This is a genomic window from Comamonas sp. A7-5, from assembly GCF_039581385.1.
Lineage (GTDB): Bacteria > Pseudomonadota > Gammaproteobacteria > Burkholderiales > Burkholderiaceae_C > Comamonas > Comamonas thiooxydans.
This window is the reverse complement of sequence record NZ_JBCPWO010000004.1, coordinates 170572-228242: the sequence shown is the minus strand read 5'-3', so window position 1 is coordinate 228242 and position 57671 is coordinate 170572. Positions and strand designations below refer to the sequence as shown.

Here is a 57671-nt window from a genome sequence, read left to right as displayed (position 1 = left end):
TAGAGAGTGGGCTTTCTATAATCCATTCGCGCATGGGCTTGAATTGCTGAGGTCCAGCTTTTTTCCTGTCTATCACGCTGCTCCGGAAGCCAATTTCAAGTATCTTTATTGGTTTGCGGTAGTTTCAATTTTCTTCGGTCTGGCTTTGCAGGTTCGGTTTGCTCGGAGTTTGAGAGCGAAATGATTATTGTCAATGATGTGCATAAACGCTACCAGACCCCTCATGGTGTGGGGCGCTGGATTCTCAAAGGGGTCAATATCAGCATTCCGTCCAAAGTCAGTGTGGGCCTGGTTGGTCGTAATGGTGCCGGCAAATCTACGTTGCTCAACCTGATTGGTGGGATCGATGCGCCTACGCGAGGAACAGTGGAGCGGCGTTGTCGAGTGTCATGGCCCATGGGGTATGGCGGCGGCCTACAAGGTTCTTTGACAGGCCGCCAGAATGCCAAGTTTGTTTCTCGCTTGCATGGATTTGATTCCCCACATGCCATGGCTGAGAAAATTTCCTATATACAAGACTTTGCCGAATTGGGCTCATCCTTCGATGATCCCGTTCGCACTTATTCTTCTGGGATGAAATCACGCCTGCAATTTGGGCTGTCTCTGGCATTTGATTTTGATGTCTATATATCGGATGAGGCAACATCTGCCGGCGATGCTTCATTCAAGAAAAAAGCCTCTGAAGCGTTTCGGCACATTGCCGATCGTTCGGGCTTGATTATGGTGTCGCACAGCGATGGAACATTACGCCAATTTTGTCAAGCTGGAATATGGCTGCACGAAGGTCAAGCACATTGGTTTGATGATATTGAAGACGCGCTGAAAAATTATAAAGATAGTATTTCAAAATGACTGAGTTATTAAATAAAGAACGTTTTACGGGAATGCTTCGAGTCATTTGGCGTATGAAGGCATTGGCTGTTGCACTATGCGCATCTTTATTGGCGGCATTTTACTGGGGGGTAATTGCTTCCGATCGCTATGTTTCAGAAGCCCATGTGCTGATCCAGCGAACCGATATGGCAGCATCGCAGGCCTTGGATTTCGGGTCGCTGCTGGCTGGTGGCGATGGAATCTCGCGTGCAGACCAGATGTTGCTGCGCGATAGATTGCTCTCCGTCGATATGCTGCTGCAACTGGATAAGGATCTGAATCTACGCGAGCACTACAGCAGCCACGATCACGACATTCTTTCTCGCATGTTCTTCCATGATGCATCGCTGGAGTTCTTTCATAGGCATTTTCTCTCGCGCATCAGCGTGGAATATGACGAATATGCCGGTGTACTGGTCATTCAGGCCCAGGCTTATGACGCTGAAATGGCCCGGAAGATCACCAGCGCACTGGTGCATGAGGGCGAGCGTTATATGAATACGTTGGGCCACCAATTGGCCCAGGAGCAGGTGAACTTTCTTGAGAAGCAGGTCAAGGAGCGCGGTGAGCATGCGCTGAACGCGCGTCAGCGCGTACTGTCCTTCCAGAATGCCAAGGGTCTGATTTCGCCCCAGTCTGCCGCCGAGAACATTGCCGGCGTAGTCAACAAGCTGGATGAGCAGTTGACCGAACTTAGTGCGCGCAAGACTGCGTTATTGGGTTATCTGGCTCCTACAGCTCCTGCAGTCGTTGAAGTGGATCTGCAGATTCAGGCTGTGGAGAAGCAAATCAAAACGGAAAAAGCCCGTTTGACCAGTGCTAAAGGGCAATCGCTGAACAAGACGGTAGAAGAGTATCAGCGCCTGGAACTGGAGGCTCAGTTCCAACAAGACGCTTACAAGAGCGCTTTGGTTGCACTGGAGAAGGGCCGGGTAGAAGCAACGCGAACCTTGAAGAAAGTACTGGTGCTGCAAAGCCCGTCTATGCCTGAGTACCCGATGCGGCCTCGCCGCCTCTATAACATTGCCACCTTTATTCTTGGTGCCTTGCTGCTGGCCGGGTTGGTGCAATTGCTGGCTTCTATCGTGCGCGACCACCGCGACTGATTGTTTTGAATTTTTCGAGTTTCATCATGCAACGTTTTATCGCGCATACCTGTATCAGTTCGGCAGTCGCGGTGCTGCTGACTGGTTTGGTACCGGCTCAGGCACAGATCTCTCAAGCCAGTTCGAGGCAGGACACATCGGCGTCCAGTGTTGATCCTTTCCAGATCAATCAGGCGCTGGGATTGACCCCTTCTAGCGGAGCTTCCAGTGATGCTTCGGCAAGTCGCGGAACTTCTACAGTTCCCATGCAGGCCCCTGTGTTGCCGCAAGCACCCCAGACAGCCGACTACACGGCAAACCTTAGTAGCGATGTATTTGGCGCCAACCTGTTTACCGGCAACTTTGCGCGTGCCGGTGCGACGCAGTTCAACCCCGATTATTTGGTGACGGTGGGTGACCGTATCCATTTGCGGCTTTGGGGTGGTTTTACCTTTGACAGCGTGGCCGCTGTCGACCCACAGGGAAATATCTTCCTGCCTCAGGTCGGTCCCATCAAGGTGCTTGGCATTGCCAACAAGAATCTTCAGCAGCAGGTAGAGGCCGCAGTACGCCGTGTGTTCCGCGCCAACGTATACAGCTATGCCAGCCTGGCTGCAGCCCAGCCGGTGCGCATCTTTGTTGGTGGCAATGTCATGCGTCCGGGCCTGTACAACGGCACCAGCATGGACAGCTTGCTCAACTATCTGGACCAAGCGGGCGGCATCGACCCCGAGCGAGGCAGTTTTCTGACCGTTCAGGTCAAGCGCGGTAGCTCCGTGCGTGCCACTTTCAATCTTTATGACTTTCTGCTCAAAGGCCAGTTGCCGCTGCTGCAACTCAATGATGGAGATGTGATTTTTGTCCCGCCCATTGCCAACCGGGTGCGCGTTTCGGGTCTTGTGAACAATGCCAAGCGCTTCGAGTTTTCCCGTGGCTCCGAAACAGTGGCTGAGTTGATGCAATTGGCCAAGCCACAGGCCCAGGCAACCCATGTGCGGATTGCACGCAATACAGGTACAGTCAAAAACACGGAATATTACCCCCTGCAGGATGCCAATGCATTGGTGCTGCAAAACGGCGATGAGCTGGAATTCACTGCGGACAAGAAGCCAGGCACCATTACCGTGCGCGTCGAAGGCGAGCACATGAATTCCCAGGAGTATGTGCTGCCCTATGGCACCCGTCTGGGCTCTCTGATGCAGAACATTCAGACCTCGACAGACGCAGAGCCTGAAAGCATTCAACTCTTCCGCCAGAGTGTGAAGGATCGCCAGAAAGAGATGCTGGCTACCAGCTTGCGAAGCCTGGAAACGGCGCTGCTTACGGCGCGCAGCGGCAGCAGCGAAGAGGCCCGACTGCGCAAGGAAGAAGCCGATCTGACCCTGCAATGGGTGGAGCGAGCCAAGAAGGTGGAGCCCACTGGCCAGGTGCAAATTGCGCAGGCGGCGCAGCGCGACAATATGTTGCTGGAAAACGGCGATGTCATTCGCATACCGCGTAAGGACGGTCTGGTGCTGGTCAGCGGGGAGGTGCTATTCCCCAATGCTGTGGCATTCGACAGCTCTCTGAGCCTCAAGGACTATATCGATCGCGCTGGCGGTTTCACCCAGACAGCGGATGCTGCCCGTGTGGTTGTCGCGCACAGGGATGGCGCGTTCGAGCAGGTCGATACAGGCAAGCTTTTTGAAAACACCCGACTCAAGGCCGGCGATCAGGTGCTGGTGTTGCCCAAGGTAGACGAGAAAAAACGCCAGTTCTGGAAGGACATCACTCAAATCATGTACCAGATCGCCATTGGTGCGAAGGTTGTGTTTGGTCTTTGATTTTTTTGAATCGTTGAAGAGCTATGAAAAAAATTATTGTGGTGGGGCACCCTCAGTCGGGTTTTGAGAGTGTGGAGGAGTTGCTGCTGGACTGTGGCATGGCCGAGGCCAAGCCATCCAGGCGCGAAGGCTTTGTGCCGGCACAGATCAGTGAAACGCTGGTCAAAGTGCATGGTGCTGTTCCGGTGCAGCATGTGTGTGTTGCCGATCAGCTTGCGCAGATCGAGGTGGCGCCGGTCTGGCAGGGTCTGGCACTGGACTTGATGCTGGCCAATGTGGAGCAGCCTTTGTGGGGCTGGGCTGATGCACAGGCAGTCTATCTGCTGGATTACTGGAAGTCACAAGATCCTCAGACGGTGTTCGTTCTGGTGTTTGATGAGCCGCAAAGCGTGTTTACACGCCAGGCCATGGAGCATGCTGACGCGAATCCGCAAGAGCAGGAGGCCAGAGTCAATGGTTGGCTTGCCTATAACTCCGCGCTGCTGCATTTTCATTTGCGCAATCCTGAACGCAGCCTGCTTGTTCACGCAGCGCAGGTAAAGGCATCTGCGCAAAGCTATTTGCAGCAGCTCAGCTTGCATGTCGATGCCCAACTTCGATTGCCCATCGAAGAGGCGCAATCGTTAGCTGATCACGATAGCCAGGGTCTGGGGAATGACCTCATACAGGTCAGCGCTGGCCCGGTGGGCAAGCAAAAGCAAGCTCTTGATTGCAATCCTCTGGCTCAATGGCTTGCGCAGCAACTGTTGGAAGACTATCCGCAGGCTATTGAGCTTTATGAGCAGTTGCAGGCTGCCGCATCGCTGCCGCAGCGCAGCCAGCCGCAGACAGGGAGGCAGTTGGTCGCATCAAGCGTGCAGGCCAATCGTGGATATCAGGCCTGGTCGGCTTTTGTCGCGCAACAGGCTGCCATGCAGGCGCATGCCCAGCGCCTGCAGCAATTGGGTAAAGAGCTGGACGAACAAGCCCAGCAAGTGCAGCAGCGTGAGAGGCAGATTGAGCAGTTGAATCAGGCCGGTGCCAAAGCACGGCAGAGAGCACAGGAGCAGGAGCGCCTGCTGGCCGCCAAAGTCACTGAACTGCAGTCCAGTGGACAGGAAAATCAACTGCTGCTGAAGCAATTGCACAAAGTGCAGGAGGAGCTGGAAAGCCGTTATCTGCAGGCTATGCAGCAAGAAAAGGCCTTGGCAGAGCTGCACAAAGTCAAGACCGATCTGAAAGCTGCGCAGGAAAAGACCACCGCCTTGCAAGCTGATGGGCGGGAAAAGCAGACCTTACTTGTCAAAGCAAAGCAGAGTGCAGAGGAGCAGGAGCGCCTGCTAGCAATCAAGGTCACTGAACTGCATTCAAGTGGAGAGGAAAGCCAGTTGCTGCTGAAGCAACTGCACAAAGTGCAGGAAGAGCTTGAACGCCGCTATCAGCAAGCCATCCAGCAGGAAAAGGCTTTGACGGAGCTGAACAAAGTCAAGACCGATCTGAAAGCTGCGAAGGAAAAGAACGCGGCCTTGCAAGAAGCCGTTGGGCGGGAAAAGGAGACGTTGCAGGAGCAACTGCAGAAGGTGCAGCAGGAGCTGATAAGCCGTAAGGCCAAGGCTCAGCAGGAGGAAAAGACTCTAGCCGAATTACCAAGAGTCAAGGCAGAGCTGAAAGCCGCACAGGACAAAACCGTGCAACTGCAGCGAAGCGAAGAACAGCTGAAAAGACAATTGCAGGCTCAAGGCGCGAAGGCTTCTGCCGCTATTGATCTGGAAAAAGAAAACAAACTGCTGCTGACCCAATTGCACAAAGTGCAGGAAGAGTTGGAGCGCCACTTCCTAGAAAACAGCAAGCTCAAAGCCGCGCGGAAGCCGCAGCCACCGGTGTATTACGGTGCGGCGGATCGCGTGAAGCAGCAGCTCTCTTATCGCCTGGGCTCCACGATGATCAGGCAATCGCGCAGTATTGGCGGCTGGTTAAATATGCCATTTGCCTTGAGTGCCGAGACCAAGCGTTTTAGGCAGGACCAAGCAGCACGTAAAGATCTGAAGTTGCCCCCTATTGCCCAATATCAGGATGCGCATGAGGCTGAGTTGATCAAGCAGCATCTTTCTTACCGCTTGGGAGCACGTCTGTTGAGCAATACGAAAACACTGGGCGGCCGTATTTCCCTGCCTTGGAGCCTGTACGCGGAAGTGAAGGCATTCAGAAAAGAGCGCCAGTCGCACTGAAGTTTTGCATGCACAAATCGGAGCCGCTGAGTGTGGCTGAAATGGCAGAATTTTTATGAGTAGCCCAATGAATACCATCATCCCCTGGCTGGAGCATTTGAATGTACTAATGCCCTCAGGACATATTGCCCTGGTGGGGGCAGGCAACGGCAAAGGCGTTTGGGCGCAATGGCTGGTACATCAAGCCGGCAAGTCCAGGGTGACATTGATAGAAGCGGAGCCCTTGCAGTATGCGATGCTGCAGCGCACATTGAACGCGTTGGGCGAACGTGTTCGACACTGCGAAATACACAATGCCTTGGTTGGAGCACAACCAGGTACGGCTTCCTTTTTTGTCACCAGCAGCCAGCAGGAAAGTGGCCTGTTGGAGCCCCAGTCGCTCTTGAATCTTTGGCCGAATCTTCAAACCGAAGAGATTAGAGAGCTGAGCGCCATTACCCTGGACACGGTGTATGGTGATCTGGGTGAAGAGGCCGAGCGGCCACTCGGTGAACGACATTGGCTGATTATTGACTGCCTGCCAGCAGGGGAGCTGCTGCGCGCGTCCAGCAAGCTGGATCTGGTCGATGTAGTCATTGCAAGAGTCTTGCTTGGGGAACTTCAATCAGTGCCTGTTGGCGCAAGTCTGGAAGAAGTGGCAGAACTTCTTCAGCAAAAAGGCATGGTGCAGGTTGCACTCGAGGCCACTCGCCATCCAGGCATCGGGTATGCGTTGTTTGTGAGAGATGCACGGGCGGCCTTGCATGCCCAGGTGCAAACACATCACAGCGAATGCCAAAAGCTGCGTCTCGATGGCGAAGAGCAGGCAAAGTTGTTGCAGGAGTTCCAGGCGCAGATTGAGCGACTGACTCAGGCCAAGCTGATTGTGGAGACGCAATCGCAAGAGCGAGTTCAGCAGTTGGAGCAGCTCGGCAAGGTGCGTGATGAGCAAGCCAAGCGGGTGCAGGAGCATCAAGCGCAGATAGAGCAACTGACTCGGACCAAGGCCGCTGCTAACAAGCACTTGCAGGAGCGGGCGCAGCAACTGGAGCAGCTTGGCAAGGCGCGTGATGAGCAAGCCAAACTGGCGCAAGATCGTTTGGCTCAGATCGAGCAGCTGACTCAGGCCAAGGCCGCTGTTGACAAGCAATCGCAGGAACGAGCCCAGCAACTGGAGCAACTTGGCAAGGCGCATGACGAACAGGCTAAGTTGGCGCAGGAGCGTCAGGCACAGATCGAGCAACTGATTCTGGTCAAAGCTGCTGCCGAAAAGCTATCCGAGGAACTAGGTCAGCAGCTAGAGCCGCTCGGCAAGGCGCGTGACGAGCAGGTCAAGCTGGCACAGGGGCTTCAGGAACAGGCCAAGCAACTGCAACAGGCTATGGCTGCTGCCGAGATGCAGTTGCAGGAGCGAGCTCAGGAAATTGAGCATCTCAAAAAGCTGAGTGATGAGCAGGTTCAGTTATCGCAGGAGCGTAGGGTTCAGGTCGAGCAACTGACTAAAGCCAAGGCTGTGGCCGAAAAGCAATCACAGGAGTGGGCCCAGCAATTGGAGCAATTAGGCAAGATGCGTGATCGGCAAAGCGAATTGGCGCAGGAGCGGCAGGTGCAGATCGAGCAACTGACACAGGCTATTATTGCGGCTGAAAAGCAGTTGAAGGAGCGGGTCCAGCAATTGGAGCAGGTTGGAAAGGCGCATGATCATCAAAGAAATCTGGCGCAGGAGCGTCAGATTCAGATCGAGCAACTGACTCATGCAAAGAGAGCAATTGAAAGGCAGGAGCAAGAGCGAGTACATCAAGTTGCACTACTTAGCCAGAGTAAGGATGAGGGGGTTAAGTTGAACTTGGCTTATGAAGAAAAAATTCAAAAACTCGTTCAAGCTAAGAATGATGCAGATACGCAATTGAAGATAGCGACAGAAAAATTATTAATTAAACAAAAAGAGCTTATAAGACTTCAATTTGAATTGCATGAGATAAAGATAGATAAAAAAAATAGAGAAAAAATTCAGCTCGAATTGGATCAAGCAGAATGTCATATAGAAATGACTAAAGATATCTTATCGCGTTGGAACGGGGAGTAATTGTGCGTAGAAATATTCCAACAGCAAGATCAATAAATAGAATGGCGCGAGTCACTGGTGAAAACAGCGAAATTCTTTCAGAGTTGTTGGAGGTTAGTCGTGCTCAGTGGCGGCGTGGAGATTGGGAAAATCTTTCTCAATTAAAGGAGGGATTGCTAAGAAATAGTCTGAATCGAGCTGAACTGGCTATTTTGGTTGCAGTTGCTCTTTATCAGATCGGAAATATTACCAAAGCAAGAAAACTTATCGATATGTCGATGAGGTGGGGAGCGAGCAAAGAGCTGGTTGGGAGATTGTTGATCTCTGGTAGCTACATTAGTCTCAGTCGTTCAGCTAATTTTGTGGGTGATAGTAAGAGGGCGTTGTACTTCTTTGAAAAAGCAATTCTTTCTAATGATGAATATTTTCAAGAAAAAGCAGAAGTAATTTCTGTGAAAAATCACTTTCAAAAGAAAGATATTATTCTTTCAGAGAAAGAAAATAATGTTAAAGGGAAAAATAAGCTACTTTCGGGAAAAAGAATATTAATAGTTCTTTGGTTCCGAAATCTTTTGGGTGGTGGTCTTCATGAAAATGTGAGAGATACGGTAAATTCGATCCTAGAGTCTTCTGGTGAGCCCGTTGTTATTTGTCCGAAATCAGATTTCGGTGAGGAACTTCTTGCTAGCGGAATTCGCGTTATTCAGGTTGATTATGAGATTATTGGATTTGAAAAAGCCATTCATGATTGCTTAACGGGCTATGATCTAGTTCATTGTCATCCAGGGCCAAGTAGGAAGGTGGGTATAAGACTGGCTGAAATGGCCAATTGTCCACTCGTTATGACTGTACATGGAAGATGGGATGATGGTATTTCTGGTTATATTGAGAAGGTCGATCTTGTTGTCGTTGTTTCGCAATTTATAAGAGATAACTTACTGAGTAAGATTCCAAATGCTAAATCTAAAATAATTTTTATTCCAAATGGAGTAGATGTTTTGGAGTTTGGAAACGATGAATTAAAGGGTGAAAATTTCTGCGCATCTTTTGTTGGGAGAGTAGATGTTGATAAAAAAGATGGTATAGATCTTCTAAAAAAAATATGGGAAAAGCAGGCTGCCAAGGAAATTCCATTATTTAAATGGAGAGTGGCCGGTGATGGACCTTTGCTGATTGATTTGAAAGAATTTAGTAAAAGAACATTCGATAATGATGAACATATAGAGTATATGGGTTGGCTGAATAGGAAGTCTTTAGCGAGATTGCTTCATAAAACTCATTTTGTAATTGCAGCAGGTAGAAGTGGGATTGAATCTCTGGCTAGTGGCTGCTCTACAGTATTCTCCGGCCGAGAGGGTTTTATGTTGGTGAAAAACTGGAAAAATTTCACCGATGCTGCTTATAGTAACTTTGGGGGGTATGGTTCACATAATTTAGCTTCTTCTTTTGAAGAAGTAATTGATTTTTTAAATGAATGCTATACACCGTCTAATAAAAAATATGCTCTAAGCAGCAGGCTCATTAGCCAACATATAGAAAAATATTACAATAAAAGTTACGTTGGTGAAAAAATTATTCATCAATATGCAGGTTTAATAATGGGGAAATAAATGAAAGTGCTTACTGTTTTTGGGACCAGGCCCGAGGCCATAAAAATGGCACCTGTGGTTAAGGCTTTGGCCGCGAATACTGCATTGGATGCAAAAGTCTGTGTAACAGCCCAGCATCGCCAAATGTTGGATCAGGTTTTGGATATTTTCAATATTCAACCAGATTTCGATTTGGATCTGATGAAGCCGGGTCAAGATCTTTCCGACATTACGAGCAATGTCTTACTGGGTATGCGGGACGTATATAAACAGTGGCAGCCCGATATTATTTTGGTGCATGGTGATACCACCACCACCATGGCCGCCAGCTTGTCGGCATATTACGCCAAGATCAAGGTGGGCCATGTGGAGGCGGGTCTGCGCACACATAACAAATATGCTCCATGGCCTGAGGAAATGAACCGCTGCCTGACAGGGGCGATTGCAGACATTCACTTTGCTCCCACTCCTAAGGCACAAGCCAATTTACTGGCTGAAGGTGTGGCGCCTCATACTATTCATGTCACAGGTAATACCGTGATTGATGCTTTGCTTGATGTCGTGCAGCGTGTACGTACCGACACAGCATTGCAGCAGCGTTTTGCTGAACAATTTGGTTTCATAGACCCTGCCAAACGCCTGATTCTGGTGACTGGCCACCGCCGTGAAAACTTTGGTCAGGGCTTTGAAAATATTTGCCATGCGCTGGCTCAGCTTGCGCAGCGTAGCGACGTGCAGATTGTGTACCCAGTTCATTTGAATCCTCAGGTGCAGGAGCCAGTGCGCCGCATTTTGGGCAATGTCCCCAATGTGGTACTGATAGAGCCGCAAGACTATCTGCCCTTCGTGTATCTCATGGATCGTTGCACTTTGTTGATTACCGATTCTGGCGGTGTACAGGAGGAGGCCCCATCTTTGGGTAAGCCTGTACTGGTCATGCGCGATACTACGGAGCGTCCTGAAGCAGTGGATGCTGGCACAGTCAAGTTGGTTGGCACTAATACTGAAACTATTGTGCAGCAAGCGACGGAACTTCTAGATAGTTCTGTTGCTTACCAAGCCATGGCTCGCGCCCATAACCCTTATGGTGACGGCCAGGCAGGAACACGCATTTCCCAGCTATTGCAAGCTTTCGCTTAATTCCTTTTCTTTCTCTCCATTTCTTTATTTGGAAACTGTCAGTATGTTTGAAACCATCTCAATGATTGGCTTGGGCTATATCGGCCTACCTACCGCCACTTTGTTTGCATCTCGCAAGAAAAAAGTAATTGGTGTGGACGTCAGCCAGCATGCAGTGGATACGATTAACCAAGGCAAAATTCACATTGTTGAGCCAGAACTTGACATTCTAGTACATGCTGCTGTTACTGAAGGTTGGCTGCGTGCAACTACAAAGCCTGAAACTGCCGACGCATTTTTGATTGCTGTACCAACACCTTTTAAGGATAATCATCAACCTGATTTGAGCTACATTGAAGCTGCAGCAAAGTCGATTGCTCCAATTCTGCGAAAAGGCAATTTGGTAGTACTTGAATCAACCTCGCCTGTGGGTGCCACGGAGCAAATGGCAGCTTGGTTAGCAGAGGCGCGTCCTGATCTCACTTTCCCGCAGCAGGTGGGTGAGAGCGCTGATGTGCAAGTAGCCCATTGCCCTGAACGTGTGCTCCCTGGGCACGTAGTGCGTGAACTCGTCACCAACGATCGCGTTATCGGCGGCATGACTAAGAAAGCAAGTGAAATGGCCGTAGCCTTGTACAAGACTTTTGTAGAAGGTGATTGCATCATTACCAATGCTCGTACAGCGGAAATGTGCAAATTAACAGAAAATAGCTTTCGCGATGTGAATATCGCGTTTGCCAATGAACTGTCGATGATTTGCGACCAGTTAGATATTAATGTTTGGGAGCTAATTGCACTTGCCAATCGCCATCCACGTGTCAACATTCTGCAGCCAGGTGCAGGCGTTGGTGGTCACTGCATTGCAGTGGACCCATGGTTTATTGTTGCGAGTAATCCAGAGCAGGCTCGCCTTATTCGCACTGCTCGCGAAGTAAATGATCATAAACCTGAGTGGGTGCTGGATAAAGTCAAAGGCGCAATCACCGATGTATTAAAACATAATCCATCAAGAAGCCTCAAAGACATAAAGATCGCTTGCTTGGGATTAGCATTTAAGCCTGATATTGATGATTTGCGAGAAAGCCCTGCAGTTCAAATTTCGAAGAATATACAAAAGATCGGATGCACGACATTAGTTGTTGAACCAAACATTGATGAGCATCATCAAGTGATGGAAAATGGATTTCTTTATAGGGAATTGGGTGTTGCCATGAGGGAGGCAGACGTGATTTGTATTCTCGTTAAGCATAAGGAATTTTTGCGAGATAAAAATCATATACGTGAATGTCAAAATATAATTGACGCTGTGGGCCTTCTGGGTTAATTAGGAGTAAATTATATGAATGAGCTGCTTACTAAAAAAGCATTTTCTGCGTATTTAAATGGAAATTATGAGACTTCTTTGAAGTTGTACGAAAAACTTTCTAATATTTTTGGTGAGCAGCTCTTTAAATATAATTTAGATCTTTGTAAAAAAAATATCGCATTGAAGGGTAAGAGAAAAAAGTCGATAAAGGCTTTAACGCTTTTGGATGAGTTTTCGGAGACCTGTTTTTCGCCTGATTTAGATTTGGAGCGTTTAGATAGAAAGAATTGGAAAGAACAAATTGAGTCCGGTGATTTTGATTTTCTATTTTCTGAATCAGCTTGGAGAGGAAATGCTGAAACTTGGTCGTATGCGCTAACAAAATTTCACGGAAAGCATGGAAGTGATCTGAAAGCTGCTTTGGATTTCTGTAAAGAAAAAGGTATTCCGACAGTTTTCTGGAATAAAGAAGACCCTGTTAATTTTGACGTATTTATTGAGGCAGCAAAGTACTTCGATTTTGTTTTCACCACGGATGAAGGCTGTATTCCAAGATATAAAAATGAATTGGGGCATGATAGAGTTTTTGTGTTGCCTTTCGCCGCTCAACCGACACTTCATAACCCCGTTATTAATAAAGACAGAATAAGTAAAGTTGCATTTGCCGGAAGTTGGAATGGCACAAAATACCCGGCTCGGGCCCGCTGGCTGGAGACAATGTTTGATTATCCTATGGAAAATGGGATATTGGATATTTACGATAGATATGCGTCCTCGCATGACGCAAAACTAAAATTTCCGGCAGAATATAATTCTGCAGTTATTGAGGCGGTGCCTTATTCTGAAATTTCTGAAAGAGTTTATAAAAAATACTCTTTGATGATCAACGTGAATTCGGTTGAGGACTCTCCAACAATGGTCGCTCGTAGAATTTATGAGCTTTCTGCATGTGGAACACCAATTATATCCAATCCCTCACCTGCATTTAAAGGAAAATTTTCAGATATAGTTGAAGTTGTTAATTCTAAAAATGATGCGGCTGAAAAAATTGAATATATTCTAAATAATGAGATGAATGCATTGAGTAGGGGAGTCAAAGCGATTCGCCTAGTTCATACACATCACACTTACCGTCATCGTTTAGTTGAGATTTTTAATAAAATAGGTCTTCGATCCTCATTGAAAGTTGAGGCAGATGGAATTTCCGTAATTATTGTTTCGAAGCGCCCTCATTTCTTACAGCAAATCTCAAAGCTGATGAACGAGCAAGTTGCTAAAAAAATACAAATTATATTTGTTATGCACGGCGAAGGGTTTGATGAGCTTGAAATAAGAAACGCATTCTCCTCCCGATTTGAACTGAAAATTCTTAACGTTCCCTCGGAAAATACCGTGCTGGCTGACGGTTTAAATTTGGCTCTAGAGAATGCCGATATGCCTATCGTCGCCAAAATAGATGATGACGATTATTATGGGCCATCATATATTTCAGATGCTTTACTTGCTCTGAAGTATTCAGATGCCGGTGTTGTGGGTAAGGGGAGTTATTTTTGTTATGTTGAAAGTATCAATAAAACAGGTATACGCTTTCCCGGCAAGCATTATAGGATGGTAAAAAGGGTTCACGGTGGGACTTTGGTCTGGGATAGACGGAGGACAGGAGATATTCAGTTTGAAAAAGTGAGGCAGGGGACTGATTCATTATTCATTAAGTCAGTTTTGGAAAAGAAGGTAAAAATCCTATCGACAGACCCTTTTAACTTTGTTCATATGCGATATTCGGACTCTGCACAGCATACTTGGAAGATAGAGGATGATGAATTCATCTCTAAGCTGCACAACTTAAAAGAAGGTCTGGATTTTTCGGGAATTTACATTTAATAAATTTATATAATTAATTTGGGGTTTATGTGGAATTTTATTTTCCTCATAGATCCCATGATATTTATATAAGCCTATATATAAAAATATGAAAGCCTTAGCAAAAGTATTTAATAAATCAAATGTTTCTATCAAATACTCTCTGATAGATAAAGAGTCTGATAATCTATTTGTTTTCTTTAATGGTGCTGCTGATAGATCGAAGGCTTACCCGCATTTTCAGAGAATTAGTTGGGCTTCTGAGTTTCCGGGGAATTGTCTCTATATTTCCGATCCGTTGCTTGAGCAAAACGAAAATATATCTATTGGATGGTATGCAGGTGGGAGGGGGTATGATGTCGAGTCGGCAGTTGATGCCTTAATACTTGATGTATTAAGAAGTAGGAAATTAAAAAAATTATTTTCTTGGGGATCTTCTGCGGGGGGGTACGCAAGTTTACGGCTGGCCGGTAGGATGGAAAATGTCACTGCTGTTGCTATTAATCCACAAACTGATATTTTGAAATATCATGAGCGTCATGTGAATGAGTATTTTCAGGTCGCTTTCCCAGGTGAGGGCGGTAAAGGAGTTGCTATTCTTGAGAATGGCGAGAATTTTAATTGCTTGAGGCCGCCTGTGGCTAGCTCTGAATACTTTCTAATTCAGAATGTCAAGGATTTTTTTCATTACAAGAATCACTATCTTCCTTTTTTGGATTTATCAAGAGAGAAGAATTTTTCATCTCAATTTAAAACGTGGATCTATGAAGATTCAGCTGGCCATGGACCAGAAAGAAAAGAAATGGTGTCTGAAATTCTAAAAGAACTTTTAGTTGATTAACAAGGGGCTTAAGCGAGCAGGCGATAGAGATTTTCTTATATGTCAAGAAGCTAGATACTTTTAACAGGAGTTATATAAAATGGAAAGTTTAAAGTTTTTTGATGGTTTACGCTTGCGCGCTGTTAGGAGGAAAATTGCAGCTAGATGTTCTGAGTGTATTTTTCATTTTTCGAGGGCTATGAGGAATGTGTTTGTAAAACAGGTAATTTTTATAATATTTTTTGTTATTTGTCAAAATTCTGCTTATGCATGGGTTGAGAATTTTGATAATGATCTTACGAAAATAGGTAGCGACCTTGCTCGACATAAATTGATAAAATTAGTTCCTGGGCAGGGTATCGATGGGTCTAATGCGATAAAGATTAAATATATAGGCAATGAGATTGGAAGTCAGCGGATAGTGCTTAGAGAAAATTTAGAGAATCCTGGGTTGGCCTATTCGCTTTCTTTTGCAGTTAGATTTTGTGAAAATTTTGACTTCGCAAAAGGAGGCAAGCTTTTGGGGCTCGGACCTTTAAATCCTGTTGCAGGCGGCGAGAAAACTACACCGCTAGGTTGGAGTGCGCGATTAGAGTTTTATAAAGGTGGGCAGTTGATGACATATGTGTATCATCAAAATATGCCGAGAAAGTATGGTGATACAAAAAAGGCAGGAGATTTTAGGTTTGAACCTGGTCGATACTATAAAATTAGAATGAACGTCATATTGAACGAGCCCGCTAGTCAAGAAAACGGAAAAATTTATGTTTTTGTCGATGGGAATGAGGTCATCAGACATGAAGGGATTAAATTTAGATCTGTTGAGGGACGAGATGGGTTAATTCAAAAATTTTTATTTAGTACTTTTTTTGGAGGACATTCACCTGAGTGGGCACCCAGAACGGCAGATGGGCAATATAAAGTGGAGTGTGCATATTTCGATGACTTTTCTATTAACGAGTTGAAAAACTAATCTTCTGATTTTATGAAAATTTCAATTGCAGGTACAGGGTATGTTGGCCTTTCCAATGCCATGTTGCTGGCGCAGCATCATGAGGTTGTGGCGCTTGATATTGACGAGCGTAAAGTAGCTCTGCTCAATGACAGGAAGTCTCCTATTGTGGATGCCGAGATTCAGAGTTTCCTGGCAGAAAAGAAGCTGAACTTCCGTGCCACGCTAAATAAGCAGGATGCCTATATTGGTGCGGACTTTGTCATCATCGCCACGCCTACGGATTACGACCCTCAAACGCAGTACTTCAATACCAAGTCAGTGGAGTCGGTGGCACGAGAGGTGATGGCCATCAATCCGGATGCGGTGATGGTGATCAAGTCGACAGTGCCTGTGGGCTTTACCAAGCGTTTGAAAGAGCAGCTCGGTTGCGAGAACATTATTTTTTCGCCGGAGTTTCTGCGTGAAGGCAAAGCGCTGTATGACAACCTGCATCCCAGCCGCATCGTGGTGGGGGAGCGTTCCGAGCGCGGTCAGCAGTTTGCCGATCTGCTGTGCGAGGGAGCCATCAAAAAGGATGTGCAGGTATTGCTGACGGACAGCACCGAGGCCGAGGCCATCAAGCTGTTTGCCAATACCTATCTGGCCATGCGCGTCGCGTATTTCAATGAACTGGATACCTATGCGGCTGTGCATGGGCTCGATACGCGCCAGATCATTGAAGGCGTCAGTCTCGACTCGCGCATTGGCGGGCACTACAACAACCCATCGTTTGGTTACGGCGGTTATTGCCTGCCCAAGGACACCAAGCAGTTGCTGGCCAACTATGCCGATGTTCCGCAGAGCCTGATGCATGCGATTGTGGAGTCGAACCGCACCCGCAAGGATTTTGTGGCGGACGATATCCTGAAGCGCAGTCCCAAAGTGGTGGGTATCTACCGCCTGGTGATGAAGGCAGGCTCGGACAATTTCCGTGCTTCTTCCGTCCAGGGGGTGATGAAGCGCCTCAAGGCCAAGGGTGTCGAGGTGGTGGTGTATGAGCCTGTGCTCGATGCTCCCGATTTCTTCCACTCTCGGGTTGTCAAGGATTTGTCGGAGTTCAAGCAGATTGCTGATGTGATTGTGGCTAACCGCGTGGTGGATGAGCTGGTCGACGTGCCGCACAAGGTCTATACACGTGATTTGTTTGGTGGCGATGCGTGAGCCGTCATTTGTTCATTAAAGGTTTGCAACGATGAAGGTCACAAAAGCAGTTTTCCCGGTCGCGGGCATGGGAACCCGTTTTCTACCTGCCACCAAGGCTAGCCCCAAGGAGATGCTGCCAGTGGTTGATAAGCCGCTGATTCAGTATGCGGTGGAAGAAGCCCTGGCTGCGGGCATCAAGGAAATGGTGTTCGTGACAGGCAGAAGCAAGCGCAGCATCGAAGACCATTTCGACAAGGCCTACGAGCTGGAAAATGAGCTGGAGCGTCGCGGCAAGACCGAGATGCTCAACTATGTGCGCAGCCTGATGCCTTCAGACATGAAGTGCGTCTTCATTCGCCAGGCTGAGGCCTTGGGTCTCGGTCATGCCGTGCTGTGTGCACAGCCTGTAGTGGGCAATGAGCCGTTTGCCGTGTTGCTGGCTGATGATTTGCTGGATGGCGAGCCGGCGGTGATGCGCCAGATGGTGGACGTGTACGACTACTACAAGTGCTCGGTGCTGGGTGTGCAGCAAGTGCCGCGCGAAGACACGCGCAGCTACGGCATCGTGGATAGCAAGCCTCTCAAGGAAGGCCTGGAGGCCGTGCATGCGATTGTGGAAAAGCCAAAGCCTGAAGAAGCGCCTTCCACGCTGGCCGTGGTGGGGCGCTATGTGCTTACGCCGCGTATCTTCCATCATCTGGCGCGCCTGGGTCGGGGCGCTGGTGGAGAGATCCAGCTTACCGACGGGATTGCCGAACTGATGAAGGAAGAGCAGGTGCTGGCCTACCGCTATCAGGGCAAGCGCTATGACTGCGGCTCCAAGATCGGCTACCTGGAAGCCACGCTGGCCATGGCACGCAAGCACCCTGAGGTGGGGGAACAGTTCGAGGCGCTGCTTCAGTCGCTGCGAGACTAGAAAGCGTTAGCGCAATCCTTACGATCCGGTCCGAAGTACGACGGCAGCCGTTTTGCTGTTTACGCTTCGGGCTGCGTTTCCTCAGGGTTGTGTCGCTTGCTCTAAAAGCATAGCTACTGGCGTTCGTGCTTGATGGGTTTCATATAACAAATCGTTTGAAACCATTTTGGGACGTGCGCAGAAGGCTACTTTTTCAAGAGCTAATGCAGGCAAGGCCTGCAAAATGTGATTTGACAAGGATGAAGTTTTGAGTGTGGATACACCCATTTGGCAGGCGCTGAGATCCAGGGCTGCCGTTTGCGAGCAAACGCTGAATCTGCAACAGGCACTGGGCAGCCCTGGCCGGTTTGAGTGTTTGAGCTTGCAGGCACCTCATGTTTTGCTGGATTGCTCCAAGTCCTTGTGGGATGAGGCTGTGCTGGAGGCCTTGCTGCAATTGGCCAGGGAGGCCGGTTTGGCGCAGCGGCGCGATGCTTTGTATGCCGGGGCCGTGGTGAACGAGACCGAGCAGCGCCCGGCCTTGCATGTGCGCTTGCGTGCTCCTTTGGCGCCGCAGAGCTGCTCCATGCCGGAGGAAGAATGCCACGTCGGCCTGCGCGCCATGCTGACTTTGGCGCAGCAGTTGCGTGAACAGGCTCGTTTTACGGATGTGGTGCATATCGGCATTGGCGGCTCGGGCTTGGGGCCAGAGTTGCTGCTGCAGGCACTGCAACCCTGGTGTCAAGGCGGGCCGCGTGTGCACGTGGTGTCCAATATGGACGGCCATGATCTGCAGCAGGCGCTTCAAGGGCTGGAGCCCGAGCGGACATTGTTCATCGTGGCTTCCAAGTCCTGGTCCACGGCCGAGACACAGCGCAATATGGCATCGGCCAAGGCCTGGGTATGTGCGGCTGGTGATCTGCATTGGCCGGATCACTTTGTTGCCGTGTCTTCGCGCGAGGATATTGCCCGTCAGAACGGCTTTACGCAGACGCTGCATATCCCGGAGGGAATTGGCGGGCGCTTTTCCATCTGGTCTGCCGTTGGATTGCCAGTGGCTCTGGCCGTTGGGCCGGCGGTTTTCGAGCGTTTACTGGCCGGTGCAGCGGAGATGGATGCGCACTTTGCCCAGGCACCGCTGGAGCGCAATGCGCCGGTATGGCTTGGTTTGCTGGATGTGTGGTACGGCAGTTTTCTGCGTATGCCGGGGCGCTGCGTTGCGCCGTATCACCATGGTTTGCGCCGACTGCCGGCTTATCTGCAGCAGCTCGAGATGGAGAGCAATGGCAAGCAGGTGCGTGCAGATGGCACGCCTGTGGGCTATCCAACAACCGGCATGGTTTGGGGTGAGCCCGGCAGCAATGGTCAGCATGCTTTCTTTCAGTGGTTGCACCAGGGAACCCAGCGTATTCCGGTGGAGTTCATTGCCGCTCGCACGGCGGCCCACGGCTTGCCCGAGCATCAGGAGGCCTTGCTGGCCAATGCACTGGCCCAGGCTCAGGCGCTGATGCAGGGAAGCAAGGCAGGGCCTGGGCAACTGGCCGGGCATCAGGATTTTCCGGGCAATCGCCCTAGTACCTTCATGTTGCTGGATGCATTGACTCCCGAGTCGCTGGGTGCCTTGCTGGCCCTGCATGAGCATCGGGTGTTTGTGGCAGGCACGGTATGGGGTATCAACAGCTTTGACCAGTGGGGGGTGGAGCTGGGCAAGACGCTGGCCAGGGACTTGCGCGCGCGCATGGACTCCGGCGATCTGTCGGGGCTTGATGCTTCCACGGCGGGATTGCTGGCGTATTGCTGCCCGGAAACGGAGCAAGTCTGATGAAGGCCTTGCGTGGTTTCCTGCATCTGCTGCGCGGCGATTTTGCCCGAGCCCTGGCCGAGGCTGGAACTAGCTCTTTGAATGGGCTTAATAGCTGGTTGCCCTGGGCGTATTACCGGATGGGCATGTATGCCACGGTGGCGGCACTGCCGCTGCAGCCGGGTCGCAGGCGCCATGTCATGCCTGCCGTGGTTTCTCTGGCCGCATGCGGCCAGCATGACCGCGCGCGCAAGATGCTGGCGGCGGCGCAATGGCGGGGGACTCCGGCACGCTTGCGCGTCGCATTGGCCGATGCCTTGGCGCCTTTCATGCCTGTAGAGGCTCTGCAATTGCTGGAGTCTGTGCAAGAGGCCGCATCTCCAGCTCTGCATGCTGCGCTTTTGTTGCGCACAAACCAGACTCAGCGAGCGTGTGCGTTGTTGGCTGATGCCCGAAGCAGCGGTCAGGCAGCGCGCTATCCAGAGTTGTTTCTCTATCAGACGATGGCGAGCCCAGATCGGCCTGAGCAGCAACTGGAACGGCTCAATCTTTTTTTTGCTGCTTATGGCCTGCCGCCGTTGGCACTACGCAACCCGCATGAGGCACCCGGCCCATGCAATGTGAAATTGCCCGACTTGCCGGCAGCGGCGGATGGCCCTTTGGTTTCGGTCTTGATGACGACGTTCCAGACCGGCGCGAGAGCATCGGTGGCGATCGAGTCCCTGTTGAATCAGACCTATCGCAATCTGGAGATCATCGTGGTGGATGATGCCAGCACTGACGATACCCCCGAGTTGGTGGAGAGGTGGGCGCAAAAGGACGCACGCGTGAAGCTGCTGCGGCTGCAAACGAATGGCGGTACTTACCTGGCCAAGAGCATGGGTCTGCAGCTTGCACGTGGAGAGTTTGTGACATGCCACGATTCTGACGATTGGTCGCACCCGCTGAAGATCGAAATGCAGGTGCGCCCATTGTTGGAAGACGCTTCGCTGGTAGCAACAACTTCGCATTGGGTGCGTATGCAGGATGATGGCGTTTTCTATGCCCGTCCCGTGCATACCTTGATGCGGCTGAATCCCTCTTCACCGATGTTCCGGCGTGAGCTGGTGTTGCAGCGCATGGGTGCCTGGGACTGCGTGAGAACGGGAGCGGACAGCGAGTTTCATGCGCGGCTGCGGCTGGTATTTGGAAAAGCCGCCGTCAAACGCATTGCGAAGCCGCTGGCATTGGGTTCGCACCGTGTGGGGTCGCTGATGACCGCAGAAGACACAGGCTATTCGGATGCGGGTGTTTCACCGCAGCGGCTGGCTTACTGGGAGGCTTGGGCGAACTGGCATCTGGATTGTTTGCGCCACGGCAAGGCACCTAGCCTGCCCCTGGATCTGGAGACTTTGTCTGCAGGCCGCCTCTTCGCCGCGCCTGAGGAAATCTGTGTCAAGCCAGAGCAGGTCAGGGCCGTGCAGGATCAGGTCCAGCAACAGATGCAGCGCGCCGGCGGCAAACAGTAAACCCGCTTTTATGTGAGAGCCTGGTGTCGGAAAGAATTGGCATTTTTTCGAGAGGAATATTTCGCATTCCTCTGCTTGCGGTGTTGCTAAAGGCGACGCCAGTGCGCTTGCGCGCGTGGCGCGCTGCCCCGGTTGATGTGGTAGCCGGCTGGGGTCTGCGCCCTACCACCAGGAAGGCTGTGGCCTATGCAGGCAAGCATGGTTTGCCTTATGTGGCGCTGGAGGATGGCTTTCTGCGTTCCTTCGGCACGGGAGAGCATTTTCCGCCGCTGTCATTGGTGGTTGATGATGCAGGCATTTACTACGATTGCACGCGACCCAGTGCATTGGAGCAACTGCTGAGCAGCGATGCCGATGTGCTGGTACCAGATGCAGCGCTGGTGCGGCAGGCCCGTGAGAAGCTGCTTTCAGCGGGCCTTAGCAAATACAACCATGCATCGGATCTGCCCGCAGGGGTATTGCGCGCTGATGATGTTCAGCGGGTTCTGGTGGTGGACCAGACGGCTGGAGATATGAGTGTGGCCAAGGGTGGGGCGGATGCCGCTACGTTTGAAGCCATGCTGGCGGCAGCGCTGGACGAGAATCCGCAGGCCACGGTCTATATCAAGACCCACCCTGAAGTGACTTCGGGCCGCAAGGGCGGCTATCTGACGCTCGTGCAGCCCGATGCCCGTACGGTGGTGTTGCGTGATGCGGTCAACCCGATGAGCCTGATCGCTCAGATGGACAAGGTCTATGTGGTCAGTTCGACCATGGGCTTTGAGGCCTTGCTTGCCAGCAAGCCGGTGGTCTGCTTTGGTGTGCCCTGGTACGCGGGCTGGGGTGTGACGGATGATCGCCAGCCGCAGCATGCAGCCATGGGGCGCCGGGCCGGGTGCAGGCGCTCGGTGGACGAGTTGTTTGCCGCTGGCTATATGCACTACACCCGATATCTGAATCCTGAAACAAGGCAGTTGGGCTCCATCGCAGATGTGACGGTCTGGCTGGATAGGCAGCGGGAGATGGCCGAGCGTTACTCGGGTCGGATGATTTGCGTAGGTTTTCCGCGCTGGCGTGCCTGGAATTTTCGGCAGATGCTGTCCTTGCATGCAAAGCGAGTTGTTCACGCGCGCAGCGCGGATGCCGCTGCCGCGCTGAAGCCCGAAAGAGATGACTGTCTGGTCTGCTGGGGCCGTGTTCCGCCCGAAGGAGTGCAGGAACTGGCTGCGGCATCGGGCGTGCGCCTGCTTCGCATGGAGGACGGCTTTGTGCGCTCCGTGGGGCTGGGTTCCGACCTGATCCCGCCGCAGTCCTTTGTGCTGGATGCCAAGGGCATTTATTTCGATCCGGGCCAGCCTTCGGAGCTGGAGGATCTGCTCAATTCCCGGGCATTCACGGCGCAGGACCTGGAGCGTGCGCGCAATGTGCGCGCCTTCATCGTCGAGCACGGCATCACCAAGTACAACCTGGAGCCCAATTGCCCGGTGGACTGGTTCCACAAGGACCGTCCGAAGGACGGTCGGCAAGTGGTGCTGGTGCCGGGTCAGGTAGAGGACGATGCATCCATTCGCTTTGGTTGCGACGCCGAGGGTGTTTGCACAAATCTTGGTCTGCTCCAGGCCGCACGCTCTGCATTCCCCGATGCTTTCATTGTCTTCAAGCCGCACCCTGATGTGAGCAGCGGCAATCGCAAGGGGCGTGTCGAGCCGGCTCAGGCTTTACTGTATGCCGACCACATGGAGCAAGACGCTTCGGTGGTGAGCTGTATCGAGGCTTGCGACGTGGTGGTGACCATGACCTCGTTGACCGGCTTTGATGCCTTGCTGCGCAACAAGCAGGTGGTGGTACATGGGCGGCCGTTCTACGCCGGTTGGGGCCTCACGCAGGACTGTCTGCCCGTGCCTCGCCGCAGCCGCTCGCTGTCTCTGGATGAGCTGGTTGCCGGGGCGCTGCTGCACTATCCCTTGTACTGGGATCCGGTGCTCAGAGGCTACACAAGCTGCGAAGCGGTGCTCAGGCGCTTGCTTGAGCAACGTACCGCCCTGGAGCAGTCGGGCAGTTTGCAGGGCCTGAAGTCCGGCTGGTTGAGGCGGCAATGGCGCAAATCCAGGGTATTGCTTCAGTCGATTTTGTCGGATTGATGATACTTACCTTTTTTTGCAATTGTTTTTCATCGATTTGTTGTCAACGTGCCGTGATGTGCACAGGTTTCTCTCGGTGAAACCCCTAAAATAGGGCGGTCATATTTCATGACGCCTCCATAAAGATACCAAGCGGCCTGACAGCCCGCAGTTCCTAACGCATGAAGAACAAGAGTGGATTTGCGTCTAAACGTGTTTTGCTGCTACAAGGCCCGGTAGGGCCTTTTTTCTGGAACCTGGCCAAGGACTTGCGCTCGGTGGGGGCGACTGTTTTCAAGTTCAACTTCAATGCAGGGGATTGGCTGTTCTATCCGCGCAAGGCCCATTCGTTTAAGGGGGAACTGGCACAGTGGCCCGAGGTTCTGGAGGCCTTCATCATCAGGCACCGGATTGACGCGGTGCTGCTGTTCGGCGATTGCCGGCCTGTGCATGCGTGCGTGCGCTCCATGACGGAGCGTCTGGGTTGCGCCTTCGGCGTGTTTGAAGAAGGCTATCTGCGGCCCGACCACATCACCTTTGAGCCCATGGGCGTCAACGGGCATTCTCATTTTGAAAAGAGACTGGCCATATGGCTTAAACAGAGGGCGCATCAAGAGACTGAGCCACAGCGTTCTCATCCGAATGGACCGGTGACGGAGTCATGGAAGAAGGTCGGGAACTCATTCTGGCATTCGGCCATGTGGGGCATGCTGTATTTCTTCGCTGCCTGGCTGGGGCAGTGGTTCTGGAATAACTCCCTGCATCACAGAAGCATGACCGTGCGCGATGCGCCTTGGTGGTGGCTGAGTTATCTGCGCAAATTCTGGTATCGCCGCACGGAAAAGGAAATTGAGAATCTGCTGCTTGGAGATTTGCGCAAGAAATTCTTTCTGGCGCCCTTGCAGGTCTATAACGACGCCCAGATCGTGGTTCACTCGAACTATGATTTCGTGACAGATTTCATCAATCACGTTTTGCATTCATTTTCCAGGGCCCAGGCGCTGGAGCGCACGAATGGCGTGCCCGAAGGTGGAAAGTCGATTGCGGATGACGTGGTGGTGTTCAAGCACCACCCCATGGACCGGGGGCACCGGAACTACGCCAATATCATCAGCCTGTTGGCAAGGCGTCATGGTTTGCAGGGCAAGGTCTTATATATCCATGACCAGCATCTGCCATCGTTGCTCAAGAATGCCAAGGGGGTGGTGCTGGTCAATAGCACGACCGGTCTTTCAGCTTTGGGTCATGGTGCCCCTGTCAAGGTCTGCGGCAACGCCTTGTATGATCTGGAAGGCTTGACCTTTCAGGGCAAGATGCGGGATTTCTGGTTTCGGGCCCATCAGGCCATTCCTGATCAGGATATGCTCTCGCGCTTTCGCAGGGCCTTGATAGAGTGCACGCAGATCAATGGCAGCTTCTATCGCCGGCTTTCGGCTGTCTCATGGCGTTGCGGGGCCGCGCTGGATGGCCAGATGGCTCAGCGTCTGTGGGGAGGCGGTTCGTCGGTGGATCCCTTGCTTTGGCCGGAAGAGGCTGTGGAGCCGGTATTCGTTTCCCGGCAGGAAAATCAGGCCAATGCCATGCCTTCTATGCTGCAGGGGGTCGCCTCTGTCGAATAAGCCTTGGTATGGAGAGGGGCCTGTTTCCCGGAGTGCAATGACTAGCAGAGAAAAGAATATCTCATTCGAGTCTTTTGGGAAGGCAAGTGATTGCGAGCGCCTGGTGATCTTCATGGGCGGCTTTGATCCGCGCGGTGCAAGGCATTATCACCATTTGATGCGCGCCGAGTCGCAAAAGCAGCCGGTGGCTTCCACGGATCAAAAATACGCGATTGGCAGCAGAGAGAAGTGGACTGAGGGTGAGGCCGCACAAGAAAAATCATTGCATTCTCAATGGCGGGTTTCTCAGAGGGATTCCGAAAACACTGCATCTGCCGATTTTGTTTTCTTTGACTGGCATGATCAGGTCCGCCTGCACTGGCCTTCGAGCCGGGCAGAGGTTTTCCGCCAAGCAGTGGGCACCTATGTTTCCATCTGGAATCTGAGGCAGTGGCTCAAACCTGTGCGAGAGCAGGCGCGTTTTACTTTGTGGGCGCTGATGTACCCGCTGTTTTATGTGCTGCTGGTGCTGCTGGCCGGAATCGGCATGGGATTCTTGCTCGTTAATCTATGGGACGGTTTGCCGAAAGCGGGCGCATTCGCACTGATGCTTGCGGTGCTTGCTGCCGCTTGCTGGGGCGGCTTTGTGCTGGACCGGTATCTGCATATCAGCTGGCTTTTGAGAATTTTGAACTTTGCCCATGCCAGCTCCAAGAAAGAATTCCCCGTACTGGATACGCGTATCGAGGCGATGGCCGCCGAGGTGGCGCAGGCCATGCAGCAGCAGCGCTGGCGCGAGGTGGTCGTGGTCGGCTTCAGTGTCGGCAGTGTGCAGGCTCTGAAGCTGACACAGGCGCTTCGCCGTAAGCTGGCTGAAGATCCGTTATCCTCACACGCTTCTCGCAAGCCGCTGGTGAGCTTGGTCACCCTGGGCAATTGCATTCCGTTGTTCGGGCTGTTTCCCGGCGCTGGCGCGTTGCGGCAAACCTTGCGTGAGGTCGCCATGGACGAAGCGGTGTACTGGGCCGATATTTCTTCTCCCAGCGATAGCGTGTGTTTCGGCATGTGCGATGTAGTGGGGCTGTCGTTGCGCGAAGATGGGCGTAAGGATGAGGCCTCGGCCGTCAACTCCGTTGCTGATTCCAGCAAGCGCCGGCCGCAGTGGGGATTCAATCCGCAAGCGATATGCTCCCCGCGCTTTCACAAGCTGTTTTTGCCGACAACCTACCGTTGGTTGCGCAGGAACAAGATGCGCATGCATTTTCAGTATCTGATGGCCGGCGAAGTTGCCGGTGCCTATGATTATTTCGAGTTGCTCACCAGCGCCGGTCCGATGCGTGACTACATAGAGAGGAAATTGGTGCGATGAGTCGTTTCTGTCCCGTTTATCCCAAGCCCCACCCCGAACAGACATCGAAGCTGCGCATGTTCTGGCATGCGCGGCGCTCCTGGATGGACGCCCTGTTCGAGCGCAGCTACAGCATGCAGATGGGTGAGGTTCATCTGCCCGGCGTGGATCTCTACATGCTCAATGACATCAAAGAGGTCAAGAGAGTCATGCAGAGCGAGGCGCAGCAGTTTCCCAAAAGCCATCTGCTGCATGAATCGCTGGAGCCTTTGCTGGGAGACAGCATCTTCACGACCAATGGCGAGCAGTGGCAGCGTCAGCGCACCATGATGAACCCCGCGTTTGCCCAGGCGCGCGTGAACGTCGCTTTCCCGCGCATGCTGGGAGCCGCGCAATCCATGCTGGAGCGCCTGGATGCCGTGGAGGAGGCGCAGCCGTACGACATCGAGATCGAGATGACCCATGTCACGGCCGACATCATTTTCCGCACGATTTTCTCCAAGCCCATGCAGGGGCCGGATGCGCATCGCATCTTCGAGGCATTTGCCCGCTATCAGTCACTGGCACCCAAGCTCATGCTGCCAGCGCTGTTCGGTGCTCGCTGGTTGACCATGCCCTGGTATCGCTGGCAGAGCAACCAGGCGGCCAGGGAGATTCGTGGCTTGCTGCACGCCATGATCAAGCCGCGCTATGAAGCGCATTTGAAGGGGGAGGCCGAGGAGCAGGAGGATATTCTTGCCGCCTTCATGCAGGCCAAGGATCCGAACACCGGCGAGCCTTTCAACGAGGAAGAGTTGGTCAATCAGGTCGCCATGCTGTTTCTGGCAGGGCATGAAACTTCGGCCAGCGCGCTGACCTGGGCCAGCTATCTTCTGGCCCAGTCACCCGATATACAGCAGCGTGCCTACGAGCAAGTGGTGGAGGTGGTTGGCGATCGTCTGCCGCAGCAGGCAGACATGAAGAGATTCTCTCAGGTCTGGAATATCTTTCGGGAGACCTTGCGTCTGTTTCCCCCTGTGGGCTTCTTCGCCCGGGAGAATGTTCAGTCCTGCCCTATCAGGGGCAAGCAGCTGAAGGAGCGCAGCACGGTGGTGGTGGCGCCCTGGCTGCTGCAGCGCCACCGAAAATGGTGGAAGAACCCCGATGCCTTCGACCCGGATCGCTTTGACCGTGAGGAGGACAAGGAAGCCATCAAACACGCCTACATGCCTTTCAGCATGGGTCCGCGCGTGTGCCTGGGAGCTGCATTTGCCTTGCAGGAGGCGGTCTTGATTCTGGCCTGTCTGCTGCAGCGCTATGAAATCCTGCCGGCGGCAGGCCATGTGCCGCAGCCCGTGGGGCGGCTGACGATTCGCTCCGAAAATGGCGTACGCATCAATTTGCGCAAGAGAGAGGCTGCATGAAGGAGCGCCTGGCAGGTTTTGCGCTGATGTGTGCAGTCGTCCCGCTGGCGGTCGTGGGCTGGCTGATTCTTTGCTGGGTCGGTCTGTTCGGCAAGACGGAGCGGGGCAGGGCCGGAGTGCGGGCGCTGGACCATTTTGTCAATGCGGCAGTGCTCAATGGCTATGCCTGGGAAAGCGTTTCATCGCATGCCTGGCGCGAGCGCGAGAACAAGCGTTGGGCGCGTTGGGTCATCCGGATCACCGATCGCTTCCAGAAGGATCACTGCATGCGTGCCAACAAGCGTGAGCAGCCCGTGGTGGACCTGATTCTGAAAAAAGGTCTGCAGGGCCAGACGATCAGGTGACGGGGCTGCCAGGCCATCCAGCCCATGAGCCGGATGAGCTCATTACGCCTCATTACGCTTCATGCACGGTCCGGGTCAGCGAGATTCGGCTCTGGCGCGTTAAGGACTTAAGCGTTTCCGGGACGAAGCGCGATCTCGCCGGCCCACGGTGATCTATATCGAGCATGGAGACATATGTCCAATCGCACTTCACTCATCCGCAGCCTGGCAGCCTTGGCGCTGGTTTGCGCAGCGGGTGCCGCCCAGGCACAGGCCTATATCAGCGGCTCCATCTCAGGCCAGCTGGCGCCCGGGGTTTACGGTCAGGTCAATATCGGTAATGCACCACCGCCGCTGCTGTATGCCCAGCCAATGTGGGGCGGCCCGGTAGTGCCGCAGGTGCAGCCCATCTATATGTGGGTGCCGCCCGGCCATTCGCGCAACTGGCGCCGCTACTGCGGCCGCTACCACGCCTGCGGCCAGCCGGTCTATTTCCTGCGCAATCCGCCACCCCATTGGCGTGCAGGACCTCCGCCGCGCCACCACCACGAGCGACGCGACTGGCATGACGACCGCCGGGATCATAGGCACTGGGACAGAGACGATCGCCGCGATCGACGTGACTGGGACAGGCATGATCGCGATGACCGGGGGCGTGGTCATGGTCACGGGCGTGGGCATGGACGCCATGATGACTGAATTAGGGGTTAACCACTAAATTCACTGTTGCTTATGCGCAGCAATAAAGGCTGATTGCTATTAAAAAAATAGCATTCAGCCTTTTCCTTTTATTGGCTTTGCGCTTTGTTTGTAGGTATTTATACGTGTTATGAGCAAGCACTTTGCTATGCCTTTGCGGCATAGCTGCTAGCGGAGGGCTTGCCTAGTGGGAGGGCGCGGGGCTGCCGACAATAGTCTCATTCGTTTTGACTAGATGGTTGCCCTGATGCACGCCCTGTCGAGCGCCCCGTCCTGCCGGTGCAGTCTGCCCGCAGCGTGACGGGAGTGGCTTGAAAGGCCTCGATGGCCGGGACGCGGCATTCGAGATCGCGGGGCAGCCATGGCATCCACTTCAGGAGTCTTCCGGCATGAGCGCAGCACTCAATGGCATTTCTTCCATGGCAACCCGCCAGGTCCTGGCGGATCTGGTTGCAGCCTGGCAGGCCCAGGGCGGCGAGCCGGTGCAGATCGAATCCGTGGGCGGTGTGGATGCCGCGCAGCGTGTGCAGTCCGGTGAAGAGGCCTTTGATGTGGTCTTCCTGGCCTCCAACGCCATCGACAAGCTGCAGGCCGCCGGCCGTGTGGTTGCAGGCAGCAAGGTGGACTTGGTGCTCTCCAGTACTGCCGTGGCCGTGCCTGCTGCTGCGGAGCAGCCCGATATCAGTTCTGAAGAGGCCGTGCGCGCTGCCGTGCTGGCCGCGCCCAGCATTGGCTATTCCACCGGCCCCAGCGGTGTGGCACTGCAAAAGCTGTTCGAGCGCTGGGGCATTGCCGACGAGATCAAGCCCCGCATCGTGCAGGCCCGGCCCGGCGTTCCCGTGGGCTCCATGATTGCTTCGGGCGAAGTTGCGCTGGGCTTTCAGCAACTGAGCGAGCTGATCCATGTTGCGGGCATACAGATCGTGGGCGGCCTGCCTGCCGCGATTGCCATCGATACGGTATTTTCTGCCGGCGTTGTGACGGGCTCGGCACATGCGGATGCCGTGCAGCGTCTGCTGGCCTTCATGGCTTCGCCTGAAGCCGAAGCGGCCAAGCGCCGCCAGGGCATGGAGCCCGCTTGAATTGATTCGTGTCCAGGCGGGGGCCTGGCACTGACACCCCATCCAGCAAAAGGGCAGTCATAGCCCTTTCGTGACGGACGTACCAGATGCCTTTGAGGCTTTGGCGCCAGCCGCGAGACAGGAGATAGAGGCGACAAAGAGAGGCAACTGAGATTCCAAATATGACTTCGCAAACTAGCAAACAGAACACCGGCCCTGCGGTCGTCAATGTGCAGACCGTGCTCAACGAGAGCCCGTTTTCACGCTTCCAGTGGGGGATTTTCTTCCTCTGTTTTTTGATTGTTCTGCTCGACGGTTTTGATACCGCCGCCATCGGCTTCATCGCGCCTTCGCTGCTTGGCGAATGGGGCATCGACAAGTCCCATCTGGGCCCGGTGCTGAGCGCGGCCCTGTTCGGCCTGGCGTTCGGCGCGCTGGGTGCGGGTCCGCTGGCGGACCGCGTGGGCCGCAAGACCGTGCTGATCATCGCCTCGGTGGTGATGGGCGGTGCATCGATTGCTTCCGGTCTGGTGCACGATCTGCAAGGCCTGACCATCTGGCGCTTCATCACCGGCCTGGGTCTTGGCGCTGCCATGCCCAACGCCATCACGCTGATGAACGAATACTGCCCTGACAGCAAGCGTTCCTTCATCACCAACTGCATGTTCTGCGGCTTCCCCATCGGCTCGGCCTTCGGCGGCTTTATCGCGGCCTGGATGATTCCGCATTTCGGCTGGCGCAGCCTGCTGATCGTGGGCGGTGTGGTGCCCCTGATCCTGGCCGTGCTGATGATCGTGATGCTGCCCGAGTCGGTGCGCTTCATGGTGCTCAAGAACTACTCGGCAGACCGCGTGCGCAAGGTGATGGTGCGCATCGCCGCTGGCACCCGCAATGCAGCGCGTTTTGTGCTGAACGACGGCGGCGAGGCGGCTGCCCAGGCACAGCAGGGTCCTCAGGGCCTGCGTCTGGTGTTCTCGCAGAAATATCTGGTCGGCACGCTGGCCCTGTGGGTGACGTATTTCATGGGCCTGGTGATCGTCTATGGCCTGGTCAACTGGATGCCTGTGCTGTTCAAGGAAGCAGGCGTGCCCGCCAGCCAGGCGGCCGTGATTGCCGCGCTGTTCCAGCTCGGCGGCGTGGGCGCGATCTTCGTCGGTTTGCTGATGGACCGCTGGAATGCCAATCTGATCATCGCGACGGGCTACTTCCTGACGAGCCTGGGCGTGGCCTTCATCGGCCAGGTGCTCGGCGGCGGCGTGGGCATGCTGGTGGCTTCGGTATTCATTGCCGGTTTGCTGATGAATGCGGCACAGTCGTCCATGCAGGCGCTGGCTGCCGAGTACTACCCCACGGAATGCCGCGCCAGTGGCGTGTCCTGGATGCTGGGCATCGGCCGCTTTGGCGGCATTGCAGGCTCTTTCCTGGTGGCCGAGCTGTCGCGCCGTCACCTGGAGCTGCCGCAGGTCTTCATGGTGGTTGCCATTCCCGGCGTCATCGCCGCGCTGGCGCTGCTGGTCAAGAACCGCTATGCCGGCGGCGCACCGCGCACCTCCATGCTGGGCCTGGGCGGCGCGCACTGAACTTTTTGATAGACGAATTATTTTTTAACGGAGCTTGAAGATGATCATTGACGTACACGGTCACTACACCACGGCGCCTGCGGCTCTGGGCGCATGGCGCGATCTGCAGATCGCAGGCCTCAAGGACCCGAGCAAGACCCCGTCGGTGGCCGATCTGAAGATCAGCGACGATGAAATCCGCGAGACCATCGAGACCAACCAGCTGCGCCTGATGAAGGAGCGTGGTTCCGATCTGACCATCTTCAGCCCCCGTGCCTCGTTCATGGCGCACCACATCGGTGACTTCCAGACATCGAGCACCTGGGCAGCCATCTGCAACGAGCTGTGCTTCCGCGTCAGCGAGCTGTTCCCCGACCACTTCATTCCCGCCGCCATGCTGCCCCAGTCGCCCGGCGTGGACCCTGCGACCTGCATTCCCGAGCTGGTCAAATGCGTGGAGCAATACGGCAACGTGGGCATCAACTTGAACCCCGATCCCTCGGGCGGCCACTGGACTTCGCCCCCGCTGTCCCACAAGAGCTGGTACCCCATCTACGAAAAGATGGTGGAGTACGACATCCCCGCGATGATCCACGTCTCCACCAGCTGCAATTCATGCTTTCACACCACGGGCAGCCACTATCTGAATGCCGACACCACGGCATTCATGCAGTGCCTGACTTCGGATCTGTTCAAGGACTTCCCGACCCTGAAGTTCCTGATCCCCCATGGCGGCGGCGCCGTGCCTTACCACTGGGGCCGTTTCCGCGGTCTGGCGCAGGAGATGAAGAAGCCGCTGCTGGAAGAGCATCTGCTCAACAACATCTACTTCGACACCTGCGTGTATCACCAGCCCGGTATCAATCTGCTGACGGAAGTGATTCCCACCAAGAACATTCTGTTCGCCAGCGAAATGATCGGCGCCGTGCGCGGCATCGATCCGCAGACCGGTCACTACTACGACGACACCAAGCGCTACATCGAAGCCACGCAGAACCTGACGGCCGATGAAAAGCACGCCGTCTATGAAGGCAATGCTCGCCGCGTGTTCACGCGCCTGGACAAGGCACTCAAGGCCAAGGGTCTGTAACTTCTCAAAAAAGAGAGCTGCTGGCGTACGGTCTGAAAGGTTTTCAATAAGAAAACTATTCATATCTGATGAATGACAAGCGCTACCAGCTCACTTTTTGGATTCAATAACGTCAAAGCAAAGAGGTATTTCCATGTACGAACTGGGAGTTGTCTACCGCAATATCCAGCGCGCCGACCGCGCTGCTGCTGACGGCCTGGCCGCCCTGGGCTCCGCCACCGTGCACGAGGCCATGGGCCGCGTCGGCCTGCTCAAGCCCTATATGCGCCCCATCTACGCCGGCAAGCAGGTCTCTGGCACCGCCGTCACGGTGCTGCTGCAGCCCGGCGACAACTGGATGATGCATGTCGCTGCCGAACAGATTCAGCCCGGCGACATCGTGGTTGCTGCCGTCACCGCCGAGTGCTCCGACGGCTACTTCGGCGACCTGCTGGCCACCAGCTTCCAGGCGCGCGGCGCACGCGCGCTGATCATCGATGCCGGCGTGCGCGACGTGAAGACGCTGCAGGAGATGGACTTCCCGGTCTGGAGCAAGGCCATCTCTTCCAAGGGCACGATCAAGGCCACCCTGGGCTCGGTCAACATCCCCATCGTCTGCGCCGGCATGCTGGTCACGCCCGGTGACGTGATCGTGGCCGACGACGACGGCGTGGTCTGCGTGCCCGCCGCGCGTGCCGTGGAAGTGCTGGCCGCTGCCCAGAAGCGCGAAAGCTTCGAAGGCGAAAAGCGCGCCAAGCTGGCTTCGGGCGTTCTGGGCCTGGATATGTACAAGATGCGCGAGCCCCTGGAAAAGGCTGGTCTCAAGTACATCGACTAATCGGAACATCGGTCCTCAAAAATCATTACAACAGGAGCAACCGCATGTTCTCTTCCTTCAAATCTTCCGTGAACCTCTCGCGCCGTCACTGCCTCGCCGCAGCGGCCAGTCTGGCTGGCGCCGGCGCACTGGGTCTGGGCACTGCCGGCAATGCGCTGGCGCAGGCTGTCAAGGCCGCTGCCGGGAACAAGGGCACGCAGCTCGTGCTGCTGGGCACCAAGGGTGGCCCGCGCGTGGGCGGCGAGCGCTCCAACCCGGCCAGCGTGCTGCTGATCGACGGCGAGCCGTTCGTCGTCGATTGCGCCTATGGCGTGGCGGCCCAGCTGGTCAAGGCCGGCATTGCGCTGCCGCGTCTGAGCAAGGTGTTCATCACGCATATGCACTCGGACCACAACCTGGAGTACGGCCCCTTGCTGTATTCGGCCTGGGCTGCCGGCCTGCGCAACCAGGTCGATGTCTGGGGGCCGCCGACGCTGGATGCGATGACCAAGGCCTTCATGGAATCCATGAAGTTCGACATCGATATCCGCATCCCCGACGAGAGCAAGCCCGATCTGCGCAAGATGGTGAAAACGCACGAGTTCTCCAAGCCCGGCGTGATTCTGGAGAACGACAAGGTCAAGGTGACGGCGGTGCGCAATATTCATCCGCCCATCGCGGACTCCTTTGCGCTGCGCTTCGACACCAAGGACCGCTCGGTGGTCTTCTCGGGCGACACGACCTACTGCCCGGCCGTGGCCGAGCTGGCCAAGGGCGCCGATGTGCTGGTGCACGAGGTGATCTATGTGCCCGCCGTGGACGCCATGGTCAAGCGCGTGCCCAATGCCGCCACGCTCAAGGAGCATCTGCTGGCCTGCCACACCACCTCGGTGGATGTGGGCCGCATCGCTGCGGCTGCCGGCGTTAAGAAGCTGGTGCTCTCGCACATCGTGCCGGGCGACGACCCCAGCATCACCGACGAAATGCTGCTGTCCGATGTGCGCCAGCATTTCAAGGGCGATGCCGTAGTGGGCAAGGATTTGATGGTGATCTGATCACTTTTTCAAGATAAGGACTGGATTGATATGAGCCAATTTGAAAAGACCCCCGGCTGGCTGGACTGGTATGCCAACCCCAGCAAGCCCCAGTTCAAGCTGCCTGCCGGCGCTGTGGATGCGCACTGCCATGTGTTCGGCCCCGGCAACGAGTTCCCCTTCGCCCCCGAGCGCAAGTACACCCCCTGCGACGCCAGCAAGGCCCAGCTGTATGCACTGCGCGACCACCTGGGTTTTGCGCGCAATGTGGTGGTGCAGGCCACCTGCCACGGTGCGGACAACCGTGCCATGGTCGATGCCTGCAAGTCCTCGGGCGGCAAGGCCCGTGGCGTGGCCACGGTCAAGCGCTCTATCAGCGATGCCGAACTGCAGGAGCTGCATGACGCCGGCGTGCGCGGCGTGCGCTTCAACTTCGTCAAGCGCCTGGTGGACTTCACGCCCAAGGACGAGCTGATGGAGATCGCCGGCCGCATCGCCAAGCTGGGCTGGCATGTGGTGATTTATTTCGAAGCCGTGGATCTGCCCGAGCTGTGGGACTTCTTCACTGCGCTGCCCACCACCGTGGTGGTCGACCATATGGGCCGCCCCGACGTGACCAAGGGCGTGGACAGCGAAGAGTTCGCGCTGTTCCTGAAGTTCATGCGCGAGCACCAGAACGTGTGGAGCAAGGTTTCCTGCCCAGAGCGCCTGTCCGTCACCGGCCCCAAGGCCCTTCATGGTGAGCAGAATGCCTACCAGGACGTGGTGCCTTTCGCGCGCCGCGTGGTCGAGGAGTTCCCCGATCGCGTGCTCTGGGGCACGGACTGGCCGCACCCCAACCTGAAGGACCATATGCCCGACGACGGCCTGCTGGTGGACTTCATTCCTCATATCGCTCCCACCGCAGAGTTGCAGCAAAAGCTGCTGGTGGACAACCCCATGCGTCTGTACTGGCCCGAAGAGGTCTGACGGAGTTCCGGCGACACATACACCCGGAAACAGGCCGCAGCCTTGTCGCATGGGCTGCGCCATCCGTAACGAGGAGAATTTATGGCTTTGGAAAAACCGTATCTGGACGTGCCCGGCACCATCATTTTCGATGCCGAGCAGTCCCGCAAGGGCTACTGGCTCAACCAGTTCTGCATGAGTCTGATGAAGGCCGAGAACCGCGAGCGCTTTCGCGCCGACGAGCGTGCCTATCTCGACGAGTGGGCGATGACCGAGGAGCAGAAGCAGGCCGTGCTGGCGCGCGATCTGAACTGGTGCATGCGCACCGGCGGCAATATCTACTTCCTGGCCAAGATCGGCGCCACCGACGGCAAGAGCTTCCAGCAGATGGCTGGCTCCATGACCGGTATGACCGAAGAAGAGTACCGCGCCATGATGATGGGCGGCGGCCGCTCTGCCGAAGGCAACCGCTATGTGGGCGAGGACGGTGATGCGCAGGCACACCATCAACCCCAGGGCAGCGCAGGCAACCAGAACAAGGAAGGCAACTAAGACATGGCACGCATCACCGCATCCGTTTTCACCTCGCATGTGCCTGCCATCGGCGCCGCCATGGACATGGGCAAGACCCAGGAAGCCTATTGGGCGCCTCTGTTCAAGGGCTATGACTTCTCGCGCCAGTGGATGAAGGACAACAAGCCCGATGTGATCTTCTTGGTCTACAACGACCACGCCACGGCCTTCAGCCTGGACTGCATTCCCACCTTCGCCATCGGCACGGCTGCGGAATTTCAGCCCGCCGACGAAGGCTGGGGCCCGCGCCCCGTGCCCAAGGTGGTCGGCCATCCCGATCTGGCCAGCCACATTGCCCAGTCCGTGATTCAGCAGGACTTCGACCTGACCATCGTCAACAAGATGGACGTGGACCACGGCCTCACGGTGCCGCTGTCGCTGATGTGCGGCGAGCAGGACCCCAAGACCGGCTCCTGGCCCTGCCCGGTGATCCCCTTCGCTGTGAACGTGGTGCAGTATCCCGTGCCCACCGGCCAGCGCTGCTTCAACCTGGGCCGCGCCATCCGCAAGGCCGTGGAGAGCTACGACCAGGACATCAATGTGCATATCTGGGGCACGGGCGGCATGAGCCACCAGTTGCAGGGTGCGCGCGCTGGCCTGATCAACAAGGAATGGGACAACCAGTTCCTGGACCTGCTGGTCGAGAACCCCCACGGTCTGGCGCAGATGCCACATATCGACTACGTGCGCGAAGCCGGCTCGGAAGGCATCGAGCTGGTGATGTGGCTGATCGCGCGCGGCGCCATGTCTGATGTGGACGGCCCCGCACCGCTGCCCAAGGTGGCGCACCGCTTCTACCATGTGCCCGCATCGAACACCGCAGTGGGCCATCTGATCCTCGAGAATCAGTAAACGTTTCACCACGTTCGCTGCTTCGCGTATTCACTGCCCCCCTGTGGGGGGCTTCGCCTCCTTGAGGCGGCTCTACGGAGATCCCAATCATGAGCAAGACCATCAAAGTAGCGCTGGCTGGCGCAGGTGCCTTCGGCATCAAGCACCTGGACGGCATCAAGAACATCGACGGCGTGGAAGTCGTCTCCCTGGTCGGTCGCCGTTTTGACCAGACCAAGGAAGTGGCCGACAAATACGGCATCAAGCACGTGGCAACCGATCTGGCCGAAAGCCTGGCGCTGCCCGAAGTCGATGCCGTGATCCTGTGCACGCCCACGCAGATGCACGCCGAGCAGGCCATTGCCTGCATGAAGGCCGGCAAGCATGTGCAGGTCGAGATTCCTCTGGCCGATGCTCTGAAGGACGCCCAGGAAGTGGCCGAGCTGCAAAAGCAGACCGGTCTGGTGGCCATGGTGGGCCATACCCGCCGCTTCAATCCCAGCCACCAGTGGGTGCACAAGAAGATCGAGGCCGGCGAGTTCAACATCCAGCAGATGGATGTGCAGACCTACTTCTTCCGCCGCACTAATATGAATGCGCTGGGCCAGGCCCGCAGCTGGACCGACCACCTGCTGTGGCACCATGCTGCCCACACCGTGGACCTGTTCGCCTACCAGGCCGGCAGCCCCATCGTCAAGGCCAACGCCGTGCAAGGCCCCATCCACAAGGATCTGGGCATCGCCATGGACATGAGCATCCAGCTCAAGGCCGCCAACGGCGCGATCTGCACGCTGAGCCTGTCGTTCAACAACGACGGCCCTCTGGGCACCTTCTTCCGCTACATCGGTGACACCGGCACCTACCTTGCGCGCTACGACGATCTGTACACCGGCAAGGACGAGAAGATCGACGTGTCTCAGGTTGACGTGTCCATGAACGGCATCGAGCTGCAGGACCGCGAATTCTTCGCAGCCATCCGCGAAGGCCGCGAACCCAACTCCAGCGTGCAGCAGGTGTTCAACTGCTACAAGGTCTTGCACGATCTGGAGCAGCAACTGAACGCGGATTGATCAGCGCGGACTGATTGCCTGGCGCATCTCCGCACGAAAGCCCCCGCAGCCTGTGGCTGCGGGGGCTTGTTTCATCGCGCAAAGTCTCTGTCGCTGCGAGAGGAAGTCGTAGTCACATTCCTGTGTGGCCGAATTCAGGCCCTATACCCTATAGCGGGGCTATGCGTCCCGGAAACCATGGCGGAGCTGACGGGGGGATTGGCCAAACCAGCGCTGGCACGCTCGGGTGAGCACAGCCTGGTCTGAATACCCCAGCAATTGCGCGATATGACCAAGACGCAGGTCGGGCTGCGCAAGCAATTGCGCTACCCAGGTCTTGCGCGCGCTATCGCGCAGTTCTTCGAAGGCTGAGCCTTCCGCCTGCAGGCGTCGCTGCAGGGTGCGCGGGTGCTGGCTCAGGGCGCGTGCCACCGAGGGCAGGTCGGCCATGCCCATGCGGACCAGATTGGCCAGCGCGCTGCGCACCTGGTCTGTCACGCCGGTATCCCTGCCCGGCGCTGCTCCCAACAGGAAACGTTCGACAAACTGCTGCAGCAGCCGGTTGTGTCTAGGCATGGGCTGACGCCAGGCCAGCGGGTCGATGGCAATGCCGTCAAAGCTGGAGCGAAAACGCGGCAACTGGCCCAGGTGCCGTTGGTATTGCGCGCTGCTGCCCACGGGGGCATGGCGCAGATGGATGGCCGCGGGGCGCAGCGCGCCTTCGGACAGCACATGGATCAGGCGGCACATATAGGCCACGCAGATTTCCGTGCCCTGGGGCATGGAGGCGTGGGAGGGCAGGCGTGACAGCACTTCCACGCATTCCAGCCCCTCGTCAGGCGCCATGAAGGTTCTGTAGCTCAGGGTGGGGTTGTGGAAGTGGACGTACTTTCCGCCCTGCATCATGCCCTCGCGCACGGTGGGCGCGGACTGTATGACCAGCCCCAGCAGGCCCAGGGTTTCGACACCTTGCTGCGCGCACAGGCGCAGCCCGAAATCGTGCACGCCCAGCACGCAGGCGGCTTCCTCTATGACCAGGGCCACGGCGTGGCTGGGCAGGTAGCGCTCGGGGTCGGCCAGATCTTCCGGCACCAGGCCGCAGGCGCGCAGGATGGCGGCGGGGTCGCCGCCCTGTGCGCGCACCAGGTCTTCAAAGCCCGCGAGCGCGGCGGCGCGGACACTGGTCATGACGGCGGAATCAGCGTGTTTGGCAGGCATCGGGGTATGTACTGCATGTCGTTCAACATCAAAATCCTGTCGCGCAAACACAAGTTTTGCCAGAGGGCTAGACCTAGCATGGCTGCGTGACAGACACGATTGACGCAAGTCGGGCCCAGGCTGGAGCTTCACCTCAAGGCCGTGATCCCTGCTCATTCCTGTCGGCTCACGCCCCAGCAGACAAGCAGGAGACACCCGGTATGGCACAGCATTTTGACTTTCTCATCATCGGCGCCGGTATTTCCGGCATTGGTGCGGCCCGTCATCTGCGCGAGCAGTTCGCGGACCGCAGCCTCGCCATCCTCGAAGCCATGGAGGGCTTCGGCGGCACATGGTGGACGCACCGCTACCCGGGGGCGCGCTCGGACAGCGACCTGTTCACCTATGGCTATGGCTTCAAGCCCTGGACGGGCAATGCCATCGCCACGGCGGACGAGATTCGCCACTACCTGGCCGAGACCATTAAGGAGAACGATCTGGCCCCGCTGATCCGCTACGGCCACAAGGTGCAATCGGCCCGATGGTCCTGTGAAGACAGGCTCTGGACACTGGAAGTCACCCACAGCGGCTCGGACGAGGTGCAGACCTTCACCACGGGTTTTCTCTGGGTCTGTGCCGGCTATTACGACCACGGCCAGGGCTATACGCCCGAGTGGCCGACGCTCAAGGACTTCAAGGGCCAGGTCATTCACCCGCAGCACTGGCCGCAGGACCTGGATTACGCGGGCAAGCGCATCGTGGTCATAGGCTCGGGCGCCACGGCGGCCACGCTGATCCCCAGCCTGGCGCCGGATGCGGGCCATGTGACCATGCTGCAGCGCTCACCCACCTTTTTCCTGCCCGCGTCCGAGCATCCGCTGGTGCCGCTGCTCAAGCCTTTGAACCTGCCCGAGGACTGGTACCACGAGATCATGCGCCGCGCCTTCATCGCGCGCACCGACGAGATCGTGCAGACCTCGAGGCAACACCCCGAAGCGATGCGCGCTTTCCTGCTTGGCGAGATCCGCTCCCATCTGCCCGAGGGCTTTGACATCGACAGGCACTTCAACCCCAGCTACCGCCCCTGGCAGCAGCGCATTGCCGTGGTGCCCAACGGCGACTTCTTCCAGGCCATGCGAGAGGGCAAGGCCTCGGTGGTGACGGACACCATAGAGAACTTCGACGCCAGCGGCATCCAGCTGAAGGGCGGCGGGCATCTGGACGCCGACATCATCGTTACTGCCACGGGCTTCAATCTCAAGCTTTTCGGCGGCATTGCGTTCAGCGTGGATGGCGCGCCGGTGGATTTTCGCGAGCGCATCTCCTACCGGGGCGTGATGATCGAGGGCATGCCCAATATGGCCTACACCCAGGGCTATTTCCGCTCCAGTTGGACGCTGCGCTGCGACCTGGTGTGCGACTGGGTGTGCCGCCTGCTTGCCCATATGCACGAGCAAGGCCATGCCGAGGTGCGGCCCACGGTGGCTGCAGCCGATGTCGGTATGCAGCGCCTGTCATGGATAGAGGCCGACAACTTCAACGCCGGCTATGTGCTGCGTGCGCAGGATGCCATGTTCGGCCAGGGCGACCGCCAGCCCTGGAGGCATGACCTGGAGTACGCCGAAGAGCGCGTGGTTCTGACCGCCGCATCGCTGCAGGACGCTGCCTTGGCCTATCGCTAGGTCCGCCCCTGTATCCGTTCCCTCACTCTTTATAACGACAGGAGACTTCATCCATGGCTCTCGATCCACACCTGGCCGGCGTCCTGCAGCAACTGGCCGCTGCCAACAGGAAAGCCACCGCCGATGGCACGCCCGAAGAAGGCCGCGCAGGCTATCTGGCGCTGACCCGTGGCTCGCTCACACCGGAGCAGATCGTGCCCGTGGCCAGCGTTCAGGACATCACCGTGCCCGGCGGCGCAGGCCCTGTGGCCGCGCGCATCTATCGGCCCGAGGGCGCTGGGCCTTTTCCCTCCGTGGTCTATTTCCACGGCGGAGGCTATGTCATCGGCAACCTGGACACCCATGACAACATGTGCCGCGAGATCTGCCGTGGCGCGCAGGCCGTGGTGGTGTCGGTGGACTACCGGCTTGCCCCCGAGCATCCCTTCCCCGCAGGCATCGAGGATGCCGTGGCTGCCGCCAGATGGGTGGTCGCCAATGCGTATGAGCTGGGGGGCAACGCCACCGTGGCCGTGGCCGGCGATAGCGCTGGCGGCAACTTCTGCGCCGTGGTGACGCAGCAGCTGCGCGATGCGGGCATTCCTCTGGCTGCGCAATTTCTCATCTACCCTGCGGTAGACCACGCTGCCGCCGAGTACGCCAGCGCCGAGCAGAACGCCAAGGGCTATTTCCTGGAGGCCGAGACCATGGCCTGGTTCTACAACCATTACGCCGGCACCTCCCCCGATGCGCTGGATCCGCGCCTGGCACCGCTGCAGGCCAAGAGTCTGGCAAACCTGCCGTCCGCTGTGATCGTGAATGCCGAGTTCGATCCGCTGCGTGATCAGGGCGCGGCCTATGCCGAGGCGCTGCGTGCTGCAGGCGGCCAGGCCGAGCTGATTGAAGGTGCAGGCATGATCCACGGCTTCTTCGACATGGGCCGCTGGTCGCCCGGCGCGCAGGCTGTCATCACGCACAGCATCGAGCGCTTTGCTGCGCTGCTCAAAACAAGAGCCCACTGAGGAGGCCCGCGATGACCCATGTGAATCACCTCACCGTCCTCGGTTCGGGTGTGCTGGGCGGTCAGATCGCCTGGCACAGTGCGTTCAAGGGCAAAACCGTTGCCGTCTACGACATCTCGGAAGATGCGCTGGAGCGCTGCCGCGCCGCACAGGCGCAGTACGCAGCCATCTATCTGACGGAACTCGGTGCGAGCGATGCCGACATCGAAGCCACGCGCCAGCGCCTGAGCTTTACCACGGACATGGGACGGGCCGTGGCCAAGGCCGATCTGGTCATCGAGGCCGTGCCGGAGATCCCGGATGTCAAGACCAGCGTCTACCAGCTTATGGCGCCGCTGCTTCAGGCCCACACCGTGGTCGCCACCAACTCGTCCACCTTTTTGCCCAGCGATTTCGCGGCGGCCACGGGCCGGCCCGAGAAATTCTGTGCGCTGCACTACGCCAACTACATCTGGTCGGCCAATGTCGTGGAAATCATGCCGCACGCGGCGACGGCCCGGGCCACGCTGGAGACCGTCACCCGCTTCGGCATCGAGACCGGCATGGTGCCGATTCCCATCGCCGTGGAGCACAACGGCTATGTCATCAACACCTGGTTCCCCGCACTGCTCAAGGCGGCCCAGACGCTGGTGACCCAGGGCATCGCCACGCCCGAGGACGTGGACCGCACTTTCCTGATTGCCAACCGCGGTGCCCGCATGGGGCCGTTCGGCATGATGGACATTGTGGGCATGAAGACTTGCTACGACGTGTCCTCCTACTGGGGCCGGCTGCAGGGCGATGCGCAGCAACTGGCCAATGCCGAATACGTCAAGACCCAGTTGATGGACAAGGGGCGCACCGGCATGCTGGCGGGCAAGGGCTATTACGACTACCCGAATCCGGCCTATGCGGCGGCGGGGTTTCTGGATGTGCCAGCGCTGTCGCAGCTGTCCGCCATTGTCGATCGCTGTATCTCAAAAGTCTGAGCCCTTGGTGCACAGGTGGCGCATGCGGCCCCGCCTCTGCGCCTGTGCCTGGTGCTGCAGTGAGGCAGTGCCGGGCAGGAGCCTGACGAGCACAGATTTTGATGCGGACATTATTTGGGCTTGGCATCGGCCATACACGAACCGGAAGGCTGCTGCTGGAATAATATTGCTCCAGCTTGTATAGCGGCCTGCGATCGCGCTTGGTTCGGTTGAAGGCCTTTGGATGCATAAGGAAAGTTAATGGAAAACCGCAAAGTCGGCCCATTCAGCGTCGCCAATGTCGCGCTGGGCTGCATGAACTTCTGCCATGCCTACGGCAACCCCGTCTCTGCCGAGCAATCGCACGCCGTGCTGCATGCGGCACTGGACGCGGGCGTTACGCTGTTCGACACTGCCGCGCTCTATGGTTTTGGCGCCAGCGAATCGCTGATCGGCCCCGTGCTCAAGCCTCATCGCAACCACATCACCCTGGCCAGCAAATGCGGCATGGCCGGCGTGCGCGGCGAAGACGGCGTGATGCGCCGCGTCATCGACGGTCGCCCCAAAACCCTGCGCCAGAACTGCGAAGACAGTCTCAAGCGCCTGGGCACCGATGTGATCGATCTCTACTATCTGCATCGCTGGGACAGGAACGTGCCCATCGAGGAGTCGGTGGGCGAGATGGCGCGCCTGAAGGAAGAGGGCAAGGTTCGCGCTCTGGGCCTGTCGGAAGTGGGGGCCGATGCGCTGCGCCGCGCGCACAAGGAGCACCCGATTGCCGCGCTGCAAAGCGAATATTCGCTGTGGTCGCGCAATGCGGAGCTGGGCACGCTCGCCGCCTGCAAGGAGCTGGGCATTGCCTATGTGGCTTTCAGTCCCATGGGCCGCGCCTTTTTCAGCGGCAAGCTGCAGCAGGTGGACAACCTGGTCAAGGGCGATATCCGCGCCACCATGCCGCGCTTTGCCGGCGAGGCCTATGCGCAGAACCTGCGCCTGCTGGCGCCCATGCAGGCCGTGGCGGACAAGGCCGGCTGCACGCTGGCCGAATTGGCCATCGCCTGGGTGCTGCACCAGGGCGAGCATGTGATCGCCTTGCCCGGCACCACCAGCGTGGAGCATCTGCACGAAGACATTCGCGGTGGCCGCGTCCATCTCGACGCCGAGCTGCTGGCTGAGCTCGATGACATCTTCAAGCCCGAAGCCATTGCCGGCGACCGCTATGCGCTGCAAGGCCAGGGCGAGGTCGATACCGAGAAATACGCGTTTGAAAAGCGGCCCACCTGAGGCTGGCTGCAGATTGCGCTGGCAGGCTCTGACCGCTTAGGCGGGCAGGGCGTGCAGTGGAATGTCCCTGTCCTGGGCCAGCTGCATCAGCTCAGCGCAGCTGCGTGCGGCCAGAAACCGGGCCACGCCCTGATGGATCTCTGGCTTACGCATATCGGTTGGGTGGCTGAACAGCAGGTCCGCCGCTTCGCACAGGCGCTGTGCAAAGTGGGGCTCCAGCGCGGCCACGGCCACGATGCCGTCGGCACAGGGATAGATGCGGTAGCCCGCATGGGCGCCGCCGACATCGCCTGCGGGCTGGGTCAGGCCCCAGTGCCAGGGCAGGGCCAGCCACTGCGCCGCCTGGGCCAGGCCGACCTCGCGCACTATGCCGCGCCCGCTGCGGCTGCTGACGAGCACGGCCTGGAGCACGGCTTCGCTGGCCATCAGCGCCCCCGCCATATCGGCAAACAGGCTGGGGGGCAGGGCGGTGCTGTGCACGAGGCCCGCTTCGGCCTGATAGGTGAGGTCATGGCCGGGGACATCGGCCAGCTTGCCCGCGCTGCCGACCACGCGCACCAGCGACAGTCGGGGGTAGCGCTGCTGCAGGGTTTCCCAGCCCAGGCCCAGCTTGCTCAGTGCCGAGGGACGAAACGAGGTCAGCAGCACATCGGTTTGCGCCAGTTGCTCATGCAGGCTGGCCTGGCCTGCGGCGGTCTTGAGATCGGCCTGCAGGGTTTGCACTTTGTCATGCATCTGCGCGTAGGCATCTGGGCAGTAGAGGCCCATGGGGTCGGCGCTGCGGCCTGCGCCGGGTGCCAGAGGCTCTAGCTTGCGGCAATCGGCTCCCATGCCGGCGCAGCGCCACAGTGCGGCGGGGCCGGGCAGGTTCAGAGCCAGGCTGAGTATGCGAATTCCTTGCAGGGGTTGAATGGCGGTGCTTGGCATGAGTGGGAGTCTTCCTTGTCTGGACTTGTGCAAGCCAGGGTGGCATCAGGATGGTTTCCTTGAGGCGAAGCCCTTGCTTGAGTCTGATTTGCGTAAGTCGTGCTTGTGCAACTGCTGTTGTAGTGCAAGCCTGGCCCCGGCACTGGCACTTTCAGGACAGTCTGTTGCGGTGGCGATGCTTTCGGGCGCTGCTGCGATGTGGCAAGCTTGTCCTATCTGTAAAAAACGCCCCTAGGGGCGTGTTCGATTGACCGAGATGCGTAGACGTACGCTTTTGTCCCTGGGCGCAGCCTCCATGCTGGCCGCCGGCGGGGGCTGGAAGGCTTTTTCCATGAACTCCACTTCTTCTTCCCTGTTGCCCGAGCAGCTGTTGCAGCAGCTCAAGCCTTCGCCGCGCATGCCGGTGATGTTTCTCGGCCACGGCAGTCCCATGAATGTGATCGAGGACACGCACTGGCGCCAGAGCTGGAAGGCGCTGGGCCAGGAGCTGACGGCCAAAGGCATTGAGCCGCAGCTGATTCTCTGCGTTTCGGCTCACTGGCTGACCGAGTCCGACTGGGCGCTGACCGGCATGGCCCAGCCGCGCACGATTCATGACTTTGGCGGCTTTCCGCAAGAGCTGTTCGACCAGCAATATCCGGCGCCCGGCGCGCCCGAGGTGGCCAGACAGCTGGCGGCCGAGCTGCATTCGCCGCTGGACGGATCGGCCTTGCTGCTGGACCAGAAATGGGGTTTTGACCATGGCACCTGGTCGGTGTTGCTGCCCATGTTTCCCGAGGCCAGCATTCCCGTCATGCAGCTGAGCATGCCCTATGGACTGGCGCCCGAAAAGCATTTCGAGATGGGCCGCCAGCTGCGCGCGCTGCGCGACCGCGGCGTGCTCATCGTGGGCAGCGGCAATATCGTGCACAACCTGCGCGCCATGCAGCGCGGTGCCAGCGACAACCAGGCCTATGACTGGACGATCCAGTTCGACACCGAAGTGCAGCAGCGGCTGGACAGCGGCAATCTGGCGGATCTGAGCACCTTTCTGGACTGGGGGCCACAGGCCCGCCTGGCCCATCCCACGCACGACCACTATCTGCCTCTGCTGTATGCGGCAGGGGCCGTGCAGGAGGGCGAAGCGCCGCGCGTGTTCAACACGGCCTACCAGTATGCGGCACTGTCCATGCGCTCGGCCATCTGGGGATTGAACGCCTGATCAAGATTTTGCTAGCTTGCTGCGCTTGGTTTACAAGGTTTTCAGATGATTTCCTTCCTGAAAACAATATGAGAAGAGCGCTGGCAGCTATCAACTAATAGGTGGGCACTGAAGCAGCCATAAAAAAAGAGCAACGGATTAAAAGTCCGTTGCTCTTTGGTTTTCAGGGACCAGGCCCTGAATCGTGAGCTTAGATCACGGCGGCGATGGCCTTGCAGACATAGTCGATGTTCTTGCTGTTCAGCGCAGCCACGCACATGCGGCCGGTGTCGGTGCCGTACACGCCGAACTCGGAGCGCAGGCGCACCATCTGGTCCTTGGGCAGGCCGGAGTACGAGAACATGCCGATCTGGGTGGTGATGAAGGACATGTCCTGGGTCACGCCGGCAGCCTTCAGGCCGTCGACCAGCTTCTGGCGCATGGCCTTGATGCGCACGCGCATCTCGCCCAGCTCCTTTTCCCACAGAGCGTGCAGCTCGGGGTTGTTCAGCACGGCTGCCACGACGGCGCCGCCATGTGTGGGAGGGTTGGAGTAGTTGGTGCGGATGACGATCTTCAGCTGCGACAGCACGCGAGCGGCTTCTTCCTTGTCGGAGGCCACCACGGACAGGGCGCCCACGCGCTCGCCGTACAGGCTGAAGCTCTTGGAGAAGGAAGTCGAGACAAAGATGTTCAGGCCGGCAGCCACGAACTTGCCGATCACGGCGCCGTCTTCGGCGATGCCGTGGCCAAAGCCCTGGTAGGCCATGTCCAGGAAGGCGACCAGGCCCTTGGCCTTGACGACGGCGATCACTTCATCCCACTGAGCGGCGGTGATGTCGTAGCCGGTGGGGTTGTGGCAGCAGGCGTGCAGCACGACCACGGTGCCGGCAGCGGCAGCGTTCAGGTCGGCCAGCATGCCGGCGAAGTCGATGGAGCGGGTCGCTGCATCGTAGTAAGCGTAGGTGCCGACTTCAAAACCAGCGTTGGTGAAGATGGCCTTGTGGTTTTCCCAGCTGGGGTTGGAGATCAGGACCTTGGCGTTGGGGTTGAGCTTCTTGAGGAAGTCGGCGCCGATCTTCAGGCCGCCGGTGCCGCCGATGGCTTGCACGGTGGCAACGCGGCCGGACTTGACCACGTCGGACTCGGCACCGAACACCAGGGCCTTGACGCCGTTGTCATAGGCGGCAATACCGTCGATGGGCAGATAGCCGCGCGCGGTAGGCTTTTCCATCATGGCCTTCTCGGCGGCCTGCACGCACTCCAGCAGGGGCAGCTTGCCGTTGTCGTCGAAGTACACGCCCACGCCCAGGTTCACTTTGTTGGGGTTGGAGTCAGCGTTGAATTGCTCGTTCAGACCCAGGATGGGGTCGCGGGGGGCCATTTCGACGGCGGTAAACAGAGACATGAAAAAATCCTTGAGGGATGGAAATAAGTCAGGTCACCCCCAGCTACTGCTCCGAGCGCGTTAGACGGGCAGGGCATTGCCCGGTGCTCGAAAAAACGCATCAGCCTAGGTTAGGCTTGAGGGTTGGGCTGCCATTCTACTCCGCGCTTACCCTATGCGTCATGGACATGAGATCATGCAAGAACAAAATATGAATGCCGAGCCGCAAGGCCGTTTCGTGCAATACCCGGACTCGCCGTTCGAGCTGTTCCAGCCCTATCCTCCGGCGGGCGATCAGCCTGCGGCCATCGAAAAACTGGTCGAAGGCGTCAATGACGGCGAGTCTTTCCAGACGCTGCTGGGCGTGACCGGTTCGGGCAAGACCTTCACCATGGCCAACGTGATCGCGCGTCTGGGCAAGCCCGCCATCGTGTTTGCGCCCAACAAGACGCTGGCGGCACAGCTGTACTCGGAGTTCAGGGAGTTTTTCCCGAAAAACGCGGTCGAGTACTTCGTCAGCTACTACGACTACTACCAGCCCGAAGCCTATGTGCCCCAGCGCGACCTGTTCATCGAAAAGGACAGCGCCATCAACGAGCACATCGAGCAGATGCGCCTGTCCTGCACCAAGAGCATCATGGAGCGGCGCGATGTGGTGATCGTGGCCACGGTCTCGGCCATCTACGGCATCGGCGAGCCCGAGAGCTACCACCGCATGATCATGACGCTGCGCGCGGGCGACACGCTCAACCAGCGCGACGCGATCGCGCAGCTGATCCGCATGCAGTACCAGCGCAACGACCAGGATTTCTCGCGCGGCACCTTCCGCGTGCGCGGCGACACCATCGATGTGTTCCCGGCCGAGCATTCTGAGCTGGCCGTGCGCATCGAGCTGTTCGACGACGAGGTCGAGAGCCTGCAGCTGTTCGATCCGCTCACGGGCCGGGTGCGCCAGAACATTCCCCGCTTCACCATCTATCCCAGCAGCCACTATGTGACGCCGCGCGACAAGGTGCTGGCGGCCGTGGAGACCATCAAGGAAGAGCTGGCCGAGCGCCTCAAGCAGCTTGTGGGCATGGGCAAGCTGGTGGAGGCGCAGCGCCTGGAGCAGCGCACGCGCTTCGATCTGGAAATGCTCAGCGAAGTGGGGCACTGCAAGGGCATCGAGAACTACACGCGCCATCTCTCGGCCTCCAAGCCCGGCGATCCGCCCAGCACGCTGACCGACTATCTGCCGCGCGACGCCATTATGTTCCTTGACGAGAGCCATCAGATGATCGGCCAGCTCAACGCCATGTACAACGGCGACCGGGCGCGCAAGACCACGCTGGTGGAATATGGCTTCCGCCTGCCGTCGGCGCTGGACAACCGGCCGCTCAAGTTCGAGGAGTTCGAGCAGCGCATGCGCCAGGTGGTGTTTGTCTCGGCCACGCCCGCCGAATATGAAAAGACTCATGCCGGGCAGGTGGTGGAGCAGGTGGTGCGCCCCACGGGCCTGGTCGATCCCGAAATCGAAGTGCGGCCGGCCATCCATCAGGTGGATGACGTGCTGCAGGAGATCCGCCAGCGCGTGGAGCTGGAGGAGCGCGTGCTCATCACCACGCTGACCAAGCGCATGGCCGAGCAGCTGACCGAATACCTGACCGACAACGGCGTGAAGGTGCGCTATCTGCACTCCGACGTGGATACGGTGGAGCGCGTGGAAATCATCCGCGACCTGCGTCTGGGAGCCTTCGACGTGCTGGTCGGCATCAACCTGCTGCGCGAAGGCCTGGATATTCCCGAGGTCTCGCTGGTGGCGATTCTGGATGCCGACAAGGAAGGTTTTCTGCGTGCCGAACGCAGCCTGATCCAGACCATCGGTCGTGCGGCGCGCAACGTCAACGGCAAGGCGATTCTGTACGCGGACCGCATCACGGAGTCCATGAAGAAAGCCATCGGCGAAACCGAAAGACGCCGCGAAAAACAGATGGCTTTCAATGAAGCCAACGGAATCGTGCCAAAACAGATTGTCAAGAGGGTGAAAGACCTGATTGATGGCGTCTACAGCGAAAAAAGCGGCAAAGAGGCCGAGCGTCTGCAGGAGCAGGCTCTACAACAGGCACGTGTCGAGGATATGTCGGAGAAAGACATCGCCAAGGAGATCAAGCGTCTGGAGAAGCAAATGCTGGAGCACGCCAGGAACCTGGAATTCGAGCAGGCAGCGCGTGTGCGAGACCAGCTTTCGCTTCTCAAGCAGCAATTGTTCGGGGCGGCACCGTAGGAATATTTCTTCGCAAATCTCGGGGTTATTACGTGAGTGCACGCTGTTACCCGACAAAATTGATGGGGAATGTGATATACTCGCCTCAAACACTCAACAACAAACTTCCCTCACAGAAGGGCTCTGAACCTAATCACAGGACGGAGTAAGGGCGGAGACTGTGCTCGTCTAGGTACTGTGACCGGGCGTGCGTTTCTGTAACGAACAATCCTGACTGAAGGAGCTCGTATGCGTCTTACGACCAAAGGCCGCTTTGCGGTCACCGCGATGATCGACCTGGCACTGCGCCAGAACAATGGCCCTGTGACCCTGGCTGCCATCAGCCAGCGTCAGCAGATTTCGCTGTCCTATCTGGAACAGTTGTTTGGCAAGCTGCGTCGCCACGAACTGGTGGAATCCACCCGTGGCCCCGGTGGCGGCTACACGCTGGCCCGTAAGGCAACGGACATCACCGTGGCTGACATCATCGTCTCGGTGGATGAACCTATTGATGCGACCCAGTGCGGTGGCAAGGAAAACTGTCTGGGCGAAGCCGGCCGCTGCATGACCCATGAGCTGTGGGCTGCACTGAATCAGCGCATGGTGGAATTCCTGGACTCCGTCACTCTGCAAAAGCTGGTGGACGAGCAACTGGCCAAGGGCATCCAGATCGAGGACAAGCCCGTGGTGCGCCGCGCCATCTCCACAGCACCCGTGGTCAAGCCCATCCGTGTGAATGCACCGAACTCGGTGTTCGCCCTGGGTAACGCCTTCGCGAAATCCTGATCCGGGGCCGCTTGAGCAGTGCTCGGGCGGCAACCAGATCGGCATGAAGCCCGACTCCGATAGTCAGGGCCTGGATACATGCATGGCTGTGCGGCATGTTTCTTCGCCCTGATGGCACCACAAGGTGCATCGATTCCTCACGATTTGTCAGCCAAAAACAAGACGAGCCAGTCATGGACATGACCCCGCACTTTCCCATTTATCTCGACTACGGTGCAACCACTCCGGTGGACCCCCGCGTGGCGGACGCCATGATTCCCTGGCTGCGTGAACATTTTGGCAATGCCGCATCGCGCAGCCATGCCTGGGGCTGGGAAGCCGAAGAAGCCGTCGAGAAGGCCCGCAAGCAGGTCGCCGATCTGATTGGCGCCGACCCGCGTGAAATCGTCTGGACCAGCGGCGCGACCGAGTCCGACAACCTGGCCATCAAGGGTGCAGCGCATTTCTACCAGGGCAAGGGCAAGCACCTGATCACCGTGAAGACCGAGCACAAGGCCGTGCTGGACACCATGCGTGAACTGGAGCGCCAGGGCTTTGAAGTCAGCTATCTGGACGTGCAGGAAAACGGTCTGCTGGACATTGAGGTGTTCAAGGCCGCGATCCGTCCCGACACCATCCTCGCCAGCGTGATGGCCGTGAACAACGAGATCGGTGTGGTTCAGGATCTGAACACCATTGGCGCCCTGTGCCGTGAGAAGGGCATCATCTTCCACGTCGACGCCGCTCAGGCTTCGGGCAAGATGGATCTGAACATGCAGACCATGCCCATTGACCTGATGAGCCTGGCTTCGCACAAGACCTACGGCCCCAAGGGCATCGGTGCGCTGTACGTGCGCCGCAAGCCGCGCGTGCGCCTGGAAGCTCAGATGCACGGCGGCGGTCATGAACGCGGCATGCGTTCCGGCACGCTGGCAACCCACCAGATCGTGGGCATGGGCGAAGCCTTCCGCATCGCCAAGGAAGAGATGGCCAAGGATATGGAGCACGCACGTGCACTGCGCCAGCGTCTGCTCGATGGTCTGAAGGATCTGGAGCAGGTGTTCGTGAACGGCGATATGGACAACGGTGTTCCCCATTACCTGAACATGAGCTTCAACTTCGTCGAAGGCGAGTCGCTGATCATGGGCATCAAGGGTCTGGCCGTGTCCTCGGGTTCCGCCTGCACATCCGCCAGCCTGGAGCCCAGCTATGTGCTGCGTGCCCTGGGTCGCAGCGATGAGCTGGCACACAGCTCCTTGCGCATGACCTTTGGTCGCTTCACGACGGAAGAGGAAATTGACTACGCGATCAAGTCGATCCGCGAAAACGTGCTGAAGCTGCGCGAGCTGAGCCCTCTGTGGGAGATGTACAAAGACGGCATCGACCTCAGCACTATTCAATGGGCTGCACACTAAGCATAGATTACAAAGAGTTCAAGAGGTAGACACCATGGCTTACTCCGAAAAAGTTGTTGACCACTATGAAAACCCCCGCAACGTGGGCTCGTTCGACAAGAGCGATGACTCCGTGGGCACGGGTATGGTGGGTGCGCCCGCTTGCGGCGACGTGATGAAGCTGCAGATCAAGGTCAATCCCGCCACTGGCGTGATCGAAGATGCACGCTTCAAGACCTATGGCTGCGGCTCTGCCATCGCCTCGTCTTCGCTGGTGACCGAATGGGTCAAGGGCAAGACGCTGGATGAGGCTGCCGCCCTGAAGAACAGCCAGATCGCCGAAGAACTGGCGCTGCCACCGGTCAAGGTTCATTGCTCCATCCTGGCTGAAGACGCCATCAAGGCTGCTGTGAACGACTACCGCGCAAAGCGCACGGCGACGGAAGCCTAAGGCCATGGCCATCTCAATGACCGAGGCGGCTGCCCGTCATGTGAACCGCTACCTTTCGCGTCGCGGCAAGGGGATTGGCGTGCGCCTCGGCGTGAAGACCACGGGCTGTTCCGGCTTGGCCTACAAGCTGGAGTATGTGGACGAGGTTCAGCCCGATGACGTGGTGTTTGAAGACCACGGCATCAAGGTGCTGATCGACCCCAAGAGCCTGGCCTATATCGACGGCACGGAACTGGATTTCGTGCGCGAAGGCCTGAACGAAGGCTTCAAGTTCCACAACCCCAACGAGCGTGATCGCTGCGGTTGTGGTGAGAGCTTCAGGATTTGATTTCCCCCTGAGTCGCTTCGCGCCTTCCCCCCCAAGGGGAGGACACCTTCGCTGCGAGGCGGCTCTTGCTCGGTGTCCCTGGCGTGTGTAGCGCCCAAGCGTAAGAACGGAACCGCCTCAGCGCTGCTGCAGGCGGTTTTTTAATGCCATGAATCTGCAATCTGACGACTTTGAATTGTTTGGCCTGCCGCGCAAGTTTGCGCAGGAGCGCAGCCAGATCGACGCACGCTGGAAAGAGCTGCAGCGTGAAGCACATCCCGACCGCTTTGCCGCCCAGGGCGCAGCGGCGCAGCGCGTGGCCATGCAATGGTCGGTGCGCATCAACGAGGCCTATCAGCGCCTCAAGGATCCGCTCAAGCGCGCGGCCTATCTGTGCGAGCTGGCGGGAGCACCAGTGCGGGCCGAAGACAACACGGCCATGCCTGCGGCATTTCTGATGCAGCAGATGGAGTGGCGCGAAGCGCTGGAAGACGCTGCCAGCGAGCAGGAGCTGGATGCTCTGGAGGGCGAGATGCTCGCTGCCAAAAAGCAGATGCTTGGCGAATGCGGTCGTCTGCTGGACGAGGCTGGCGATGCCGCCGCTGCCGTGCAGCAGGTGAGAGCCCTCATGTTTGTTGCGCGATTTGCGCAAGATGTGGATCGCCGTCGCGATCAACTGGGACAATAAGAGCCAGAGCAACGCGCTGTGCCCTAGGCACGCAGCGTATCCACCTTGAGCGGGCCAGCCACGCTGGCCTCTGATGTTTCAAAAGAAGAATTTCATGGCGCTTTTGCAGATTTCCGAGCCCGGCCAATCCCCCGATCCCCACCAGCGACGCATTGCTGTAGGTATCGACCTGGGCACCACGCATTCTCTGGTCGCTGCAGTGCGCAACGGCGTGGCCGAGTGCCTGCCCGACGATCAGGGGCGTGTGCTGCTGCCATCGGTGGTGCGTTACATGGAAATGGGCCGCCGACAGATCGGTTTTGATGCCAAGGCCGCGCAGGCGCAGGATGCTGCCAACACTATCAGCTCGGCCAAGCGCTTCATGGGGCGAAGCCTGGCCGATATCGAATCGCCCGAGAAGCTGCCTTATCGCTTCAAGACCGATGACAGCAGCGTCATCTCCGTCGAAACCGTGGACGGCGCCAAGACGGCCGTGGAAATCAGTGCCGAAATTCTGGCGACCTTGCGCTTCCGTGCCGAAGACACGTTCGACGACGATCTCTATGGTGCAGTCATCACCGTGCCTGCGTATTTTGACGATGCTCAGCGCCAGGCCACCAAGGATGCAGCCAAGCTGGCAGGCATCAACTTGCTGCGCCTGATCAACGAACCCACGGCAGCAGCCATTGCCTACGGCCTGGACAACGCGGCAGAGGGCGTCTACGCCGTCTACGATCTGGGTGGCGGCACCTTCGATATCTCGGTGCTGCGTCTTGCACAGGGTGTGTTCGAAGTGATCGCCACAGGTGGTGACTCGGCATTGGGCGGCGACGACTACGATGACGCGCTGGCGGCCTGGGTGGCGGAAAAGACCGGCACGCAGCTGGAGTCGGCAGCAGACAAGACCGCCTGGCGTATTGCCGCGCGCCATTGCAAGCAGGCCCTGACTGAATCAGAAGTTGTAGCGTTTACCGCTGATATTTCCTCGGGTTCAGTGTCTTTTGATGTCAAGCGTGAGGAATTCATTGCGCTGACTGCTCACTTAACCAGCAAGAGCCTTGCTGCTGTGCGCCGCGCGCTCAAGGATGCAGACCTGGGCCGCGATGAGGTGCAGGGCGTGGTCATGGTCGGCGGCTCCACCCGCATGCCCCAGATTCGCCAGGCCGTGGCCGACTTCTTCGGCAGCGAGCCGCTGACCAATCTCAACCCTGACGAAGTGGTGGCCTTGGGCGCTGCCATTCAGGCCAATCAGCTGGCCGGCAACAATACCGCCGGCGACCTGCTGCTGCTGGACGTGATTCCGCTGTCGCTGGGTGTGGAAACCATGGGCGGCCTGTCCGAGCGCATCATCACGCGCAACGAGACCATCCCCACGGCCCGCGCACAGGACTTCACGACCTACAAGGATGGTCAGACCGCTCTGGCCATTCACGTGGTGCAAGGCGAGCGCGATCTGGTGGCGGACTGCCGCAGCCTGGCGCGTTTCGAGTTGCGCGGCATTCCGCCCATGGCTGCCGGCGCGGCGCGCATCCGCGTGACCTTCACGGTCGATGCCGACGGCCTGCTGTCCGTCAGCGCCAAGGAGCAGACCAGCGGCGTCGAAGCACATATCAATGTCAAGCCTTCCTACGGCATTTCCGACGACCAGATCGCCCAGATGCTGCAGGACGGTTTTGCCACGGCCCAGGAAGACATGAAAGCCCGCGCCCTGGTCGAGGCCCGCGTGGATGCTGATCGCATGCTGCTGGCCACGCAGAGTGCGCTGGACGTGGATGGGGATGTGCTCAGCGCCGAGCAGCGCGACAGCATCGACGGCCTGATGACAGCGCTACGCGCGGCCGTCGCCAGCGATGATCCGGCCGTCGTGGAGGGCGCAACACAGGCCCTGGCCAAGGGAACCGAGTCGTTTGCGGCCGAACGCATGAATCGCAGCATCCAGCAGGCGCTGGCTGGCAAGAGTGTCAACACCATTTAATTCATAAACAGAACAATGCCCATCATCAAAATTCTTCCTCACGCCGAGTACTGCCCCAACGGGACAGAGATCGAAGCACCCGTCGGCACTTCGATCTGTGAAGCCATGCTGGACAACGGCATCAATATCGAGCATGCCTGTGATATGAGCTGCGCCTGCACGACCTGCCATGTCATCGTCAAGGAAGGCTTCAACTCCCTGAACGAGGCGGAGGAAGAGGAAGAAGACCTGCTCGACAAGGCCTGGGGTCTGCAGCCTCAGTCGCGCCTGTCCTGCCAGGCGATTCTGGCGCGCGAGAATGTGACGGTGGAGATCCCCAAGTACTCCATCAATCACGCCAAAGAGAATCATTAAGCACCCCCTGAGGCGCTTTGCGCCTTCCCCCTCTCTCTACGCGCTTCGCGCTAGGGGAGGGGGACGACACCCTCGGTGCGCGGCGGCGCTTCCTCGGTGTCCTGGCTTTGGTGCGCGCTTGTTTTAGAAATTGTTGGGCGATGTGAGCGCCGCAGGTAATTGGGAGAAATTGAATGTCGCGCCAAATTGTTCTGGATACGGAAACGACCGGCCTGTCGGCCATCGATGGCGATCGTCTGATCGAGCTGGGCTGCGTGGAGCTGGTCAATCGCAAGCTCACCGGCAACAATCTGCATCTGTACTTCAATGCGGGTCGGGACAGCCATCCAGATGCCTTGCGCGTGCACGGCATCACCACGGAGTTCCTCAAGGACAAGCCGCGCTTTGAGGAAAAGATCGACGAGATCTGGGAGTATCTGCAGGGGGCAGAGCTCATCATCCACAATGCGCCGTTCGACCTGGGCTTTCTGAACAACGAGCTCAAACTGGCCAAGCGCCCGCCGCTCAAGCAGTGCGTGGGCGGAGTCCTCGACACCCTGGTCATGGCCAAGGAGATGTACCCGGGCAAGCGCAACTCGCTGGACTCGCTCTGCGATCGCCTGGGTGTCGACAATTCCAATCGCACGCTGCACGGTGCTTTGCTGGATGCGGAGCTGCTGGCGGATGTCTACATCAATCTCACGCGCGGGCAAGATGCCTTGCTCATGACCGAGGAGCCGGCAGATGCTCCGGCGGCTGGAGCGATTGTCGTTCCCTCGGTGGACCTGAGCAGCTTCAAGTTGCCAGTGCTGCGCGCCAATGAGCAGGAGCAGCAATCCCACGACGATGTGCTCAAGCAGATGGATAAATCCAGTGGTGGCAAGACTGCCTGGCGCAACTTTGAAAATGTGAGCGCTAATCCTTGATATAATCACGCCTATCGGGTGATTAGCTCAGCGGTAGAGCACTGCCTTCACACGGCAGGGGTCACATGTTCGATCCATGTATCACCCACCAAATACGAAAACCTCTTAGGTCATTGATCTAAGAGGTTTTTTGTTTGCGTGCGTACTGCGTACCTCCCGTTGGCGCAGGCTTTACAGCTTGAAGTGGACGGCGTGGCAGCAGCCCTTCCGGTCGGAGGAAGGCCTGTGTCAGGCAGGCGAAGGGGCGAGGCATATGCTGCAATCTGCCTGGCCAGGGCTGAGCCAAATTCCTGGCCTGAGGCGCGCAGCGGGCTCAGCCCTGATGATTCTTGGATGACCGCGCGGTCTTGCGTGAGCACTTGGGGGCTTGTTGCTCAGGTTGAGCTGGCAAGCTTGTTCGAGGGTAGTCCAGTACGCGCGGAAGGTTTCGCCGTGCGGAAGTTGTTCGAGCCAGGCCAGCGCATTGACCCACGACCTTGTCGTGGTGGCAATCGTGGACGCTGATCCAGCCGCGCTGGCTGTGCCTGAGTACCTCGTCCTGCTGCGTGCGCTGGCTGAGCGGCGGCTGCATGAGGAGGCAGAGTGGGGAGCGAAGACATGCTGCACAGGCTGCTGGCGGTGGTGCCGGACATGACCGAAGCCGATGGGCAGGATGGTACTCATAGGGCTTCCGTGATGCAACAGGATCGTCAGGGCGTGCAGCAGGCCATCAGCTGCGCCGACAATTGCTGCTCTGCCGCAGCATCGCTGAGATGGAGTCGCTATGGGCGCGTTTTCTTTACCAGAACCGGTTCGCTGCGGTAGCTGTCGGGAAAGAGGCGCTTGAGGCTGTTCACCTTGGGAATATCGTTGAAGACGATATAGGGGTGGCGCGGGTTTTCGGTCAAGAAGTCCTGGTGGTAGAGCTCGGCCGGATAGAAGCTGGCCTTGTCCTCGAGGCGGGTGACTATGGGTTTGGGATACAGGCGCGCTGCATCGAGCTGCGCGACGTAAGCCTGCGCTGTCTTGAGCTGGGCCGGGCTGGTCGTGAAGATTGCCGAGCGATACTGAGTTCCTGTGTCCGGACCCTGTCGGTTGAGCTGGGTGGGATCGTGGACGACAGAGAAAAATATCTGCAGCAGCTTTCCATAGCTCACCTGGGTCGGATCGAAGGTGATCTCGACCGATTCTGCATGGCCGGTGTTGCCGCGGCTGACCAGCTCGTAGGAGGCGGTGGATGCAGCACCTCCGCTATAACCGGAGACCGCGCGTTGCACGCCCTTGACGTGCTGGAATACGCCTTGTACTCCCCAGAAGCAGCCGCCGGCAAAGATTGCACGCTGCGGGGAGGGTCCGGTGGCCGGGAGGTCCAGGACAGGGGCAGGAAGGCGAACCGCTTCTTCGGCCGAGAAGGCCATTGGTTGCCAGAGCAGTTCGCCGCCCAGCAAAACGATGCTGCCGGCCAGTGTCTGGAGCAGGCCGCGCCGATTCAAGGCGGGCCCTGAGATGATGCGTGTGTTCATATGGCTATCCAAAAGTGAAGGCATAG

At 57.3% G+C, this 57671-nt stretch carries 50 protein-coding genes and 1 tRNA gene (2 of these 51 only partly in view); 46 read left to right on the top strand and 5 right to left on the bottom strand.

The annotated features are described in order from the left end of the window. From AAIL67_RS09065 to AAIL67_RS08915, 31 genes are all read left to right on the top strand, one after another. Window positions 1–184: the end of an ABC transporter permease gene (locus AAIL67_RS09065; RefSeq protein ID WP_343483828.1), read on the top strand. Its footprint begins 656 nt before the window's first position; 184 of the gene's 840 nt are visible here — the last part of the coding sequence; the start codon falls outside the window, past its left edge; its stop codon occupies window positions 182–184. Next, window positions 181–852, top strand: a complete 672-nt coding sequence (locus AAIL67_RS09060) for an ABC transporter ATP-binding protein (protein WP_343483827.1) — start codon at window positions 181–183, stop codon at window positions 850–852. Before AAIL67_RS09065 ends, AAIL67_RS09060 begins: the two co-directional genes overlap by 4 nt. Continuing rightward, a complete protein-coding gene (locus tag AAIL67_RS09055) occupies window positions 849–1979 on the top strand; it encodes a chain-length determining protein (protein ID WP_343483826.1) in 1131 nt (376 codons plus the stop codon). The genes AAIL67_RS09060 and AAIL67_RS09055 overlap by 4 nt, the downstream gene beginning before the upstream one ends. A gap of 245 nt (window positions 1980–2224) precedes the next feature. After that, window positions 2225–3781: an SLBB domain-containing protein gene (locus AAIL67_RS09050; RefSeq protein WP_343483825.1), complete on the top strand. Its 1557-nt coding sequence runs from the start codon at window positions 2225–2227 to the stop codon at window positions 3779–3781. 23 nt (window positions 3782–3804) lie between these two features. Further along, window positions 3805–5988, top strand: coding sequence for a chromosome partitioning protein ParA (locus tag AAIL67_RS09045; protein WP_343483824.1), 2184 nt, complete (start codon window positions 3805–3807; stop codon window positions 5986–5988). Window positions 5989–6055: 67 nt separating this feature from the next. Then, window positions 6056–8053, top strand: coding sequence for a hypothetical protein (locus AAIL67_RS09040; RefSeq protein ID WP_343483823.1), 1998 nt, complete (start codon window positions 6056–6058; stop codon window positions 8051–8053). A 2-nt stretch (window positions 8054–8055) separates the two neighbouring features. Next, complete coding sequence (locus AAIL67_RS09035) at window positions 8056–9642, top strand: glycosyltransferase (protein ID WP_343483822.1); 1587 nt, start codon at window positions 8056–8058, stop codon at window positions 9640–9642. Then, complete coding sequence (gene wecB, locus AAIL67_RS09030) at window positions 9643–10761, top strand: UDP-N-acetylglucosamine 2-epimerase (non-hydrolyzing) (protein WP_343483821.1); 1119 nt, start codon at window positions 9643–9645, stop codon at window positions 10759–10761. It abuts the gene before it with no gap. 43 nt (window positions 10762–10804) lie between these two features. Beyond that, window positions 10805–12064, top strand: coding sequence for a UDP-N-acetyl-D-mannosamine dehydrogenase (gene wecC / locus AAIL67_RS09025; RefSeq protein WP_343483820.1), 1260 nt, complete (start codon window positions 10805–10807; stop codon window positions 12062–12064). A 15-nt stretch (window positions 12065–12079) separates the two neighbouring features. Continuing rightward, entirely contained in the window at window positions 12080–13927 is a 1848-nt protein-coding gene (locus AAIL67_RS09020) for a glycosyltransferase (protein WP_343483819.1), read from the top strand. An 88-nt stretch (window positions 13928–14015) separates the two neighbouring features. After that, window positions 14016–14747 (top strand): hypothetical protein, encoded by a 732-nt coding sequence (locus AAIL67_RS09015; RefSeq protein WP_343483818.1) that lies wholly within the window; start codon window positions 14016–14018, stop codon window positions 14745–14747. A gap of 79 nt (window positions 14748–14826) precedes the next feature. Further along, window positions 14827–15699: a polysaccharide lyase gene (locus AAIL67_RS09010; protein ID WP_343483817.1), complete on the top strand. Its 873-nt coding sequence runs from the start codon at window positions 14827–14829 to the stop codon at window positions 15697–15699. A 12-nt stretch (window positions 15700–15711) separates the two neighbouring features. Continuing rightward, on the top strand, window positions 15712–16881 hold the full coding sequence (locus tag AAIL67_RS09005) for a nucleotide sugar dehydrogenase (RefSeq protein ID WP_343483816.1): 1170 nt from the start codon (window positions 15712–15714) through the stop codon (window positions 16879–16881). Window positions 16882–16912: 31 nt separating this feature from the next. Then, window positions 16913–17779: a UTP--glucose-1-phosphate uridylyltransferase GalU gene (gene galU / locus AAIL67_RS09000; RefSeq protein WP_343483815.1), complete on the top strand. Its 867-nt coding sequence runs from the start codon at window positions 16913–16915 to the stop codon at window positions 17777–17779. A 253-nt stretch (window positions 17780–18032) separates the two neighbouring features. After that, on the top strand, window positions 18033–19580 hold the full coding sequence (gene pgi, locus AAIL67_RS08995) for a glucose-6-phosphate isomerase (protein ID WP_343483814.1): 1548 nt from the start codon (window positions 18033–18035) through the stop codon (window positions 19578–19580). A gap of 179 nt (window positions 19581–19759) precedes the next feature. Continuing rightward, window positions 19760–21067, top strand: a complete 1308-nt coding sequence (locus AAIL67_RS08990; RefSeq protein ID WP_343483939.1) for a glycosyltransferase family A protein — start codon at window positions 19760–19762, stop codon at window positions 21065–21067. 101 nt (window positions 21068–21168) lie between these two features. Further along, window positions 21169–23187, top strand: coding sequence for a capsular polysaccharide biosynthesis protein (locus AAIL67_RS08985; protein ID WP_343483813.1), 2019 nt, complete (start codon window positions 21169–21171; stop codon window positions 23185–23187). Between the two features lie 161 nt (window positions 23188–23348). After that, window positions 23349–24785 (top strand): capsular biosynthesis protein, encoded by a 1437-nt coding sequence (locus AAIL67_RS08980; protein WP_179626297.1) that lies wholly within the window; start codon window positions 23349–23351, stop codon window positions 24783–24785. A 37-nt stretch (window positions 24786–24822) separates the two neighbouring features. Continuing rightward, complete coding sequence (locus AAIL67_RS08975) at window positions 24823–26133, top strand: hypothetical protein (protein ID WP_343483812.1); 1311 nt, start codon at window positions 24823–24825, stop codon at window positions 26131–26133. Further along, a complete protein-coding gene (locus tag AAIL67_RS08970) occupies window positions 26130–27515 on the top strand; it encodes a cytochrome P450 (RefSeq protein ID WP_343483811.1) in 1386 nt (461 codons plus the stop codon). The genes AAIL67_RS08975 and AAIL67_RS08970 overlap by 4 nt, the downstream gene beginning before the upstream one ends. Continuing rightward, window positions 27512–27859 carry a hypothetical protein gene (locus tag AAIL67_RS08965; RefSeq protein WP_034379442.1) on the top strand — a complete coding sequence of 116 codons (348 nt, stop codon included), beginning with the start codon at window positions 27512–27514 and terminating at the stop codon, window positions 27857–27859. The genes AAIL67_RS08970 and AAIL67_RS08965 overlap by 4 nt, the downstream gene beginning before the upstream one ends. Before the next feature lie 174 nt (window positions 27860–28033). Continuing rightward, a complete protein-coding gene (locus AAIL67_RS08960; protein WP_034379441.1) occupies window positions 28034–28537 on the top strand; it encodes a hypothetical protein in 504 nt (167 codons plus the stop codon). A 389-nt stretch (window positions 28538–28926) separates the two neighbouring features. After that, window positions 28927–29619, top strand: coding sequence for a molybdate ABC transporter substrate-binding protein (locus AAIL67_RS08955; protein WP_003067552.1), 693 nt, complete (start codon window positions 28927–28929; stop codon window positions 29617–29619). Between the two features lie 161 nt (window positions 29620–29780). Then, window positions 29781–31178 (top strand): MFS transporter, encoded by a 1398-nt coding sequence (locus AAIL67_RS08950; protein WP_003067553.1) that lies wholly within the window; start codon window positions 29781–29783, stop codon window positions 31176–31178. Between the two features lie 40 nt (window positions 31179–31218). Further along, on the top strand, window positions 31219–32247 hold the full coding sequence (locus AAIL67_RS08945; RefSeq protein ID WP_343483810.1) for an amidohydrolase family protein: 1029 nt from the start codon (window positions 31219–31221) through the stop codon (window positions 32245–32247). A gap of 133 nt (window positions 32248–32380) precedes the next feature. Beyond that, a complete protein-coding gene (ligK, locus tag AAIL67_RS08940; RefSeq protein WP_003075867.1) occupies window positions 32381–33064 on the top strand; it encodes a 4-carboxy-4-hydroxy-2-oxoadipate aldolase/oxaloacetate decarboxylase in 684 nt (227 codons plus the stop codon). Between the two features lie 44 nt (window positions 33065–33108). After that, complete coding sequence (locus AAIL67_RS08935) at window positions 33109–34098, top strand: MBL fold metallo-hydrolase (protein WP_003067556.1); 990 nt, start codon at window positions 33109–33111, stop codon at window positions 34096–34098. A gap of 30 nt (window positions 34099–34128) precedes the next feature. Continuing rightward, window positions 34129–35046: an amidohydrolase family protein gene (locus tag AAIL67_RS08930; protein WP_280040872.1), complete on the top strand. Its 918-nt coding sequence runs from the start codon at window positions 34129–34131 to the stop codon at window positions 35044–35046. A gap of 81 nt (window positions 35047–35127) precedes the next feature. Then, window positions 35128–35577 carry a protocatechuate 4,5-dioxygenase subunit alpha gene (gene ligA / locus AAIL67_RS08925; protein ID WP_046460217.1) on the top strand — a complete coding sequence of 150 codons (450 nt, stop codon included), beginning with the start codon at window positions 35128–35130 and terminating at the stop codon, window positions 35575–35577. A gap of 3 nt (window positions 35578–35580) precedes the next feature. Next, window positions 35581–36450 carry a class III extradiol dioxygenase subunit beta gene (locus tag AAIL67_RS08920; protein WP_003054198.1) on the top strand — a complete coding sequence of 290 codons (870 nt, stop codon included), beginning with the start codon at window positions 35581–35583 and terminating at the stop codon, window positions 36448–36450. A gap of 89 nt (window positions 36451–36539) precedes the next feature. Continuing rightward, window positions 36540–37499: a Gfo/Idh/MocA family oxidoreductase gene (locus AAIL67_RS08915; protein WP_280031539.1), complete on the top strand. Its 960-nt coding sequence runs from the start codon at window positions 36540–36542 to the stop codon at window positions 37497–37499. Window positions 37500–37658: 159 nt separating this feature from the next. Here the strand turns inward: AAIL67_RS08915 and AAIL67_RS08910 are convergent, their stop codons facing one another. Beyond that, window positions 37659–38666 (bottom strand): AraC family transcriptional regulator, encoded by a 1008-nt coding sequence (locus AAIL67_RS08910; protein WP_343483808.1) that lies wholly within the window; start codon window positions 38664–38666, stop codon window positions 37659–37661. A gap of 230 nt (window positions 38667–38896) precedes the next feature. Here AAIL67_RS08910 and AAIL67_RS08905 point away from each other — a divergent pair, with 230 nt between their 5' ends. The 4 genes from AAIL67_RS08905 to AAIL67_RS08890 all read left to right on the top strand — a co-directional run bounded on the left by AAIL67_RS08905 (window position 38897) and on the right by AAIL67_RS08890 (window position 43589). Further along, window positions 38897–40357, top strand: a complete 1461-nt coding sequence (locus tag AAIL67_RS08905) for an NAD(P)/FAD-dependent oxidoreductase (RefSeq protein ID WP_343483807.1) — start codon at window positions 38897–38899, stop codon at window positions 40355–40357. A gap of 53 nt (window positions 40358–40410) precedes the next feature. Next, a complete protein-coding gene (locus AAIL67_RS08900) occupies window positions 40411–41358 on the top strand; it encodes an alpha/beta hydrolase (protein ID WP_343483806.1) in 948 nt (315 codons plus the stop codon). 11 nt (window positions 41359–41369) lie between these two features. After that, entirely contained in the window at window positions 41370–42326 is a 957-nt protein-coding gene (locus AAIL67_RS08895) for a 3-hydroxyacyl-CoA dehydrogenase (RefSeq protein WP_343483805.1), read from the top strand. A 240-nt stretch (window positions 42327–42566) separates the two neighbouring features. Beyond that, the gene (locus tag AAIL67_RS08890) at window positions 42567–43589 is read left to right on the top strand and encodes an aldo/keto reductase (protein WP_343483804.1); all 1023 of its coding nucleotides are present in this window, start codon (window positions 42567–42569) and stop codon (window positions 43587–43589) included. Between the two features lie 36 nt (window positions 43590–43625). Here the strand turns inward: AAIL67_RS08890 and AAIL67_RS08885 are convergent, their stop codons facing one another. Beyond that, entirely contained in the window at window positions 43626–44516 is an 891-nt protein-coding gene (locus tag AAIL67_RS08885) for a CaiB/BaiF CoA-transferase family protein (protein ID WP_343483803.1), read from the bottom strand. 274 nt (window positions 44517–44790) lie between these two features. On the opposite strand from AAIL67_RS08885, the gene ygiD reads away from it, so the two are divergent. Beyond that, complete coding sequence (ygiD, locus tag AAIL67_RS08880) at window positions 44791–45717, top strand: 4,5-DOPA dioxygenase extradiol (RefSeq protein ID WP_343483938.1); 927 nt, start codon at window positions 44791–44793, stop codon at window positions 45715–45717. A 190-nt stretch (window positions 45718–45907) separates the two neighbouring features. On the opposite strand, the gene AAIL67_RS08875 is transcribed toward ygiD, so the two are convergent. Further along, a complete protein-coding gene (locus AAIL67_RS08875; protein ID WP_343483802.1) occupies window positions 45908–47104 on the bottom strand; it encodes an amino acid aminotransferase in 1197 nt (398 codons plus the stop codon). A 175-nt stretch (window positions 47105–47279) separates the two neighbouring features. Between AAIL67_RS08875 and uvrB the strand changes: the two genes are divergently transcribed. The 10 genes from uvrB to AAIL67_RS08825 all read left to right on the top strand — a co-directional run bounded on the left by uvrB (window position 47280) and on the right by AAIL67_RS08825 (window position 56234). Continuing rightward, entirely contained in the window at window positions 47280–49346 is a 2067-nt protein-coding gene (uvrB, locus tag AAIL67_RS08870) for an excinuclease ABC subunit UvrB (RefSeq protein ID WP_012838731.1), read from the top strand. A gap of 228 nt (window positions 49347–49574) precedes the next feature. Then, entirely contained in the window at window positions 49575–50111 is a 537-nt protein-coding gene (gene iscR / locus AAIL67_RS08865) for a Fe-S cluster assembly transcriptional regulator IscR (protein ID WP_003054211.1), read from the top strand. Between the two features lie 173 nt (window positions 50112–50284). Beyond that, a complete protein-coding gene (locus AAIL67_RS08860) occupies window positions 50285–51505 on the top strand; it encodes an IscS subfamily cysteine desulfurase (protein ID WP_039048945.1) in 1221 nt (406 codons plus the stop codon). 34 nt (window positions 51506–51539) lie between these two features. Further along, a complete protein-coding gene (gene iscU / locus AAIL67_RS08855; RefSeq protein WP_003054213.1) occupies window positions 51540–51935 on the top strand; it encodes a Fe-S cluster assembly scaffold IscU in 396 nt (131 codons plus the stop codon). 4 nt (window positions 51936–51939) lie between these two features. Then, a complete protein-coding gene (iscA, locus tag AAIL67_RS08850; protein ID WP_003054214.1) occupies window positions 51940–52263 on the top strand; it encodes an iron-sulfur cluster assembly protein IscA in 324 nt (107 codons plus the stop codon). A 148-nt stretch (window positions 52264–52411) separates the two neighbouring features. Continuing rightward, window positions 52412–52930 carry a Fe-S protein assembly co-chaperone HscB gene (hscB, locus tag AAIL67_RS08845; protein ID WP_003067580.1) on the top strand — a complete coding sequence of 173 codons (519 nt, stop codon included), beginning with the start codon at window positions 52412–52414 and terminating at the stop codon, window positions 52928–52930. A 94-nt stretch (window positions 52931–53024) separates the two neighbouring features. Next, complete coding sequence (hscA, locus tag AAIL67_RS08840; protein WP_034406145.1) at window positions 53025–54884, top strand: Fe-S protein assembly chaperone HscA; 1860 nt, start codon at window positions 53025–53027, stop codon at window positions 54882–54884. Window positions 54885–54899: 15 nt separating this feature from the next. Beyond that, entirely contained in the window at window positions 54900–55238 is a 339-nt protein-coding gene (gene fdx, locus AAIL67_RS08835; protein WP_003054218.1) for an ISC system 2Fe-2S type ferredoxin, read from the top strand. 173 nt (window positions 55239–55411) lie between these two features. Next, complete coding sequence (gene dnaQ / locus AAIL67_RS08830; protein WP_003067586.1) at window positions 55412–56143, top strand: DNA polymerase III subunit epsilon; 732 nt, start codon at window positions 55412–55414, stop codon at window positions 56141–56143. Window positions 56144–56159: 16 nt separating this feature from the next. Then, a tRNA-Val gene (locus AAIL67_RS08825) sits at window positions 56160–56234 on the top strand. 670 nt (window positions 56235–56904) lie between these two features. Here AAIL67_RS08825 and msrA read toward each other — a convergent pair. Both msrA and AAIL67_RS08815 read right to left on the bottom strand, forming a co-directional pair. Further along, a complete protein-coding gene (gene msrA, locus AAIL67_RS08820; RefSeq protein ID WP_343483801.1) occupies window positions 56905–57645 on the bottom strand; it encodes a peptide-methionine (S)-S-oxide reductase MsrA in 741 nt (246 codons plus the stop codon). Between the two features lie 4 nt (window positions 57646–57649). Next, window positions 57650–57671, bottom strand: the end of a protein-coding gene (locus tag AAIL67_RS08815; RefSeq protein WP_343483800.1) for a cytochrome c biogenesis protein DipZ. Its footprint extends 1811 nt past the window's final position; the window shows 22 of its 1833 coding nt (coding positions 1812–1833); the start codon falls outside the window, past its right edge; the stop codon is at window positions 57650–57652.

Coding starts and splice junctions, on each gene's coding strand:
- AAIL67_RS09060 (WP_343483827.1), top strand. CDS start 181: ATGATTATTGTCAATGATGTGCATAAACGCTACCAGACCCCTCATGGT.
- AAIL67_RS09055 (WP_343483826.1), top strand. CDS start 849: ATGACTGAGTTATTAAATAAAGAACGTTTTACGGGAATGCTTCGAGTC.
- AAIL67_RS09050 (WP_343483825.1), top strand. CDS start 2,225: ATGCAGGCCCCTGTGTTGCCGCAAGCACCCCAGACAGCCGACTACACG.
- AAIL67_RS09045 (WP_343483824.1), top strand. CDS start 3,805: ATGAAAAAAATTATTGTGGTGGGGCACCCTCAGTCGGGTTTTGAGAGT.
- AAIL67_RS09040 (WP_343483823.1), top strand. CDS start 6,056: ATGAATACCATCATCCCCTGGCTGGAGCATTTGAATGTACTAATGCCC.
- wecB (WP_343483821.1), top strand. CDS start 9,643: ATGAAAGTGCTTACTGTTTTTGGGACCAGGCCCGAGGCCATAAAAATG.
- wecC (WP_343483820.1), top strand. CDS start 10,805: ATGTTTGAAACCATCTCAATGATTGGCTTGGGCTATATCGGCCTACCT.
- AAIL67_RS09020 (WP_343483819.1), top strand. CDS start 12,080: ATGAATGAGCTGCTTACTAAAAAAGCATTTTCTGCGTATTTAAATGGA.
- AAIL67_RS09015 (WP_343483818.1), top strand. CDS start 14,016: ATGAAAGCCTTAGCAAAAGTATTTAATAAATCAAATGTTTCTATCAAA.
- AAIL67_RS09010 (WP_343483817.1), top strand. CDS start 14,827: ATGGAAAGTTTAAAGTTTTTTGATGGTTTACGCTTGCGCGCTGTTAGG.
- AAIL67_RS09005 (WP_343483816.1), top strand. CDS start 15,712: ATGAAAATTTCAATTGCAGGTACAGGGTATGTTGGCCTTTCCAATGCC.
- galU (WP_343483815.1), top strand. CDS start 16,913: ATGAAGGTCACAAAAGCAGTTTTCCCGGTCGCGGGCATGGGAACCCGT.
- AAIL67_RS08990 (WP_343483939.1), top strand. CDS start 19,760: ATGCCTGCCGTGGTTTCTCTGGCCGCATGCGGCCAGCATGACCGCGCG.
- AAIL67_RS08980 (WP_179626297.1), top strand. CDS start 23,349: ATGAAGAACAAGAGTGGATTTGCGTCTAAACGTGTTTTGCTGCTACAA.
- AAIL67_RS08975 (WP_343483812.1), top strand. CDS start 24,823: ATGACTAGCAGAGAAAAGAATATCTCATTCGAGTCTTTTGGGAAGGCA.
- AAIL67_RS08970 (WP_343483811.1), top strand. CDS start 26,130: ATGAGTCGTTTCTGTCCCGTTTATCCCAAGCCCCACCCCGAACAGACA.
- AAIL67_RS08965 (WP_034379442.1), top strand. CDS start 27,512: ATGAAGGAGCGCCTGGCAGGTTTTGCGCTGATGTGTGCAGTCGTCCCG.
- AAIL67_RS08960 (WP_034379441.1), top strand. CDS start 28,034: ATGTCCAATCGCACTTCACTCATCCGCAGCCTGGCAGCCTTGGCGCTG.
- AAIL67_RS08955 (WP_003067552.1), top strand. CDS start 28,927: ATGAGCGCAGCACTCAATGGCATTTCTTCCATGGCAACCCGCCAGGTC.
- AAIL67_RS08950 (WP_003067553.1), top strand. CDS start 29,781: ATGACTTCGCAAACTAGCAAACAGAACACCGGCCCTGCGGTCGTCAAT.
- AAIL67_RS08945 (WP_343483810.1), top strand. CDS start 31,219: ATGATCATTGACGTACACGGTCACTACACCACGGCGCCTGCGGCTCTG.
- ligK (WP_003075867.1), top strand. CDS start 32,381: ATGTACGAACTGGGAGTTGTCTACCGCAATATCCAGCGCGCCGACCGC.
- AAIL67_RS08935 (WP_003067556.1), top strand. CDS start 33,109: ATGTTCTCTTCCTTCAAATCTTCCGTGAACCTCTCGCGCCGTCACTGC.
- AAIL67_RS08930 (WP_280040872.1), top strand. CDS start 34,129: ATGAGCCAATTTGAAAAGACCCCCGGCTGGCTGGACTGGTATGCCAAC.
- ligA (WP_046460217.1), top strand. CDS start 35,128: ATGGCTTTGGAAAAACCGTATCTGGACGTGCCCGGCACCATCATTTTC.
- AAIL67_RS08920 (WP_003054198.1), top strand. CDS start 35,581: ATGGCACGCATCACCGCATCCGTTTTCACCTCGCATGTGCCTGCCATC.
- AAIL67_RS08915 (WP_280031539.1), top strand. CDS start 36,540: ATGAGCAAGACCATCAAAGTAGCGCTGGCTGGCGCAGGTGCCTTCGGC.
- AAIL67_RS08910 (WP_343483808.1), bottom strand. CDS start 38,666: ATGACCAGTGTCCGCGCCGCCGCGCTCGCGGGCTTTGAAGACCTGGTG.
- AAIL67_RS08905 (WP_343483807.1), top strand. CDS start 38,897: ATGGCACAGCATTTTGACTTTCTCATCATCGGCGCCGGTATTTCCGGC.
- AAIL67_RS08900 (WP_343483806.1), top strand. CDS start 40,411: ATGGCTCTCGATCCACACCTGGCCGGCGTCCTGCAGCAACTGGCCGCT.
- AAIL67_RS08895 (WP_343483805.1), top strand. CDS start 41,370: ATGACCCATGTGAATCACCTCACCGTCCTCGGTTCGGGTGTGCTGGGC.
- AAIL67_RS08890 (WP_343483804.1), top strand. CDS start 42,567: ATGGAAAACCGCAAAGTCGGCCCATTCAGCGTCGCCAATGTCGCGCTG.
- AAIL67_RS08885 (WP_343483803.1), bottom strand. CDS start 44,516: ATGCCAAGCACCGCCATTCAACCCCTGCAAGGAATTCGCATACTCAGC.
- AAIL67_RS08875 (WP_343483802.1), bottom strand. CDS start 47,104: ATGTCTCTGTTTACCGCCGTCGAAATGGCCCCCCGCGACCCCATCCTG.
- uvrB (WP_012838731.1), top strand. CDS start 47,280: ATGCAAGAACAAAATATGAATGCCGAGCCGCAAGGCCGTTTCGTGCAA.
- iscR (WP_003054211.1), top strand. CDS start 49,575: ATGCGTCTTACGACCAAAGGCCGCTTTGCGGTCACCGCGATGATCGAC.
- AAIL67_RS08860 (WP_039048945.1), top strand. CDS start 50,285: ATGGACATGACCCCGCACTTTCCCATTTATCTCGACTACGGTGCAACC.
- iscU (WP_003054213.1), top strand. CDS start 51,540: ATGGCTTACTCCGAAAAAGTTGTTGACCACTATGAAAACCCCCGCAAC.
- iscA (WP_003054214.1), top strand. CDS start 51,940: ATGGCCATCTCAATGACCGAGGCGGCTGCCCGTCATGTGAACCGCTAC.
- hscB (WP_003067580.1), top strand. CDS start 52,412: ATGAATCTGCAATCTGACGACTTTGAATTGTTTGGCCTGCCGCGCAAG.
- hscA (WP_034406145.1), top strand. CDS start 53,025: ATGGCGCTTTTGCAGATTTCCGAGCCCGGCCAATCCCCCGATCCCCAC.
- fdx (WP_003054218.1), top strand. CDS start 54,900: ATGCCCATCATCAAAATTCTTCCTCACGCCGAGTACTGCCCCAACGGG.
- dnaQ (WP_003067586.1), top strand. CDS start 55,412: ATGTCGCGCCAAATTGTTCTGGATACGGAAACGACCGGCCTGTCGGCC.
- msrA (WP_343483801.1), bottom strand. CDS start 57,645: ATGAACACACGCATCATCTCAGGGCCCGCCTTGAATCGGCGCGGCCTG.